The 56,581-nt window shown below is 61.7% G+C and carries 49 protein-coding genes (1 of these 49 running past the window's edge); 24 read left to right on the top strand and 25 right to left on the bottom strand.

What is annotated here, in order from left to right:
- Positions 1-99: 99 nt before the first annotated feature.
- The 3 genes from LGH70_RS07995 to LGH70_RS08005 form a co-directional block, all read right to left on the bottom strand.
- Entirely contained in the window at positions 100-1,167 is a 1,068-nt protein-coding gene (locus tag LGH70_RS07995; RefSeq protein ID WP_226184564.1) for a sensor histidine kinase, read from the bottom strand.
- A 145-nt stretch (positions 1,168-1,312) separates the two neighbouring features.
- Complete coding sequence (locus tag LGH70_RS08000; RefSeq protein ID WP_226184566.1) at positions 1,313-2,032, bottom strand: hypothetical protein; 720 nt, start codon at positions 2,030-2,032, stop codon at positions 1,313-1,315.
- Positions 2,033-2,173: 141 nt separating this feature from the next.
- Positions 2,174-4,426 (bottom strand): TonB-dependent receptor, encoded by a 2,253-nt coding sequence (locus tag LGH70_RS08005; RefSeq protein ID WP_226184568.1) that lies wholly within the window; start codon positions 4,424-4,426, stop codon positions 2,174-2,176.
- Between the two features lie 305 nt (positions 4,427-4,731).
- On the opposite strand from LGH70_RS08005, the gene LGH70_RS08010 reads away from it, so the two are divergent.
- Together LGH70_RS08010 and LGH70_RS08015 are read left to right on the top strand one after the other, a co-directional pair.
- A complete protein-coding gene (locus tag LGH70_RS08010) occupies positions 4,732-5,931 on the top strand; it encodes a glycosyltransferase family 4 protein (protein WP_226184570.1) in 1,200 nt (399 codons plus the stop codon).
- A 175-nt stretch (positions 5,932-6,106) separates the two neighbouring features.
- A complete protein-coding gene (locus LGH70_RS08015) occupies positions 6,107-7,846 on the top strand; it encodes a T9SS type A sorting domain-containing protein (RefSeq protein WP_226184572.1) in 1,740 nt (579 codons plus the stop codon).
- A 145-nt stretch (positions 7,847-7,991) separates the two neighbouring features.
- Here LGH70_RS08015 and LGH70_RS08020 read toward each other — a convergent pair whose 3' ends face one another.
- The gene (locus tag LGH70_RS08020) at positions 7,992-8,561 is read right to left on the bottom strand and encodes a hypothetical protein (protein WP_226184573.1); all 570 of its coding nucleotides are present in this window, start codon (positions 8,559-8,561) and stop codon (positions 7,992-7,994) included.
- 206 nt (positions 8,562-8,767) lie between these two features.
- Here LGH70_RS08020 and LGH70_RS08025 point away from each other — a divergent pair, with 206 nt between their 5' ends.
- The 3 genes from LGH70_RS08025 to LGH70_RS08035 all read left to right on the top strand — a co-directional run bounded on the left by LGH70_RS08025 (position 8,768) and on the right by LGH70_RS08035 (position 11,747).
- Positions 8,768-9,646, top strand: a complete 879-nt coding sequence (locus LGH70_RS08025) for a pirin family protein (protein ID WP_226184575.1) — start codon at positions 8,768-8,770, stop codon at positions 9,644-9,646.
- 12 nt (positions 9,647-9,658) lie between these two features.
- The gene (locus tag LGH70_RS08030; protein WP_226184577.1) at positions 9,659-10,480 is read left to right on the top strand and encodes an aldo/keto reductase; all 822 of its coding nucleotides are present in this window, start codon (positions 9,659-9,661) and stop codon (positions 10,478-10,480) included.
- Positions 10,481-10,544: 64 nt separating this feature from the next.
- Complete coding sequence (locus LGH70_RS08035; protein ID WP_226184579.1) at positions 10,545-11,747, top strand: Gfo/Idh/MocA family protein; 1,203 nt, start codon at positions 10,545-10,547, stop codon at positions 11,745-11,747.
- Between the two features lie 259 nt (positions 11,748-12,006).
- On the opposite strand, the gene LGH70_RS08040 is transcribed toward LGH70_RS08035, so the two are convergent.
- The 4 genes from LGH70_RS08040 to LGH70_RS08055 form a co-directional block, all read right to left on the bottom strand.
- Positions 12,007-13,140, bottom strand: a complete 1,134-nt coding sequence (locus LGH70_RS08040; protein ID WP_226184589.1) for a glycoside hydrolase family 43 protein — start codon at positions 13,138-13,140, stop codon at positions 12,007-12,009.
- Between the two features lie 336 nt (positions 13,141-13,476).
- Entirely contained in the window at positions 13,477-13,746 is a 270-nt protein-coding gene (locus LGH70_RS08045; protein WP_226184591.1) for a hypothetical protein, read from the bottom strand.
- A gap of 124 nt (positions 13,747-13,870) precedes the next feature.
- Positions 13,871-14,407: a DUF4136 domain-containing protein gene (locus tag LGH70_RS08050; protein ID WP_226184593.1), complete on the bottom strand. Its 537-nt coding sequence runs from the start codon at positions 14,405-14,407 to the stop codon at positions 13,871-13,873.
- Positions 14,408-14,751: 344 nt separating this feature from the next.
- Positions 14,752-16,713 (bottom strand): tetratricopeptide repeat-containing sensor histidine kinase, encoded by a 1,962-nt coding sequence (locus LGH70_RS08055; protein WP_226184595.1) that lies wholly within the window; start codon positions 16,711-16,713, stop codon positions 14,752-14,754.
- A 264-nt stretch (positions 16,714-16,977) separates the two neighbouring features.
- On the opposite strand from LGH70_RS08055, the gene LGH70_RS08060 reads away from it, so the two are divergent.
- The 6 genes from LGH70_RS08060 to LGH70_RS08085 all read left to right on the top strand — a co-directional run bounded on the left by LGH70_RS08060 (position 16,978) and on the right by LGH70_RS08085 (position 22,911).
- Positions 16,978-18,435, top strand: coding sequence for a S41 family peptidase (locus LGH70_RS08060; RefSeq protein ID WP_226184597.1), 1,458 nt, complete (start codon positions 16,978-16,980; stop codon positions 18,433-18,435).
- A gap of 183 nt (positions 18,436-18,618) precedes the next feature.
- Complete coding sequence (locus LGH70_RS08065; protein WP_226184599.1) at positions 18,619-19,926, top strand: PAS domain-containing protein; 1,308 nt, start codon at positions 18,619-18,621, stop codon at positions 19,924-19,926.
- Between the two features lie 48 nt (positions 19,927-19,974).
- A complete protein-coding gene (locus LGH70_RS08070) occupies positions 19,975-20,337 on the top strand; it encodes a hypothetical protein (protein WP_226184601.1) in 363 nt (120 codons plus the stop codon).
- Positions 20,338-20,464: 127 nt separating this feature from the next.
- Positions 20,465-21,499, top strand: coding sequence for a S41 family peptidase (locus LGH70_RS08075; protein WP_226184603.1), 1,035 nt, complete (start codon positions 20,465-20,467; stop codon positions 21,497-21,499).
- Between the two features lie 35 nt (positions 21,500-21,534).
- The gene (locus tag LGH70_RS08080; protein WP_226184605.1) at positions 21,535-21,984 is read left to right on the top strand and encodes a GNAT family N-acetyltransferase; all 450 of its coding nucleotides are present in this window, start codon (positions 21,535-21,537) and stop codon (positions 21,982-21,984) included.
- 111 nt (positions 21,985-22,095) lie between these two features.
- On the top strand, positions 22,096-22,911 hold the full coding sequence (locus LGH70_RS08085; protein ID WP_226184607.1) for a hypothetical protein: 816 nt from the start codon (positions 22,096-22,098) through the stop codon (positions 22,909-22,911).
- 11 nt (positions 22,912-22,922) lie between these two features.
- Here LGH70_RS08085 and LGH70_RS08090 read toward each other — a convergent pair whose 3' ends face one another.
- A complete protein-coding gene (locus tag LGH70_RS08090) occupies positions 22,923-23,495 on the bottom strand; it encodes a GNAT family N-acetyltransferase (RefSeq protein WP_226184609.1) in 573 nt (190 codons plus the stop codon).
- A gap of 316 nt (positions 23,496-23,811) precedes the next feature.
- Here LGH70_RS08090 and LGH70_RS08095 point away from each other — a divergent pair, with 316 nt between their 5' ends.
- Positions 23,812-25,470 carry a M28 family peptidase gene (locus LGH70_RS08095; RefSeq protein ID WP_226184611.1) on the top strand — a complete coding sequence of 553 codons (1,659 nt, stop codon included), beginning with the start codon at positions 23,812-23,814 and terminating at the stop codon, positions 25,468-25,470.
- 82 nt (positions 25,471-25,552) lie between these two features.
- Here the strand turns inward: LGH70_RS08095 and LGH70_RS08100 are convergent, their stop codons facing one another.
- Positions 25,553-25,795: a hypothetical protein gene (locus tag LGH70_RS08100; RefSeq protein ID WP_226184613.1), complete on the bottom strand. Its 243-nt coding sequence runs from the start codon at positions 25,793-25,795 to the stop codon at positions 25,553-25,555.
- Between the two features lie 133 nt (positions 25,796-25,928).
- On the opposite strand from LGH70_RS08100, the gene LGH70_RS08105 reads away from it, so the two are divergent.
- A complete protein-coding gene (locus tag LGH70_RS08105; RefSeq protein WP_226184701.1) occupies positions 25,929-27,275 on the top strand; it encodes a YfcC family protein in 1,347 nt (448 codons plus the stop codon).
- A 272-nt stretch (positions 27,276-27,547) separates the two neighbouring features.
- Here LGH70_RS08105 and LGH70_RS08110 read toward each other — a convergent pair whose 3' ends face one another.
- Complete coding sequence (locus tag LGH70_RS08110; protein ID WP_226184615.1) at positions 27,548-27,949, bottom strand: DUF6960 family protein; 402 nt, start codon at positions 27,947-27,949, stop codon at positions 27,548-27,550.
- Positions 27,950-28,087: 138 nt separating this feature from the next.
- A complete protein-coding gene (locus tag LGH70_RS08115) occupies positions 28,088-28,795 on the bottom strand; it encodes a hypothetical protein (protein WP_226184617.1) in 708 nt (235 codons plus the stop codon).
- A 174-nt stretch (positions 28,796-28,969) separates the two neighbouring features.
- Here LGH70_RS08115 and LGH70_RS08120 point away from each other — a divergent pair, with 174 nt between their 5' ends.
- Together LGH70_RS08120 and LGH70_RS08125 are read left to right on the top strand one after the other, a co-directional pair.
- Complete coding sequence (locus LGH70_RS08120; RefSeq protein ID WP_226184619.1) at positions 28,970-30,784, top strand: alpha-amylase family glycosyl hydrolase; 1,815 nt, start codon at positions 28,970-28,972, stop codon at positions 30,782-30,784.
- A gap of 191 nt (positions 30,785-30,975) precedes the next feature.
- Positions 30,976-32,820 carry a glycosyltransferase gene (locus tag LGH70_RS08125; RefSeq protein WP_226184621.1) on the top strand — a complete coding sequence of 615 codons (1,845 nt, stop codon included), beginning with the start codon at positions 30,976-30,978 and terminating at the stop codon, positions 32,818-32,820.
- A gap of 102 nt (positions 32,821-32,922) precedes the next feature.
- Here the strand turns inward: LGH70_RS08125 and LGH70_RS08130 are convergent, their stop codons facing one another.
- Positions 32,923-33,957, bottom strand: a complete 1,035-nt coding sequence (locus LGH70_RS08130) for a fasciclin domain-containing protein (protein ID WP_226184623.1) — start codon at positions 33,955-33,957, stop codon at positions 32,923-32,925.
- 359 nt (positions 33,958-34,316) lie between these two features.
- Between LGH70_RS08130 and LGH70_RS08135 the strand changes: the two genes are divergently transcribed.
- The 6 genes from LGH70_RS08135 to trpS all read left to right on the top strand — a co-directional run bounded on the left by LGH70_RS08135 (position 34,317) and on the right by trpS (position 39,173).
- A complete protein-coding gene (locus LGH70_RS08135; RefSeq protein ID WP_226184632.1) occupies positions 34,317-35,153 on the top strand; it encodes a DUF4198 domain-containing protein in 837 nt (278 codons plus the stop codon).
- A 99-nt stretch (positions 35,154-35,252) separates the two neighbouring features.
- On the top strand, positions 35,253-35,627 hold the full coding sequence (locus LGH70_RS08140; protein WP_045687338.1) for an STAS domain-containing protein: 375 nt from the start codon (positions 35,253-35,255) through the stop codon (positions 35,625-35,627).
- 145 nt (positions 35,628-35,772) lie between these two features.
- Positions 35,773-36,678 carry a ribonuclease Z gene (locus LGH70_RS08145; RefSeq protein ID WP_262905266.1) on the top strand — a complete coding sequence of 302 codons (906 nt, stop codon included), beginning with the start codon at positions 35,773-35,775 and terminating at the stop codon, positions 36,676-36,678.
- Positions 36,679-36,755: 77 nt separating this feature from the next.
- Complete coding sequence (locus LGH70_RS08150) at positions 36,756-37,502, top strand: queuosine precursor transporter (protein WP_226184634.1); 747 nt, start codon at positions 36,756-36,758, stop codon at positions 37,500-37,502.
- Between the two features lie 28 nt (positions 37,503-37,530).
- A complete protein-coding gene (locus LGH70_RS08155; RefSeq protein ID WP_226184636.1) occupies positions 37,531-38,172 on the top strand; it encodes a hypothetical protein in 642 nt (213 codons plus the stop codon).
- A gap of 20 nt (positions 38,173-38,192) precedes the next feature.
- Positions 38,193-39,173: a tryptophan--tRNA ligase gene (gene trpS, locus LGH70_RS08160; protein WP_226184638.1), complete on the top strand. Its 981-nt coding sequence runs from the start codon at positions 38,193-38,195 to the stop codon at positions 39,171-39,173.
- A gap of 229 nt (positions 39,174-39,402) precedes the next feature.
- On the opposite strand, the gene LGH70_RS08165 is transcribed toward trpS, so the two are convergent.
- Both LGH70_RS08165 and LGH70_RS08170 read right to left on the bottom strand, forming a co-directional pair.
- Positions 39,403-40,266: a hypothetical protein gene (locus tag LGH70_RS08165; protein ID WP_226184640.1), complete on the bottom strand. Its 864-nt coding sequence runs from the start codon at positions 40,264-40,266 to the stop codon at positions 39,403-39,405.
- Positions 40,267-40,426: 160 nt separating this feature from the next.
- A complete protein-coding gene (locus tag LGH70_RS08170; protein WP_226184642.1) occupies positions 40,427-41,596 on the bottom strand; it encodes a CaiB/BaiF CoA transferase family protein in 1,170 nt (389 codons plus the stop codon).
- 287 nt (positions 41,597-41,883) lie between these two features.
- On the opposite strand from LGH70_RS08170, the gene LGH70_RS08175 reads away from it, so the two are divergent.
- On the top strand, positions 41,884-43,479 hold the full coding sequence (locus tag LGH70_RS08175; RefSeq protein WP_226184703.1) for a DEAD/DEAH box helicase: 1,596 nt from the start codon (positions 41,884-41,886) through the stop codon (positions 43,477-43,479).
- A gap of 204 nt (positions 43,480-43,683) precedes the next feature.
- On the opposite strand, the gene LGH70_RS08180 is transcribed toward LGH70_RS08175, so the two are convergent.
- The 9 genes from LGH70_RS08180 to LGH70_RS08215 form a co-directional block, all read right to left on the bottom strand.
- A complete protein-coding gene (locus LGH70_RS08180) occupies positions 43,684-46,206 on the bottom strand; it encodes a DUF5686 family protein (RefSeq protein WP_226184644.1) in 2,523 nt (840 codons plus the stop codon).
- Between the two features lie 144 nt (positions 46,207-46,350).
- Positions 46,351-46,485: a hypothetical protein gene (locus tag LGH70_RS23565; RefSeq protein WP_262905267.1), complete on the bottom strand. Its 135-nt coding sequence runs from the start codon at positions 46,483-46,485 to the stop codon at positions 46,351-46,353.
- A gap of 254 nt (positions 46,486-46,739) precedes the next feature.
- Positions 46,740-47,339, bottom strand: coding sequence for a glutathione peroxidase (locus tag LGH70_RS08185; protein WP_226184645.1), 600 nt, complete (start codon positions 47,337-47,339; stop codon positions 46,740-46,742).
- Between the two features lie 244 nt (positions 47,340-47,583).
- Positions 47,584-48,159: a hypothetical protein gene (locus tag LGH70_RS08190; protein ID WP_226184647.1), complete on the bottom strand. Its 576-nt coding sequence runs from the start codon at positions 48,157-48,159 to the stop codon at positions 47,584-47,586.
- Between the two features lie 36 nt (positions 48,160-48,195).
- A complete protein-coding gene (locus LGH70_RS08195; RefSeq protein WP_226184649.1) occupies positions 48,196-49,131 on the bottom strand; it encodes a 1,4-dihydroxy-2-naphthoate polyprenyltransferase in 936 nt (311 codons plus the stop codon).
- 179 nt (positions 49,132-49,310) lie between these two features.
- On the bottom strand, positions 49,311-49,916 hold the full coding sequence (locus LGH70_RS08200) for a glutathione peroxidase (protein WP_431357419.1): 606 nt from the start codon (positions 49,914-49,916) through the stop codon (positions 49,311-49,313).
- A gap of 151 nt (positions 49,917-50,067) precedes the next feature.
- Positions 50,068-50,649: an LOG family protein gene (locus tag LGH70_RS08205; protein ID WP_226184650.1), complete on the bottom strand. Its 582-nt coding sequence runs from the start codon at positions 50,647-50,649 to the stop codon at positions 50,068-50,070.
- Positions 50,650-50,727: 78 nt separating this feature from the next.
- The gene (gene argS, locus LGH70_RS08210) at positions 50,728-52,521 is read right to left on the bottom strand and encodes an arginine--tRNA ligase (RefSeq protein WP_226184652.1); all 1,794 of its coding nucleotides are present in this window, start codon (positions 52,519-52,521) and stop codon (positions 50,728-50,730) included.
- A 378-nt stretch (positions 52,522-52,899) separates the two neighbouring features.
- Positions 52,900-53,874, bottom strand: coding sequence for an arginase (locus tag LGH70_RS08215; RefSeq protein ID WP_226184654.1), 975 nt, complete (start codon positions 53,872-53,874; stop codon positions 52,900-52,902).
- Positions 53,875-54,194: 320 nt separating this feature from the next.
- On the opposite strand from LGH70_RS08215, the gene LGH70_RS08220 reads away from it, so the two are divergent.
- Complete coding sequence (locus LGH70_RS08220; protein WP_226184656.1) at positions 54,195-55,589, top strand: type III PLP-dependent enzyme domain-containing protein; 1,395 nt, start codon at positions 54,195-54,197, stop codon at positions 55,587-55,589.
- 112 nt (positions 55,590-55,701) lie between these two features.
- Positions 55,702-55,851, top strand: a complete 150-nt coding sequence (locus LGH70_RS08225) for a hypothetical protein (RefSeq protein WP_226184658.1) — start codon at positions 55,702-55,704, stop codon at positions 55,849-55,851.
- Positions 55,852-56,289: 438 nt separating this feature from the next.
- Here the strand turns inward: LGH70_RS08225 and bfi1 are convergent, their stop codons facing one another.
- Positions 56,290-56,581 carry the 3' portion of a Bfi1 family immunity protein gene (gene bfi1, locus LGH70_RS23955; protein ID WP_489146044.1) on the bottom strand. It continues 104 nt past the right edge of the window, so 292 of the gene's 396 nt are visible here — the last part of the coding sequence; its start codon lies beyond the right edge, outside the window; the stop codon is at positions 56,290-56,292.

A 56,581-nucleotide genomic window follows, 5' to 3' on the forward strand; every position in this document is an offset into this window, starting at 1 on the left:
TGCCGCCGCTTGAGGCGCAGAATGTCCTGTCTCCTCGCAAGGGCACGAGTTCTTCCTTAGCACATTACCCACATTCCAACACATCAGCGCATTAAAATCTTACCGCTCCAGCTCCAGCACGGGCAGGGTCACAACGAACTCCGCGTCGGTGCGGGCTATGACGACTGGCTCGGCCGTCAGGTGGGCGTAACGGGCCGTCAGGTTGGGCAGGCCGATGCCCAGGGATTCATCGGGGCCCAGGCGGCGTGGGCGCAGCGTATTGCTCACCGTCAGGCACTTACCGGGGCTGTCGAGGCTGATGCGCAGGTGCATGGGCTGACTGACGCTGGCGGCGTTGTGCTTGAGGGCATTTTCCAGCAGCAGCTGCAGGCTTAGGGGCGGCACCACGAAGTTGGCGGCTACCTGCGCGGCCTCGGGCAGCTCTATTTGCAGGGCCTCGCCGTAGCGGATGTTCTGCAAAAACAGGTAGGACTTGGCAAACTCCAGCTCATCGGCCAGGGGCACTACCTCGCGCTGCCGGGCATCGAGCACGTAGCGGTAGACCTGGGAAAGCTGCCGGATAAAGCGCACGGCCAGCTTGGGCTCTTCCTCCACCAGGGAGGTCAGCGCATTCAGGGCGTTGAACATAAAGTGCGGGTCGAGCTGCTGGCGCAACGATTCGGTTTCGGCCTGGGCCATTTCCTTCTGCAGCCGCTCGTTGCGCACCAGGGCCTCGCGCCAGCCCAGCAGAAACGAGCGGCTGTGCATAAACAGCGAGCAGATGACGGTGATGACCAGCGGGAAGATGTAGCCGTTGAAATACTGCTCCGAAAACAGCAGTGCCGGGTTTTGGCCCCGGTACAGAATGTAGCCCAGCCGCACCACCATAATCACCGCCAACGACCCCACCAGCGACACGAGCAGCGTGAGCACCAGGCGCTTGGCCGGGGCCTGCTTCCAGCCCACGTACTTATCGAGCCAGTCGACGGAGTAGCCATTGGCCAGCCACAGCCCCACAGTATACATGGTGGTCAGCAGGAAATTGACAGTCATTTCCCGGGGATTATCCAGGCAGGGCAGGCAGGTAAAGAGGCTGATGACGGCCGACACGCCGAGCAGCGTGAGCAGCAGCCGCAGCCAGGGGCGCGAACCCCGCAGATACGGCATGGAAGAAGCAGGTTCGGACATGGGACGGGCAGCGCCGGACAGAAGCGTGGTAGAAGCCATGGCAAGATACGGGCGGAAAGGCAAGAGTTCAGACCACGGAAGCCAGATACAAGTCAGCATTAAGCTCCTCTCCTTTTTTCAAGGAGAGGAGCTTCGTTCTGGCCCGCTACTTGGCGGCCTGGGTCGGAGTGGCCGAGGATGTTTCGTAGGCTTTCAGGCGGCCCAGCAGCTGCCGCTCGCCCCAGTTCGGCATCAGCGGCGTAGCGGGCTTGAAGGCGGCGTAGCGAGCTTTGCCTTCTTCGAACACGGGCTTGGCCACCTCCACGCCGCCCCCGAACATCTTGGGCGTGAAGTGCAGGTTGTTGCCCTGCACCAGGTAGATGCGGGGGTTGGCGGGGTTCAGCTTTTTGGCCTGCGCCAGGGCCTCGTTTACCAGCCCCGAGTATTTCATGGAGCGGGCCATGGGCGAAATGCCCAGCCGGGCCTGGTGAATGTAGGCCTGCACCACGAGCAGCTCCGACTCCTCCCCGCCCAGCTTGCGGGCCTGGGCCAGCGCGGCTTCGGCCTGGTCGAGGTACTTGTCCTTCACGTCGCCGTCTTCCTTGCTGGTGAAGCAGGTCAGCAGGCGGCCGTAGGCCTGGTAGTACTGGGGCAGCCAGTCGGTAGGTGCAGCGGCGGCGGCCCGCTCAAACTTGCTGACGATTTCCTTGAGCTGGGCCGGGTCGCCGGTGCCGTGCAGCTCCGTGATGGTGGCGGCCATCATATCGGTGTAGCCGGCCGGGGCGGCTGGGGCAGCCGGAGCGGCAGCCGTTTTGGCGGCGGGTTGCTGGGCAGCGGCCGAGAAGGAAGCGGCAACGAGGGCGAGAACAAGCAGCGAGTTTTTCATGGCAAAAGTCGGTAAGGATGAAAGGTTTGTGACAGCAGTGAAAGAGTATGCTCCAAAGGTGGGTGGTAGCCGTGGCGGTTGAAAAGAAAGATTGCCGAAACGTCGATTGGGGCGGATGAAGCGTCGTCCCACCCGACTCAGCTAGTCGGGCGCTACGCTGGTATCGGCCGGGGTTTTCTTGTTAATAGAAATGAGCAGGGCCACGAATACCATGCGGGGCGCCGAGGGCAGCACGGGCGTAGCGGCGTACTGCCCGCTGGCATCCTTAGTGGCGCTGTAGCGGTAGCCAAACACGTTCTGGCGGCCCAGCACGTTGGTGCAGCTCACGTGCACGATGGTGAAGTTCTTCCACAGCGTAGTCACGTAGCTGGCGTTCAGGCTGAAGTCTTGGAAGCTGGGCAGGCGGCCCCGGTTGTAGCCTTCCTGGTCGTTGGGGTTGTAGTAGGCCCGGGGGCTGCTGTAGGTGTAGGTGGCCCCAAACTGCGTGTGAATTTTGCCCACCCAGTACTTGCCCACCAGGTTCAGGTTGTGCCGGGCGGCGAAGGTGGGCACGGCCAGCACGGGGTCGAAGCGCTGCTGCCGCTTGGTATCAATAAAGCCGTAGCTGATCCAGTAGTCGGCGTTTTTCACGGTTTTCTTGTCGCGCCACAGCATGTCCACGCCGCGGGCGTAGCCCGTGCCGGTGCTACGGTAGCTGGCCGGGTCGGCGGGCAAAAACTGCTGGGGGTTGTACACGCCGCCGCGCAGGTCGTAGCGCACCAGCTGGGCGTAGGTTTTAGAATAGGCTTCCAGGCGCAGAGTGCGGTTCTGGTAGCTGCGCAAATACGTGAGCTGCAGGTGCTGGGCCCGCTCGAAGCGCAGCCGCTCGGGGTTGGCCACGCGTAGCAGCAGGTCGTTGCCGGGGTTTTGGAAAAAGTAGCCCCAAGCGCCCGACAGCTGCGTTTTCTCGTCGAGTTGATAGGCCAGGGCTAGGCGCGGGGCGGCGTTCCAGCGGCCCAGCACGGCCGAGTATTCGCCCCGCCCGCCCACGCGGCCCACCAGCTTGTTGCTGAAGGCAATGTCGGACTCGGCAAAGCCGGCCACGCGCTGCTCGCTCAAGTTAAAGGTACTGCTGTAGGGCGCGGCCGTGAAGCGCAGCTCGTTGCGCTGCACCAGCCCTTCCACGCCCAGCTTCAGGTTCCAGTAGGCGCTGGCCGAGTCGTTGGTCAGCACCAGGCGGCCCACCAGGCTCTGCTCCAGCTCCTGCATGGCCTGCTCCTGGGTGTTGCCTGAGCTGGCCTGCCGGGCCGTGATGCTGGACGTCTGGAAGTCGCGGGTGGCGGCCACGCCCGTCTGCACCGACCAGCCCCGGCTGAGCGGACTGCGGAAGGTGGTGTTCACGTACGTGTTGTTTGAGCGCAGACTGACCGGCTGGCCGCCCGCCCACTCGGCGCTGGGCTGCTTGGCCCCGATGCGCTGCTGGGTGAAGGCACCGTATACTTTGAGCATGCTCATCTCGCCGGTTTTGTGCCGCAAAGCCACTGAGCCACCCGCCGACTCATAGGCCGTGAGCATGCGCTGGGGCACCATGCCGAAGTAGGGCCGCATGTTCATGTAGTCGCCGGTCACGGCCACCGAGCTGCGCGCAAAGCGCTGCTGGTGCGAGAGGCCGAGCATGCCCATGGAAAAGAGCGAAATGCCGGTCTGGGTTTCCGGGGCCAGGTCTTCCGAGGTCAGGGCCACCACCGCCGACAGCGCCTGCCCGTATTCGGCCGAGTAGCCGCCGGTGCTGAAAGCCATGCCTTTAAAGAGCATGGGCGAAAACCGCCCCCGGGCCGGCATGCCCGATACGGCCGCGTTGTAGGGGCTTTGCAGGGGCACGCCATCCAGGTACTGGCGGGTTTCGCCGGCCCCGCCGCCGCGCACAAACAGCTTGCCTTCTTCCCCGTTGCGGGTGGTGCCGGGCATGGTGTTCAGGGCCCCGGCCACGTCGGCCGAAGCCCCGGCCGTCGTCACCACGTCGCGGGCCGAGAAGGTGGTGTTGCGCTTGGTGTCGCTGGCCTCGAAGGTGCCCGAGGTGATAACCACGTCGCCGAGTTGGTTGCGCACGGCCTTTAGCGTGAAGATAAAGCGCTGGGGCCCGCCGCTCAGCGCCACGGCCTGCTCCTGGGGCTGGTAGCCCAGCAGGGTAATTACCAGCGGCAGGGTGCCGGTCTGGCGCGTGCTGAACCGGAAGCGGCCCAGCGAGTCGGTACTGGCCCCGTCGAAGGTGGTTTTCAGGAACACGTTGGCGCCCGGCAGGGGCTGGCCGCCGGCGTCGCGCACGGTACCGCTGAGGGTGGTGGGCGTTTGGGCCAGAGCGGCAACAGCCGTGGTGAACAGGAGGAGCAGCAACGAGAGGAGCAGTCGTTTCATCGGGGTAGCGGCGAAGTGATGCTCAAAGGTGCCCGCCGGCCCGGCCGGATGAAACTAAAGGTTACCGAAGCGTCGGATCAGGAGGATGAAGCGTAGCAAACTGCTCTGAACAGCGCGGGCCGGGCAGTGCAACGCGGTGAAAACAGGCGCCCGGCTTCTAATCCGGCTAAGAACTGTGGTCTTGGGCCGGACTGGCTGCCAGCGCCTGCTCGTTGGCAAACTCTGGTTCCGTGCTATGGCGCGGGGAAGGGAATTGTCTTTCTGCTGCGGAGTTGGGACCTTTGCCTTCGCTCCATTCCCCAGCAATGCCCGAACCCGCTCCTTCCAGTTTGCCCCCCGCTCCCTCGACCACTGCCTCAGCAGATAACCCCGGACTGGCCGTGCTGTGCCTGTCTGGCAGCCTGGGCGGCCTGGAGCTGAACAGCCTGAAGTTTACCGCCTGGATGCAGGCCCGGGGCTGGAACGCCACTTTTTTCGCCCCTCCGGCTACTCCGCTGGCCGAGCTGACCGGGCAATGGGCCGTGCCCTTCGTGCCCACCCGCCCGGCGCGGGGCCTGGGCCTGCTGGCCGCCGCCCAGGCTCTGCAGCAGCACCTGCACGAGCGGCAGGTTGCGGTTCTGGTCGTCACCCAGAACAAAGACCTGAACCTGGCCAGCCTGGTGAAACTGCTCATGCGCGGGCAGCTGCGCCTGGTCTACCAGCAGCACATGCAGCTGGGCCAGGCCAAGCGCGACTGGTTTCACACCTGGCGCTTTGGGCTGCTCGATGCCTGGCTGAGCCCGTTGCCGGGGCTGGCCCGGCAGGTGGCCGAGAAAACCCGCTACGCCCCCGAGCGGGTACACGTGGTGCCGCTGGGTTTGCCGGTCGAGCAGTTTGCCGGGGCTGCCCTCACCCCGGCCGAAGCACGCCGCGCCCTGAGCCTGCCCCCTACGGGCCCGCTGCTCGGCATCCTGGGCCGCCTCGACCCGGGCAAGGGGCAGGACTTCGTGGTGCGGGTGCTGCACGAGCTGCGCACGGCCGCGGCCCTGCCGGTGCAGCTGGTGATTATGGGCGAGCTGACCCGCAACGAGGGCGACGCGTATCTGCGCCATCTGCGCGAGCTTATTGGGCAGCTGGGCCTGGAAAGCCACGTGTTCTTCCGCGAATTTCAGCCCGACCCGGTCGTGTTCTACCGCGCCATTGATGTATTTGTGCTGGCCTCTCCCAACGAAACCTACGGCATGGTAACCCTGGAAGCCATGGCCGCGGGCGTGCCGGTAGTAGCCCTGGCGGCGGGCGGCACCCTGGAGCTGGTGCAGGAAGGCGAAACGGGCCTGCTCTACCCCGCCGGCGACGTGCCAGCCTGCGCCCGCCAGATCGGCCACTGCCTGGCGCAGCCCGCGCTGACCCGGCAGCGCGTGGCCCGGGCCCGGGCCTACGTGCAGGGTTTCTCCCAGCAGCAGCAGTGCCTGCTTACCGAAGAAGTATTTAGGAGCATAGGCGTGCGCGGCCCGGCGCCGGAATAAGGGAAAGAAACCCTTAAAAAAGCAGAGCGCCAAGAGGTTCAGCAGAAGCCTGAAGAGAAGCAGAAACCCGCCCAGTGGCCCCGGTGCGCCTAAGAATACCCAGAAGTAGGTATTGCGCACGGTGATTTCCCGTCGGAAATTTGTTCGTCTGTTTCTACTGCATCAAACCTCATCTATGCGCAACTTTTTACTCTCTTTAGGCCTGACCTGCACCCTGGGCATGACGGCCGCCTACGCCCAAACGCCGGCCTGGCAGTGGGGCGCCCAAAGCGTAAACCCAACGCCCACAAACCAAACCGAAGCGCGGGCCTACGCTATTGCCACCGACGCGGCCGGCAACAGCTACGTGGGCGTCGGCATGCAGGCGCGCAATAGTGTAACGTCGGTTCGCAACTTTGGCAGCACCACGCTCAGCACCACCGATATCGGCGGAGTGGTAGCCAAGCTGAACGCGGCCGGCCAGTGGCAGTGGGCCACGCCCATCGAATCCCAGGATGCTAGCGGCACTACATATGTATTTATATCAAATGTGGTGACGACGGCCGCGGGCGAGGTGTTTGTGGCGGGCACAGTGGATGAAAGTGCTACTTCCATGCGCGTGGGCACCGTTACGCTGAACCTGGCCAGCACCAGCCTGGAGGAACGCATGTTCGTGGCCCGGCTCAACAGCAGCGGCCAGTGCACCTGGCTGATTGCCGTGAATGGCGCCAGTGCGCACGACATGGCGCTGAACCCCGTGAATGGCGAACTGCTACTAACCGGTGGCTACTACGGCGGGGCCTCTTTCGGCAGCACCGCGCTGCCAGCCCCTCTGGGCACCGGTGACACGGGTATGTACGTGGCCCGGCTCAGCCAGGCCGGCCAGTGGACCAGCGCCCTCGGTGTACGGGCAAGCGCTGCGGGCGCTGAGGTGAGCGGAGACGATGTATCCGTGGGCGCCCAGGGGCAGGTCGCCGTTGCCGTTTACGTCGAGGACGGCTCGGTAACCCTGGGTGGTGCTACGATAAACGCCAGCAGCGTCGATAAAATGGCTGTTGCCCAGCTTACCCCGGCCGGCCAGTGGCAGTGGGTAGTACAGGCGCCGGGCGCCTCTACTCTGGACGTAAATGCGCTGCAGTACGACGCCAGCGGCAACCTCTGGGTGCTCAACGACGGCAATGCCGGCGGGCAGCTGGGGACTGTTACCCTGCCCGCTAACACGGTTGGCTTCGTCGGCCGCCTTTCCTCGGCCGGCGCCTGGAACCTGGCCGGCTCTATCGCCAGCCAGACCGGCCGCTTTTACAGCGGCAACAAGCTGGCCGTAGATGCCCAGGGCAACGCCGTAGTAGCGGGGGAATTGGATGGTGCTACAACGAGCCCGGCCTCGACCTACTCCTTTGGCGCCCAAACGCTCAGCTTTACTACCCCGGGCCTATACGTGGCCCGCTTCAACGCGGCCGGCCAGTGGCAGTACGCCATCAAGTCCCCGACCGGTACTGCCAACGGCGCTACTCCCAGCCGCTATAGCTTCAACGCCATTGCCCTCGACGCGGCCGGCAGCCTGCTCACGCTGGGCAACCTCTTCTCCACCAACGTCACCTTCGGCCCCAACACGCTGGTGGGCTCCACCCGCGACATCTTCGTGGCCAAGCTGACCAATGCCGGTACTACGCTGGGCGTACGCCAGGCCGCTGGCGCTCAGCCTCTGGCCCTGTATCCTAACCCCGTGGCGGGCGGTGCCACGGCCACGCTGCGCCTGGCCGCTCCGGCAGCTTCTACCCAGGCCGTAACCCTGCGCAACACCCTGGGCCAGCTCGTGCGCCAGACCAGCCTCGCGGCGGGTCGGCAGGAAGTGAGCCTGCCCACGGCTGGCCTCACGCCCGGTGTGTATCTGCTCGAAGCCGGCCTGAGCCGCGCCCAGATAGTAGTCCAGTAATATCGGTTTCGGGCTATTTGCCCTCGACTACCGGTCAAAGCCGGGGCTTGCCATTGCGGCGGGTCCCGGCTTTTTGCTGCCCGGCCGGGGTGCTTCACTCCCGGCCCGCTGGACTGGCCGTTGCCTGCCCGGCGCTTAGCCGGTTCTATTTGTTGAAATCCGTAAATATCAGCTCGTTGCTGGTTTTGCTGACGGCTATTACCCGATACGTGGGCGCAAAGGGCACACCGTGGGGTTGGAACAGCTCCCGGTTGAGATACGCGGCGGTAGCGTAGCTGCGCACCAGCGGCGGGCCGTCATATCGGCCGGGGCCATATTTGTAGGAGTCTGGCAGGGGCTCACCGTCCCTTTCGAAGCCGGGGGCTTGGCGAATCGATGCGGCTACTCTCTTGCTGTCAGCGGCGGAAATATGTAGGGTGAAGGAGTGATAATAGTCGCCGCCGGGGGCCGACGAGGAGTGGTTTGCCTGGATGGTGAAATCGTCCTGCAACAGCACTCCCTGCTCCCTGAGCAGCTTGCGGGCGTCACTTTTGGAGAACAGCTCGTCTTCGAAAACCAAACCAGCCGCCGCCACCACAAAAAACCCGGCTACCAGCGCGGCCAGGCCCCTGCCCACCTTCGGGTGGCCCGCTTTGGCCGGCAGCCAGTAAAAGAAATACACCGTGGCCGCGCAGCCCAGCACCGCAATCAGTACGATTCCAATCAGGTATTCCATACGTCGGCAGCGGTAGCTGGAAGGCGGTAAAGAAAGGGGAAAGAAGCCACCGAAAACAGGTGATGCACCGCAACTTCACCAATCAGATCCGGATGTCCAAACCAGCGGCGGCTACCGGGCAAGCGGCCATTCCGAAAACATTTTCCCCCGGGCTTTTCTTCGTAGTGCTGGTATTCGACCCGCTCAGCCTCGCTTTAGTACGCTCTATGGAAACCACCTTTCGCAGAATATTTCAGGTAATTGACGGCAACAAGAAGTTCGTCGGCGACGGCTTCGACGTGACCAGCCCCATGCCCGGCCCGCGCATCCGGCAGCTCAGTCCGTTTCTGCTCATCGACCACACCGGGCCCATGCCCGTGGCCCCCACCGACGCGCCCCTGGGCACGCCGCCCCACCCCCACCGCGGCTTCGAAACCGTGACGGTGGTGTACGAGGGCGCCCTGGCCCACCGCGACACAGCCGGCCACGAGGGCACCCTGGGGGCCGGCGACGTGCAGTGGATGACGGCCGGGGCCGGCCTGCTGCACGAGGAGCGCCACGAGCGGGAGTTTGCCCGGCAGGGCGGCACCCTGGAGCTGCTGCAGCTGTGGGTGAACGTGCCCGCCCGCGACAAAATGGCGCCGCCCCGCTACCAGAACATTCGGGCGGCCGCTATTCCCAGCCTGCCCGTGGCAGCGGGCAAGGGCCATATCCGGGTTATTGCGGGCAGCTACGACAACGCCCTGGGCCCGGCCGAAACCTTCTCGCCCATCACCCTGCTCGACGTGCACCTGAGCGCCGGCGCCGACCTGACTCTGAGCTTGCCCGCCGACTACAACGTGGGAGTGTATGTGGTGAAGGGCAGCCTGCAGCTCCACGACAGCCGCCCGGCCACCACCAAGCAGCTCGTGGTCTTCGGCTGGAACTCGCCCGAGCTGCAGCTCACGGCCACCGAGGATACGGTGCTGCTCGTGCTGGCCGGCGCCCCCATTGAGGAGCCTCTGGCCACCTACGGTCCGTTTGTGATGAACACCAACCAGGAGCTGATGCAGGCTATTGCCGATTTTGAGGGCGGGCAGATGGGGACGTTTCCGGCGGATGAATAAGCAGCTGCCCCCATGCTCACCCGCCTGATTCCATCTTCGCAGGAGCCCCTGCCCGTCATCGGGCTGGGCACCTGGCGGACCTTCGACGTAGCCGACACCCGGCCGCCGGCCGCCCTGGCTCAGACCCTGGAAACCCTGCACGCCGCCGGAGGCTCGGTTATCGACTCCTCGCCCATGTATGGCCGCTCGGAAACGGTAGTGGGCGCGCTTACCAGCCAGCTGCCGGCCCCGAACCGCTTTTTCTATGCCACCAAAGTGTGGACCCAGGGCCGGGAGGAAGGCATCCGGCAGATGGAAGCGTCACTGCGGAAGCTGCGCCGCTCCACCCTCGATTTGATGCAGATTCACAACCTGGTGGACTACAAAACGCACCTGCCCACCCTGCGCGACTGGCAGGCGGCGGGCCGCATCCGCTACCTGGGTCTCACCCACTACACCGATTCGAGCCACAGTGAGCTGGAGCGTCTTATGCGCCAGGAGCCGGTTGACTTCGTGCAGTTCAACTACTCTATTCTCGACCGGCACGCCGAGCAGCGCCTGTTGCCGGCCGCGGCCGAGCTAGGCGTAGCCACGCTCATCAACCGGCCTTTCAGCGAGGGTGGGCTGCTGCGCCACGTGCAGGGCAAGCCGCTGCCAGCCTGGGCCCAGGAAATCGACTGCCTCAGCTGGCCCGAGTTCCTGCTCAAATTCATTCTCTCCCACCCCGCCGTCACCTGCGTTATTCCCGGCACCGGCAACTCCCAGCACCTGGCCAGCAACCTGCGGGCCGGCACCGGTGCCCTGCCCGACGCCACACTGCGGGAGAAAATGGCGGCCTACGTACGCAGCTTATAAGCGCCCGGCCGCAACCCCAGCGCCGGCCAGCGGGTATCAAGCTAAAAACCAATCTATCAGCGATATGAAATCCTTCGACCGGTTATCGGCGGCCTCGCGCCGCGAATTTATCCGCACGCTTTCCCTGGGCCTGGGCGCCGGGCTGGCCGCGCACTCGGCTCTTGGTCAGCCGCTTTCGTGGCTGGAGGAACTCTCCTACGGCCCGGCCAGCCACGAGGCCTTGCAGGCGGGCCGGCAACTGGGCGTGGCCCTGGTGGGCCTGGGCAAGTACAGTAACGGGCAGCTGGCCCCGGCTTTGCAGCAAACCAAGCTCTGCAAGCTGGCCGGCATCGTAACGGGCACCCCAAGCAAGGCCTCGCAGTGGAAACGGCAGTACAATATTCCCGATAAGAACGTCTACGACTACCAGACCTTCGACCGGATTGCCGACAACCCCGACATCGACATTATCTACGTGGTGCTGCCCGTGGGCATGCACGCCGAGTACGTGGAGCGGGCGGCCCGGGCCGGCAAGCACGTTATCTGCGAGAAGCCCATGGCCCCTACCGCCGAGGACTGCCGCCGCATGATTGCGGCCATGCAGAAGGCGGGCAAGAAGTTCAGCATCGGCTACCGCCTGCACTTCGAGCCCCACCACCAGGAAATGATGCGCCTGGGCCAGAACCTGGAGCTGGGGCCCATCAAAAGCCTGGTGGCCGACAACGGCTTCCGCTTCAACAACGACACGCCCTGGCGCGTGGACAAAGAGCTGGCCGGCGGCGGGCCGCTGATGGATATGGGAATCTACTGCCTGCAGGGCGTTATCTATACTAAGGGCGAAATTCCGGTGTCCGTCACGGCCAAGCTGGCCCCCAACCCCGATCCTAAGGGCCTGTTCAAGGAGGTGGAAGCGGGCGTGAACTGGCAGATGCAATTTGCCGATGGCGCCGTGGCCAACTGCCGCACCAGCTACGCCGAAAACCTGAACAGCCGCCTGCGCGCCGAAACGGCCAAGGGCTTTATGGAGCTCCAGCCCGCCTTCGGCTACGGCGGCATTCAGGGCCGTACCCACAAGGGCCCGCTGGGCTTGCAGAACGTGCCCCAGCAGGCCCGGCAGATGGACGATTTCGCCGACTGCATCCTCAACGACAAGCCTACCCGCGTACCCGGCGAAATGGGACTGCGCGACGTGCAGCTGCTACAGGCCATCTACCGCGCCGCCGAAACCGGCCAGAAAGTCTCGACCAAGGATGTGGTAGCCGTGCTCGACAAGACTAACAAGCGGTAAAATACAACGTGTCATTGCGAGCAGCGCTAAGCAATCCGTCCACTGCGCAGTTCGGCATGACCTTTACCCAGAAAGCCCTTTATTCCGGCCGGAGTAAAGGGCTTTTCACAAAAGGAAGCTCCGCACATTGCAGCGGACGGATTGACGCCGCTTGATGCGCGGAATGTCCTGTTTCTTCGCAAGGACAGAACAGGAACCATCAGAAAGCAAAAAGCCGCCTGAACAATTGTTCAGGCGGCTTTTTTGCTTGTCACTCAACTTACGGATTTATCAGGGCCAGACTGCCATCGGCACCGCGCTTAAGCTCGGCTACTTTCACGTTGCGCAGCCAGGTCTTGTTCGAGAGCTGGGTGTCGTGGTAGAAGATATACCACTTACCTTTCACTTCCACGATGCTGTGGTGGGTGGTCCAGCCCTGTACGGGATTCATGAAGGTACCCTGGTAGGTGAAGGGGCCGTAGGGCGAGGTGCCGGTGGCGTAGGCCAGGAAGTGGGTGTCGCCGGTGGAGTAAGTGAAATAGTACTTGCCGTTGTACTTGTGCATCCAGGCCCCCTCGAAGAAGCGACGGTTGTTGTCGCCCGAAAGCAGCACCTTGCCATCCTTATCCACGATTTTGACCTCGCGCACGGGCTCGGCAAACTGCTTCATATCGGCCCCGAGGCGGGCTACGCGCGGCCCCACGGAAGGCTCGGTAGCGGCCGGCTCCTGCTCCTTGGGCTTGCTGCCGTCGTACTTGCCGGTGCGCCAGCGCTGCAGCTGTCCGCCCCAGATGCCGCCCATGTACATGTAGGTTTTGCCGTCGGTGTCGGTAAATACGGCCGGGTCGATGCTCAGACTGCCTTCCATGGGTTTGGCCTCGGCCTTGAACGGCCCCGTGGGCGACTTGCTGGTGGCGACGCCGATGCGGAAAATATCCTGCTTGTCCTTAACGGGGAAATACAGGTAATAGGTGCCGTCTTTGTAGGCCGCATCGGGGGCCCAGAGCTGGCGGCCGGCCCAGGGAATATCCTTCAAATCGAGGGCCACGCCGTGGTCGGTTACCTTCCCGCCAATGCTGTCCATGGACAGGATGTGGTAGTCGCGCATGGCGAAATGGTCGCCGTTGTCATTCTCGGGCATGCCCGTTTCAATGTCGTGCGAGGGGTAGATGTAGATGCGCCCGTTGAAGACGTGGGCCGAGGGGTCGGCGGTATAAATGTCCTTTACCAGCGGCTGGGACAGATATTTTTTGCTGGCCGTATCGGCGGGCGCAGCCGTGGCGGCACTAGCAGCGGAGTCGGCCGCCGGGGCGGTGGTGGCTTCGGTCGTGGCGGTGGTCGAGTTGCTCTGGCAGGCGCTCAGCAGCACAAAAGGCGCCAGCAGAGCCAGCGCGGGGCGGGGGAATTGGAACATGTTTTTCAACAAGTGGAGGTTGGGCAATGGTGGAAGCGAAAGGAAAAACCACGGCAGCACGGAGGTTCAAAAACAGGGACCTAGCCCTTGATACGGGCCTTTGCGGGGCCCGGGCCACGATTGAAACCACCGGCTGCTTCCGCCAAATATAGGCAGCGCCCCTACTCGCTAACTCACCGTAAGCCCGACGGCGGCGCAGATAAACTATCTAATCGTTTGCGGTAGCAACCCGGTTTTTCGGGCCGTTTCTGGCGGCCACAAACACAAACCGCCCCGGTCTGGACAGACCCGGGCGGTTTGAAAAGGAGGCCAACAGCCGTCTACCGGCCGCCGGCCTTAGTCGGCGTTGCCGGTGGCGCCGTCGTCGGTGAAGTCACCGGCGTTGTTGGGGTTGTGCTCGGTGTAGCTGGCCACCTCGTTGGTCAGGGCCACATCGACCTTGGCCGTACCCTGGCCCGAGCTGCTGAGCTTGGCGCCGGGCGTGCTGCCGGCGCCGCGGCCTTTAAACGGCCAGCTGCCCTGCGAATAGCTCAGGTAGGCGGCACCAGCGGCTACGGCCGCAATAGAAGCTCCGATTAAGGTAGCGTTGGATTTCTTCTTAGTCATAGTCGGGAATCGTTAAATACTGCGTTGGTAATCGGGAAAAGCCCACTGGCCCGGGAGCCAGCCGGCCCAGGATTCTACGGACCGCCGCGGTTTTGGTGGCTCGACCGTGGCAATTAAGCTCCTACTAGGGGCGCACCGGGTACTGCTCGAACATGGTGGCCACGCCTTCGTTGATGCGGGCGGCCAGCTTCTCGGGGTCATCGGTGAGGGCACTGGCCGCCACGCCCTGCCAGACGCGCTCCTGCCGGGCCGCATCCACGATATCCACCGTGGCCGTGCCTTCCGCATAGGTCCGGACCGGCACCTGCTCCCGCTGCCACTTGTAGCGGCGCTGCCCGATGTAGATGGGCGCTTCCTGGATGTTGGTTTCGCGGGTCTGCACCTTTTGGCGGCTCACCACCCCGATATTCACCCACAGATCGGGCGCGTCGGCCCGCTGGTAGCCCCGGCGCTCCAGCTCCCGGGCCACGGCCTGCTTGAGCTGCTCCACGCCGGTGCCGCCGGCTGTGAAGGCGTCCTCGTTGCGGGCCGTCACGTCCAGAAAGTTGTAGGTTTTGTAGGCCGAAAAGTCGACGCCCGGCGTCTGGCTGGTCGACTCGACCCGCACGGGCGAGCAGGCAGCCGTAGCAGTCAGCAACAGCAAAAAAAACAGCGTTTTCATAGGCAATGAATCTACAATGGCAGCATAAAACCGGCTCACGAAAAGCCCAGCACCGGGTGCAGCTAGCAGGGCTCTTCCAGGCGTTTTATTTCCTTATCGGAAAGCCGGCGGCTGCGCGGTGGCCTGCAAAGTATACGCCGCCTGTGGCCCTGCAGACGCCCGCCACCGGGCCAAACTGAACCGTAGCTCCACGGATTCCGGCCACGTTTGGATCCAGCACAGCCCATAAAGGCCGAAAAATTCCCCTGCACTTTTTTTTGAGCGCAGCTGCCGCTGGGCAGGCCACAAAGCAAAGGCCCGCATCTGTCCGACGCGGGCCTTTTTTCATGCTGTGGAAACCTCGTTTAAGCGGGCAGCGTGATGATAAACTCCGTGCCCTTTCCCTCCTCCGACTCCATGGCCAACGTGCCGCCGTGGCCCGTGCTGATGATGTCGTGGCTAAGCGACAGACCCAGGCCGGTACCTTCCCCCACGGGCTTGGTGGTGAAAAACGGCTGAAACACCTTGGCCTGCACCGCCTCCGACATGCCGGTGCCGTTGTCGCGCACCCTGATTTCGGTGGCCCCGGCCAGCAGCCGGGTCACGACGGCTACTTCGGGCTGGTAGCTGCCCGTGGGCTGGGCCAGCTGGCGTTGGCGCACGGCATAGAAGGCATTGGTGCACAGATTCAGCAGCACTCGGCCCAGGTCGGGGGCAATGACGGCCACGGCAGGCAGCTCCGGCACAAGGTGCGTGGTGAGGGTGGCCTGAAAGTCGGGGTGCTGGTTTTGCACTCCCTGATAAGCCAGGCGCAGGTTTTCCTCGACCAGGGCATTCAAATCGGTGGCCTCGCGCGGGGCGCTGCCGGTGCGGGCATGTTCCAGCATGCCTTTGATGATGGCTGTGGCGCGCTGCCCGTGCTGGCTGATGTTCAGGATGTTCTGCTTGAGCCCATCCAGAATCTCGCGCTCCAGCCGCCCGTCGCGGGCCAGCTTCTGGGCCCCGTTTATCTCATCCACCAGGTCGGTGCTGACTTCGGCAAACTTCTTCACGAAGCTCAGCGGGTTTTGCAGCTCGTGGGCCACGCCGGCGGTCAGCTCGCCCAGAAAGGCCATTTTCTCGCGCTGCACCAGCTGGTGCTGGGTGGTTTTGAGCTCGGCCAGGGAAGCTTGCAGGGCGGCATTGGCCTTTTGCTGCTGCCGGTGGTGGCGCACCAGCAGGGCTACCAGCGCCAGCAGGCCCACCAAGCCCGCCAGCAGCGCGTAGGTGCGGTAGCGGGTTTTGAGGGCGGCCTGGTCGGCGGCTACCTGCTGGGCCCGTTCCTGCTCCTGGTAGTTGATGTTCTGTAGGCGCATCACCTTTTCCTGGCCGAATAGCGTGTCTTTCATCGTCAGCAGCAGGCTCTGGTATTTCAGGGCGCTGTCGGCGGGTCCGCGCCGCTTGAAGTCCTGAGTGAGCAGGGTACTGGCATTGAGTACGCCCCGCAGAAACCCGTTTTTTACGGCCGCCTGGTTTCCCAGCCGGGCGTAGTAAATGCTGGAGTCGAGGCGGCCTTGCTGCTGGTAGAGCGTGGCCAGCCCCACGTAGGCAAAGTTGGCGCTCCGCTCGTGGCCCAAGGCCTTCGACTCGGCGATGCTGCGGCGGTAGAAGCTGCGGGCCTGCGCCGGGCGACCCTGCTTGCGCGCCACCTGCCCCAGGCCGTAGAGGATGTAGTTGGTAGGCGTGCGCAGCTGCTGGGCCAGGGCATAGGCCTGCTGCTGGTAGTACTGGGCCGAATCCAGGTTGTTGAACAGGTCGTAGGCCAGCCCGATGTTGCTCAGCTCGATGACCACCCGGCGCTGGGCCTGCAGCTGCTGGCCAATGCGCAGGGCCCGGAAGTAGTAGGACAGGCCCTGCTGCCGGTCGCGCAGATACACGTAGATAATGCCGATGCTGCGCAGATTCTGGGCCTGCAGGGGCAGGTCGTGGCGCGCTTCGGCAATGCGCAAGGAGTGCTGAAACAGCTCCAGGGCCTGGGCCAGGTTCCGCTCGCGCAGGGCCGCGCCCAGCCGGTTCAGGGCCGCGCCTTCGCCATGTTGGTAGCCCGTGCGGCGCGCCAGGGCCAGGGCCCGCCGGGCATAGGCCTCCGCCGAATCGGTGCGCAGGGCCCAGTACTGGTCGCTGATGCTACACAGCAGTAGCACGCGGCTGCTGTCGGGCTGGGGCTGCCCGGCTAGGCGGCGCAGGCTGTCGAGGGCCGGACTTTGGGCCTGGACCGGAATAGCAGCGGCCCAGTAAAAAAAAAACAGAAAAATCAGCGCCCGACCGGGGCGGGAAGAGGAAAACATGCGGGGTGACAGATCAGGGCAACGGCAATATAGCGCGGCAGTAATACCCGCTGGGGACTGGCGAGTATTTCAACCGGTGAATATCCGGCTAATTCCCGAACGGATTGCTATCCGGTTTTATTTCTGCCCCTTAGCTTCCTTCGCCCCCGCGCGGTCCGTATGTGGATATGGCTACCCGGGCCGGCCCGCCCCAAGTCAGCCTGGGCTTTCGGCCGAGCCTTCGGGCGGCGGGTGCCTAAACTATTGATTCGATACTTTCGGAAGATGATCCGCTATTTTCTGCGTTACCTCTGCCTGCTGGCGCTGCTTGCGTGGGCGAGCAGCAGCGTGGCCCAAAGCTGCGCCTGCGCCCGGGAGTTCGACTTTACGGTGCGCTACCTGGAAACCAACCTGCCCGGCTTTGCCCGCAACGTGCCGCCCGCCAAGCGCCCGGCCTACGCGGCCTTCAAGCAGAGCATCCGGCGCCTGACGACCACCAACCCGCCGAAAATCACCTGCCTGAAGTACCTGATGACGTACGTCGAATATTTCCGCGACAGTCATACCACCATCAGCACGGGGGCCGAGGCCGTGGACGAGGGCAACCCGGCCGCCGTGGCCCGCTTCCGGGCTTCCCCCGAGTTTACGTCCGCCGAAACCCTGGCCCTGCCCGATACGGCCCGGCCCCGGGCTCCCGGCGCGCTGGAGGGCTACTACCAAAGCGCCGACGGCACCTACCGCGTGTACCTGACCCGCAGCAAAACCGCGTTTCGCAACTACGCGGCCGTGCTGGTGGCCGCACGCACGAAGCTGTGGCGGCCGGGCCAAGTGAAGTTTGAGTTGCGCCGCACCACCGATTCCACGTTTCAGGCCTACCTCTACCAGCGCAACCACAGCCTGGCGTTCGTGCCGGCCGTGCGCTACCGGCGGGGGCATCTGCTGGGCTTGGGCTGGCACAAGGTAAGCGGCAGCGCCCCGCTGCCCGAGCCGCCCTGCCGCCGCGTCGACTTCCGCCTGCTGGCCGACAGCCAGGTAGCCTACCTGCGGATTCCTTCCTTTGCCGGGGAGCAGTTCACTCGCCTCGACTCGCTCTACCGCGCCGTCACGCCCCGGATTCAGCGCACCCAATACCTGGTAATCGATGTGCGCGACAACGGCGGGGGCGCCGACCGCAACGTGGCCCCGCTGCTGGCCTACCTGTACGCGCAGCCCATCCGGGAAATCCAGACCGAGGAATACTACGTGACGGCCGACAACCTGCGCCGCTACGAGGAATACCTGCGCCAGATGCTGGCCGACTCGGCGGGCTACGGGGCCACGGCCATCTGGAGCTTTCGGGAAAAGCTGGCCTGGCTGAAAAAGCAGCCGCTCAACACCTTCGTTCTGAACCCGCACAGCGCGGATAAAACCTACACGCTGACGCCCTCGCCCCTGCCGGCCAAAGTCGCTGTTCTCTACAACCGGGGCTGCGCCAGCGCCTGCGAAACCCTGCTTTTCTGGGCCCAGCAGCCTTCCAAAGCCCTGCTGGTGGGCGAAAACTCCGGGGGCTACGTGGGCTACGGCAACGTGCTGCCAGTCAAGACGCCCTGCTACGGCTTCACCCTGGAGGTGACCACCATGCAGTTTGCTAACCAGGTAGCCTACGAGGAAATTGGGGTGGCCCCGCAGTACCGCCTGCGCGACGACCAGGACTGGCTGGAGCAGACCATCCGGATTCTCCGGCAAACCGATACCAGCCCGTAGCTTTTCCGAGGGTGCTGGCCGGCCCGCTGGTGGCCCCTCTTTTTTCGCCAAAGAACCCGGCCGCATTTCGGTTTCGGCACCGGGTTTCTGGCGCTGAAGTGGTAGTTTTGCAGCCTGCGGCACCACCTGCCAATTGTTCAGCTTCGTACTGCGCGCTTTCCGTTATTCTGACTCTCCCAATTCATGACCTCCTCTGCAACCCCGGTCAACTACGAGCAGCTGTTTCGCTCCCTGCCCGAAAACCTGATGCTGATGGCTCCCGACGCCACCATCATCGACAACACCGACGGCCACGAGCAGGTGTCGCTCAAAAAGCGGGCAGACGTAGTCGGCCGCAATATGTTCGACGCCTACCCCTCGGTCGACCAGAACCAGGGCGACATTATCTACCAGTCGCAGGAGCACGTGCGCCAGCACAAGCAGCCCCACACCATGCCCGTGATACGCTACGACCTGGAGGTGCCGGCCGAGCGGGGCGGCGGCTTCGAGGAGCTGTACTGGCAGGCCACCCACTACCCCATTCTGGACGAGCAGGGCGAGCTGCTCTACATCCTGCAGCGCACCCAGGACATTACGGACCAATACCGGGCCGAGCAGCGCGCCCAGGCGGTGCAGCGCGAGCTAGCCGAAGCCCAGGACCGTACCCGCTTCATTCTCGAGTCGTTGCCGGTCCTGATCTGGACGGCCACGCCGGATGGTGGGCGCGACTTTTTCAACCAGCGCTGGCTGGCCTTCACGGGCCAGGAGCCGGAGCAGATGCTGGGCGACCAGTGGCTGCAGTGCGTGCATCCGCAGGAGCGGGCGCACGTGGAAAAAACCTGGCGGGAATCGGTAGCGCAGGGCACGGTGTACCAGGTCGAATACCGCCTGCGCCGCCACGACGGGCTCTACCGCTGGGTGCTGGTGCGCGCCACGCCCCGCCGCAACGCCGAAGGCGACATCACCATGTGGGTGGGCTGCGGCACCGATATTCACGACCAGAAGCTGCTGGTCGAGGAGCTGCTCGAAGCCAACGAGCAGCAGTCCACGCTTTCCGACCAGGCTTACCAGGCCTACCAGCTGGCCCAGAGCCAGAAGGAAACCTTCCACAACCTGTTTGAGCAGGCACCGGCCCTGATCTGCATCCTGACCGGGGCCGAGCATCGCTTCGAGTTCGTGAATCCGCGCTACCAGGAGCTGTTCCGGGGGCGGCAGCTGGTGGGCAAAACCGTGGTGGAAGCCCTGCCCGAAGTTATTGACCAAGGCTTTGTGGGCCTGCTCGACAACGTGTACCAGACCGGCGAAACCTTCTACGGCAACGAGGTGCCCATTATGCTCGAAGGCGCCGACGGCTCTCCGGCGCGTCAGCTGTTTCTGAACTTCACCTACCAGCTCTACCATGAGAACAATGCCAAGGCCGGCATTACCGTCTTTGCCTACGACGTAACCGACCTGGTGGCAGCCCGCAAGGCCATCGAAAAGCCCCAGAACCCCGCTGCTGATGCTTCCTAGTCCGATGGTTTTGTTTCTCACCCTTTCGGGCCGGGCCCACCTCCTGCGATGGACATAACCACCCTGGATTTTCAGCAGGCCCGCATCAAGCAGGTCCTGTTTAAGTCGCGCCTGCGCTCAGTGCTCTACGGCGTGCGCGAGGCCGATGCCGCTTTGTTTTCCGTGAAAGAAAACCCGCTGGCCCAGTGGCTGCAATCGGTGGTGAAGCCCCGCTACGGCAGCCGGCTGGAAGTGCTGGAGATTGAGCGCGCCATCAAAAGCATGCTCGACACCAGTCAGAAGCTCGTAACCCAGTACCAGCGCGGCCTCATCGAGGAGTCGCGCACCGGCCTCGAGCAGGTCGATGTGTATGCCGACCGCATCGAGAAACTGCTGCAGCAGCTGGAGCGCAGCAGTACAGCCGGTTTGTAGCTGCGCTCCTGCTATTTTATTCTTCCAAAGCCCCGGACTCCCGAGAGTATCCGGGGCTTTTTGGGTATTTATTTCCGGCAAAATCCGCCGTAGCTTGCCCGCGCTTATCTTCTTTATCTGCCTCATTATGCCCCGCACCGTATTAGCTGCCTTGTTTCTCGTGGGTCTGACCCCGCCCGCCCTGGCCCAGAACAATCCCTATGGCATCACCGACAGCGTGAAAGTGTACCTGGATACCAGCCTGGACATTTTCCAGAAGTACGCCCTGCACCGCCGCACCGTGGCCGACTGGCCGGCCCTGCGCGAAACGGCCTACCGCCAGGCCGCCGGGGCTACCACCTACGCGGCCCTCACACCGGTATTTCCGTATCTGTTTGAGCAGCTGAACGACCACCACGGCTGGTACAGCTTCCAGGGCAAAAAACACCGCTGGAAAAAGCCGGGGGCCCCCTACGCCAACCCCGTGGTGCTGGGCGAGCTGAAGAAAAACCCCACCGTCCGCGTCCGGGTTATCGACAAGAATATCGGCTACATTCTGCTGCCCGGCAATTCCGACTTCGGCATGAGCAACGTCAGCGCCTCGGCCCAGGCCCTGCGCGACTCCATCTGCGCGGTGCAGAACGGCCGCATCAAGCGCTGGATTATCGACCTGCGGCTCAATACCGGCGGCAACATGTATCCCATGCTGGCCGGCCTGGGCACACTCATCGGCGACGGCACGGTCGGTGGGTTCGTGGAGCAGGAAGGCAGCGCGCCCCAGAGCTGGAATATCCGGCAGGGCAACATCTACGTTGATACGTTCCGGGTGTCGCGGGTGCAGGACAAGTGCCTGAGCCCCAAAAAGAACGTGCCCATAGCCGTGCTACTCAGCGGCACTACCGCCAGTGCGGGCGAGGCGGTGGCCATCAGCCTGGTGGGGCGGCCTAATACCCGCAGCTTCGGGGAGCCCACGGCGGGCTACACCACCTCCAACAACGGCCACAAGCTACCCGGCGGGGGCGGCATCACCCTGGCCGAATCCTACGAAATAGACCGCAACCGCAAAGCCTACACCGGCCAGGTATTGCCCGACGTGGAAATCATCGGCGGGGACAACTTCACTACTTTTGCCGCTGATCAGAAAATAAAGGCAGCAGTGAAGTGGCTGAAAAAAGCCCGCTAGCCCCGCCGCCCGCCTCCTTAGCTCACCCCACGCCCATGCACCTCACCTGGACCTGCAAGCCCTTTTCCGACCTGACCCTGCGCGAGCTGCACGACGCGCTGCAGCTGCGCATGGAGGTATTCATCGTCGAGCAGAACTGCCCGTTTCAGGACATCGACGGCAAAGATGCCGACGCATTTCACCTGCTGGCCTACACCGAGCAGGGCCAGCTGGCCGCCTGCTCCCGCCTATTTGGCGCGGGCCAGTACTACGAGCAGGTCAGCATCGGGCGCGTGGTAGTGTCGCCGGCTTTTCGCCGCTACGGCTTTGGGCGGGAGCTGATGCGCCAGTCCATTGCGCACTGCGAGCAGCTGTTTGGTTTTCAGTCCATCAAAATCGGGGCCCAGCAGTATCTGGAGCGGTTTTACCAGGGCTTCGGCTTTGCCCAGCGCGGCGCCATGTACCTGGAAGATGGCATTCCGCATATATATATGCTGCGGGCCTAAAGTCAACAGTTTCCGGCAAAGCCGGGGCGGTAATGTGACTGGTTTCCAGTAAATTTAGGAGTTGAACGGTGCGCTAATCCAGTGACGGAGCGGGCGTTTGGCTTCTGACCGATGAACTACCGTTTCCTTTTTCTGCTGCTGGCTCTGCTCGGTGCCACCGGCCCCCAAACCCTGCCGCCCCTGCACATTGCGGAGCGCTTCGTGGCCCCCGAGGGCTGGGCCGACATGCGCGACTACCTCTGCTGCGAGGCCCAGCAGCAAGCCAAGCGCCAGACCCTGGGCCAGCAGATTCCGGCCCGCATGGCCCGGGCCTGCGAGGTGGTGCAGCAAACCGACAGTACGGCGGTAGTGGCCGTGGAGCTGCGCGACTCCACCGGCGGCAACGACTTCTACCTGCACTTCGTGCGGCAGGATACCTGGAAGCTGCAGGCCGTGCGCGGACTGGCCATGACCAACTTCGGTCGCCAGATGCTCACGGTGCTGGAAAGCCTGCCGGCCGCCGAGCGGGCCCGCTACAACCAGACCCACCCCAAGGCCGAGTACGATTTCACCGTCAATAACATCCGCCTCTGGATTGGCTCCGACGCCGAAATCGAGGCCCACTTCACCCAGCGTCGTGCCGATTTTGAGAAAGCCGTGCGTCTGCTCCAGGCCCGTCCCGACTTTACGACGACTACTGCCAACGAAGACGCGGCCAATGCCGATCCGGCCATCAACGCCCTGCTGAAATCCTTGTACATCAGCCGCGTAACGCGTCAGGCCGCAGACTGCGACGCCTGCGTGGCATTCGTAATCGGCGGCCTGATCGACAATACCGTGGGGCTGCTCTACGAGCCCGATGCCCGCAAAGTACCCACTATGAACCCCAGTTCGCTGATTGTGGTGAAGCCCCTGGGCAAGGGCTGGTACCTGTATAAAACGTCCTGAGGCGGACGCAACTACGCCAGCGTGGCCTGCGGCTTGGGCGACTTGTGCTTGCCGTACAGCTTTTCCCACTCGGCTTCCAGCATGCTCATTTCCGTCAGGCTCCAGTATGAGCCGTTGAAGTAGAGACTGTCGCGCGAGGTGCCTTCCACCATCATACCAGCCTTGGTGTAGCAGCCGATGGCACCCTTGTTGAAGTCGTACACGCCCAGGTCGATGCGGTGCAGGCCCAGCTGTTCGAAGCCAATTTTGAGGATGGCCTTGATCATGCCCTGGCACACGCCGCGGCCCCGCTCCTGGGTGTTGCCCACCAGCACCCGGCTGATGCGGGCCGAGCGGTTTTTGCGGCTGATGCCGCCCAGCGAAATATGGCCTACCACCTCGTTGGTTTTGTTATCGACGGCTTTGTAGACGAAGGCATCCGAGGTAAGCGGGTCGTTGGTATCCTCGATGTACCAGGCCAGGCTGTCTTCCGTCAGGGGAAACGAAAACAACGAGCCCGACCAGCTCATCAGTAACTCCTCATCTTTAATCCACTCAATCAGTTGTTTGAAATCGGCTTGGGTGAATGGCTCCAGTCTGATCATAAATAGCTCGGGTTTGAATTTTTCGAAGAAGTAGGTAACCGGCAAAGCCGAGCTTAGCCGGCGAGGCACCACCTCCGCCAGAGCTGACAAACCAGAAGGATTTAGGGCGTAGTCCGCAGCGGGCCTACCAGGCCGCAAGTTACGCATTTCGGCCCTGCTCAGCCGTATACGCAGCCCTCAGTCGGCCGCCTTTTCGCGCATTCCGGAAAAATTTCCGACGCACGCAGCCTTTCCCTCGTTGAATACTCTTTTTGGTGGTGCTGCCCGCAGGCGTTGCCTTCTGGGTAACAGCATTTTTCCGTTCTGAATTCTACCTATGGCATTAATTTCTTCGCGCGCGGCGCTGCTGGCTTTCAGCGGCTTGCTGCTGGCCGGGCACTCCACGCGGGCCCAGGACCTTACCCTCGACAAAAAAGTGGCCCGGAGCCTGCAAAAAGTGCAGCCCAACGACCTGAAAGCCCATATCCAGTACCTGGCCGACGACCGGCTGCTGGGCCGCCGCCCCGGCACACCCGGCTACCAGCTGGCTGTCGACTACGTGACTACGCAGCTGAAAAGTCTGGGCGTGGAACCCGCCGGCGACGAGGCGGGCAGCTTCGTGCAGCGCGTGCGGCTGCGGCGCGCCTTCAGCAACCCGGCCACCACTTCCCTGATCCTGCGCCCGGGCACCGAAGCGCCGGTGCCGCTGGCGGCGGGCAAGGAATTCGTGCTCTACCCCAACCCGGAAACGCCCAGCGTAGCCCTCGACGCGCCCCTGGTGTTTGCCGGCTACGGCATCAGCGCCCCCGAGCTGCAGTACGACGACTACGCGGGCCTTGATGTGCAGGGCAAAATCGTGGTGGTGGTGCGCGGGGCGCCCCAGTCCTTTTCCTCAACAGTAGCGGCCGCCAGCCAGGACGTGCTGGCCATTTTGCAGAACGCGGCCCGTCACGGCGCCGTGGGGGTGCTGCTGGCCTCGCGCAGCGCCACGGCACCCCTGCCCAGCTTCCGGCAGGGCGTGTTCAGTGTGCTGGATGCTGGGGGCAGCGTGGTGGCCTCGCGCTCCTTCGCGCCCGGTATCAAGGTGCTGGGAGCTGTCAGCGCCGCCACGTTCCAAACCCTGCTGCGCACGGCTGCCGCCGACACGGGCGCGGTGTACCCGGCGCTGCGGGCCGGCAAGCCGGCTTCGGTGGCTTTGCGCGGGGCGGCTAAGCTCACCAATATTTCGACTTACCAGGAAGTAGACAGCTACAACGTGGTGGGCAAACTGACGGGCTCGGCAGCCGGCCTGCGCGACGAGTACGTGGTGCACAGCGCCCACCTCGACCACCTGGGCGTGGGGGCGGCGGTGAAAGGCGACTCCATCTACAACGGCGCCCACGATAATGCCTCGGGAGTAGCCAGCGTGCTGGAAATTGCGCGCCTGTATACCCAATTGGCCGAAAAGCCCAAACGCTCGGTGCTGTTTGTGCTGCAAACCGGCGAGGAGCTGGGCCTGCTGGGCTCGGCCTACTTTGCGGCCCGGCCCACGGTGCCCAAGGAGAAAATCGTGGCCGACATCAACACCGACATGCCCACCATTATTGCGCCCCTACTGTCGGTAGTGGCCCTGGGTGCCCAGCACTCTACCCTGGCCGAGCCCGTGAACAAGGCGGCAGCTTACCTGAAGCTGACCGTGGAAGCCGACCCTGAGCCCGAGCAGAACCGCTTTATCCGCTCCGACCAGTACAGCTTCGTGCTGCAGGGAATTCCGGCCCTGCACATCAAGTATGGCAACAAAACGGCCGACGGCAAAAACGACCTGCACAAAACCGTGCAGGCCTGGCGCGCCCTCACCTACCACAAGCCCCAGGACGACATGAGCGGCACCTTCGACTTCGAGGCCGGCAAGAAATACGTGCAGCTCAACTTCCTGATTGGCTACCAGGTGGCCCAGGCCCCGCAGCGCCCCACCTGGAACCCCGGCGACTTTTTCGGGACGCGGTTCGGGAAGTAGCACTGAGGTTGAGTAGAACGCCCTTAATAAATATTGTCATCCTGAATCTGCCGGAGGAGAAGCGCAGGCGAAAAAAGCCGCTTCACACCTCCGGCAGCATAATGCTGTCCAGATAGGGCATCAGGTTGTGGGAATCCTGAAACAGGTGAATAAACAGGATGTTCTCCTCGCCGGTACCGCGCCAGATTTCGGCGTAAAAGTCGCCCAGGGCGTAGAGCTGCAGCTCGAAGCTGTCCTGCTGCCGGTCGGACAAAAAGTGCCCGCTCCGGCGCAGAACGTCGGCTTGCTGACCCATCGGCAACTCTTTGAAGGAGACTAGTCGCATACGCAGCAGACACAACCGGCCCTGCCCGATGCGGGTTCCGGCGGCCGGCACTTCCCCGGAAAGTTCGGCAGTAGCTCGCGGATAACTTCTATTTTTCGCGAATTATTGCCGCTCCTCACCCCCGCTTCCCTTGATGAAGACCCTCCGCTTTCCCCACCCGCTCGTGCTTTTGGTCGGGTTTATTTTGCTGGCTATGCTGCTCAGCTACGTGCTGCCCGCCGGCGAGTTTGCCCGCCACGCCGACGCCGCCACCGGCCGCGACGTGGTGGTAGCCGGCTCCTACCACCGCGTGCCGGCCACGCCCGTGTCGGTGGCCCAAGCTATGGTAGCCATTCCCAAAGGCATGGCCGATGCGGCCTCCGTTATCTTTTTCGTGTTTCTGGCCGGCGGCACCTTTACCGTCATCGACCAGACCGGGGCCTTGCACCGCGGCGTCGACTGGCTGCTGGGCAAGCTGCGCGGGCACCAGCTGCTGGTGATTCCGATTATTTCCCTGCTGTTTGCCACCATGGGCGCCCTGGAGAACATGCAGGAGGAAATTATTCCCCTGATTCCGGTGCTGCTGGTGCTGATGCGCCGCCTGGGCTACCCCGTGCTGACGGCGGCGGCTGTGAGCATCGGGGCGGCGGCCGTGGGCGCGGCATTCAGCCCCCTGAACCCGTTTCAGGTGGGCATTGCCCAGAAGCTGGCCCAACTGCCGCTGCTCTCGGGGGCGGGCTTCCGGCTGGTATTTCTGGCCCTGGCCCTGGTTATCTGGATTGGGGGCACCATGCGCTACGCGGCCAAAAATCGGGTGGAGCCCGAGCTGACCACCGACGCCGAAGCTGCTACCAGCGGGGCCGGCCGCCACGGCATCGTGCTGCTGCTGTTGCTGCTCACCTTCGCGGCCTTCACCTACGGCGTGCTCAACCTGGGCTGGGAGTTTGAACAGATGGGCGCGCTGTTTTTCGTGCTGGGCGTGCTGGCCGGCCTTATCGGCGGGCTGGGCCTGAACGGTACTGCTGACGCCTTCATCACCGGCTTCCGCGACCTAGCGTTTTCTGCGTTGCTCATCGGCTTTGCCCGCGCCATTTTCGTGGTGCTGGAGCAGGGTCACATCGTCGATACCATTGTGAACGGCATGTCGGCGCCGCTAGCCCAGCTGCCCGTCACGCTCTCGGCCCTGAGCATGATTGGCGTACATACGGCCCTGCACCTGCCCGTGCCCAGCGTGAGCGGCCAGGCCGTGCTGACCATGCCCATCCTCACCCCGCTCTCCGATTTGCTGGGGCTGCCGCGCCAGGTCACGGTGCTGGCCTACCAGTACGGGGCGGGCCTGTGCGAAATCATTACGCCCACCAACGGCGCCCTGGTAGCCATCGTGGCCGCCTGCGGAGCCCGTTTCGACCAGTGGTGGAAATTCGTGCTGCCGCTCTATCTGGGTCTGCTGTCATTGGCTGCCCTAGCCGTTATTATTGGGGTGGCTATTGGATTGAGCTAATGATTAATATGCTAATGCTCCTCGTATCATGGTGAGGAAGAATGACATTCCGCGCATCCAGCGGCGCCCATCCGTCCACTGAAATGTAGAAAGCCACTTTCACTGAAAAGCCCTTTCCCACGCAAGTAGGAAGGGGCTTTTCAGTGAAAGTGCAGGTCGTGCTACACAACGGACGGAGTAGCTGCGCTGTCCTGCGGGTGTCACGGCTACGCCTCGGCATGACACGAGGAGCCTTAGCACGTTACCCACAGTCGCACATCAGCACACTAATCCTAGCTCAGCCGCAGTTCTTCGGCTTCGAAGACGCGCTTCACTTTGCGCTTTTTCTCGACCAGCTGAAACCGGGCCCGGTGCTGGGCTTCGTCCCAGTACACATCGGAAATCAGGCCGCGGTGGGCCGGGCGGCCGGGCTCGGGGCTGGTTTCCTCCACCAGGTCGCCGAAGCTGAACGGGGGCTTGTCGTGCAGCTCGGTGAACAGCTCGCCACTGACTTTGAACTGCTGCTCGTCGTAGCGCAGCAGAATCCAGTCCTCGGTTTCATCGATTTTCTCGAAGAGCTTGCCCATGGGCTCCAGCCACTCGAAGGTGCGGCGGTTGGCGGGGTGAATGTAGCGGAAGCCGTAATCGGGCGTCCAGGAATAAAGACCGTAGGTGACTGGTTTGGGACGAGCCATGTAAGCGGAATAAAGGCCAAAAACAGAGGTTTGCCGGGCCCGGCACCCGAAAGATAGGCCGGCGTGGGGCAGCTCTTCACAACAACAAAACTCCGCTATTTATTCCCGGCAATCAATTATTGTGGCCCTAAAAACCGACTATTCTGGCTGCTGACCCGCTTTTTCGGCGCCGGCTGCCCCCGCGCCGCGCCCCCGGAAATACGCCACCAGCCGGTCGCGGTGCCGGGGGCCGTCGTGCAGATGAGCAAAGGAAATCTGCTGCCGGGTGCCATCCACGCGGTGCACAATCACATCGGCAGGCCCGGCCGCTTCCAGGGCTGCTACCTCGGCCCACCGGTAGTGAAAGGGCTGACTAAAAATTCCCAACCGCCCACTAAATCCCGCGGCATGCAGGTGCAGGTGGCGCCGCTGCTGAATGCGGCTCAAGTTGAAGGCCAGCCCCATAAACAGGGCGGCCAGCAGAAAATACAGGTAGGGCAGCACGTGAAAGGAGTGCGTGCCGCGGGCCAGGTCGGCCGCGTGGTGGCGGTGCAGAATGTGGTAGCCTTCCAGGCCCAGAATGCCGGCAGCGGCCAGCTCCAGCCACGCAATTGGTTCCTGATGATGCGCGTGTTTCTTCAGCAGCCATAGTTCGCGCCCCAGCAGAAGCAGATAGGCGGCGCCCACGGCAAACTCCAGCATGGTAAGGGTGGTCAGCGGCTCCTGGCCGGCCATGGCCGCCGTGGCGGTAGTGAGCAGCACCAGGGCCGGCACAATGTGCGACAGGGCTTTGCCGCGCTGGCGTCGGGTGTGGCGCCGGTCAAAGAGGGTAATCCGTTCGGAAGCAGCGGCATCGGCAGTATTCATAGGCCCCAAGCACGGTATTTTTTGCTGCCCCCGCAACGGCTGGGTGCCGGTGCGGGCGGAGTTTTCCCGTTCAGATTCAGTGGGTTCACCAGCCGGCTACAACCTCGACACTACTTATTGAGTTAGAAGTCCGTAGCGGCCCGTTTGCTCGGTTGCGTTATCCTACTGCTTCTAATGCCCAACACTGTACTATCCCCCGCCCCCACGCTGCAAGCCGGCATGGGCGCCCTGCCACACCCGGCCGGCACCACTTTCCGGGTGTGGGCTCCCAATGCCGACGCGGTTTCCGTCGTGGGCCCGTTCAACGACTGGGACCCTACTGCCCACCCGCTTGCCCACGAAGCCGACGGCTACTGGGCCGCCGATATTGCCGACCTCAAGCCCGGCACCGAGTATAAATTCTGGCTGCGCAACGGTAAGCAGGAGCTGACCCGCCACGACCCCTACGCCCGTGAAGTCACGCACTCGGCCGGCAACTCGGTGGTGCCTACGCACGATTTTGACTGGGCCGACGACCAGTTTCAGATGCCGGCCTGGAACGAGTTGGTTATCTACGAGCTGCACGTGGGCACCTTCCATGCCCCCGACCCGGCGCGACCCGGTACTTTTTTGGACGTGGTGGAAAAGCTCGACTACCTGCGCGAGCTGGGCATCAACGCCATTGAAATCATGCCGCCCACCGAGTTTCCCGGCGGCCGCAGCTGGGGCTACAACCCCGCCCACCCCTTCGCTCTAGAAACCGACTACGGCGGCCCCCAGGCCTTCAAGGAGCTGGTAAAGCAGGCCCACCGCCACGGCATTGCCGTGATTCTGGACGTGGTCTACAACCATTTCGGGCCCGGCGACCTGGACCTCTGGCAGTTTGACGGCTGGAGCGAAAACGACGGCGGCGGCATCTACTTCTACAACGACTGGCGCGCCGAAACGCCCTGGGGCCACAACCGCCCCGATTACGGCCGCCCGGAAGTGCGCCGCTACATTCGCGACAATGCCCTGATGTGGCTGGAAGACTACCGCGTGGACGGGCTGCGCTGCGACTCCATTTCGCACATTCGCAACGTGGACGGCTCCAGTGACCCCTCGCGCGACCTGCCCGAGGGCTGGAGCCTGATGAAGTGGATCAATGAGGAAATTCAGGAAAAGATGCCCTGGAAAATCACCATTGCGGAGGATTTGCAGGGCAACCCCTACATCACCCGCGCTGCTGAGCACGACGGACAGGGCTTTGCCGCGCAGTGGGACGCGGCTTTCGTGAACATCATCCGCGACGCACTGACCGCACCCCACGACGCCGACCGCCACCTGCCGGCCGTAGCCGAAATCGTGGGCCAGACCTACAACGGCAACGCCTTTGAGCGCATTATCTACACCGAGTCGCACGATGAGGTGGCCAATGGCAAGTCGCGGGTAACGGAGGAAATCATGCCCGGCGATGCGCACAGCTGGTTTCCGAAGAAGCGCGCTACGCTGGGTGCCGCTCTGGTGTTCACGGCGCCCGGCATTCCGATGATGTTTCAGGGCCAGGAAATGCTGGCCGATGGCTACTTTTCCGACGACCAGCCCCTGGAGTGGCAGCACGCCGAGCAGCACGCGGGCCTGGTGCACCTCTACCGCGACCTGATTGCCCTGCGCCGCAATCTGAATGGTCACACCCGCGGCCTGCTGGGCCAGCACACGCAGGTGTTCCACGTCAACGATACCGACAAAATCGTGGCTTTCCGGCGCTGGGACCAGGGCGGAGCCGGGGACGAAACCATCATCCTGGCCAACTTTGCTGACCAGACCCATCCGGCTTACACCATCGGGCTGCCAGCCGGGGGTCACTGGCGGGTGCGCTTCAACAGCGACTGGGCCGGCTACGATGAGGAGTTCGGCAATTTCGAAAGCGTCGACACGCAGTCCGACGAGGGCGAGTACGACGGCCTGCCCTTCCATGCTTCCTTCGGCCTGGCACCCTATTCCGTGCTGATTATCTCCCAGGAAGCCTAGCTAACTGCTAGTTGCTGAACTGCATGTAGCGCGAACTTTATAGGGCGCGTACCAGAACGATGCAGCCCGTGCGGGAGTCGTTGGGGTACGCGAACTACAAAGTTCGCGCTACGGCGTTGGAAACCTCCGAAAAGACAGTTAGAAATGTGCTGAAGGCGTATATCTTGCCAATCCACGCCAAAACCCACCGCATGCAAGTTCCGCTCCCCGTTCCCGAAGCTATTTCCCCCGATGCGCTGCTCGTTGAGGTTGCCTGGGAAGTATGTAATCAGGTTGGCGGCATCTACACCGTAATTCGCTCCAAAGTGCCGGCCACCGTGCTGGGCTGGGACGACCGGTACTGTCTGCTCGGCCCCTACTTTGCCCAGCAGGCCCAGAGCGAGTTTGAGCCCCTGGAAGACTACGCCTTCGAGCAGTTGCCCGCCGACGACCCGTTTGCCAGCGCCGTGCGCCAGATGCGCGCCCAGGGCTACGAGGTGCACTACGGCCACTGGCTCGTGACGGGCAAGCCCCGCGTGGTGCTCATCAACCCCTACCAAGTCTACGACCGGCTGGGCCAGATCAAGGCGGACCTGTGGCACCACCACGGCATTCCGACGCCCGACAACGACGATTTGCTGCACCAGGTGGAGGCTTTTGGGCACCAGGCCAAGCACTTTCTGCAGCTGCTGGCCGGCTCCGTGGTGCCGCCGTTCCGCGTTATTGCCCACTTCCACGAGTGGATGACCGGCGTGGCCATTCCCGACCTACGCCGTGACCAGGTGCCGGTGCACATCGTGTTTACCACGCACGCCACACTGCTGGGCCGCTACCTGGCCATGAACGACCCCAACTTCTACGACCACCTGATGCAGGTGAACTGGGCGGCCGAGGCAGTGCATTTCAACATCGAAACGGCCGTGCGCATCGAGCGGGCGGCGGCGCACGGCTCCCACGTATTTACCACCGTGAGCGAGCTGACCGTGCGCGAGTGCATCTACTTGCTCGACCGGATTCCGGACGCGGTGCTGCCCAACGGCCTGAACATCGAGCGGTTTGTGGCCCTGCACGAGTTTCAGAACCTGCACCAGCTTTACAAGTCCAAGATTCACGAGTTCGTGATGGCGCACTTCTTCCAGAGCTACTCGTTTGATCTGGATAACACGCTGTACCTGTTCACTTCGGGCCGCTACGAGTACCACAACAAGGGCTTCGACCTGACCCTGGAAGCTCTGGCCCGCCTCAACTACCGCCTGCAGCAAAGCGGACTGGAAGGCCAGGTGGTTATGTTTTTTATCACCAAGCGGCCTTTCCACAGCATCAATCCGCAGGTGCTGCAGAACCGGGCCATTCTGGAGGAGGTGCATGAAACCTGCGAGGCCATTGAGCGGCAGGTGGGCGAGCGGCTGTTCTACGCCGCCGCCGCCAGCACCGACCACCGCCTGCCCGACTTGGGCAGCATGGTGGACGACTACTGGAAGCTGCGCTACCGCCGCACGCTGCAAAGCTGGAAAACCACCAACCTGCCCCCCGTCATCACCCACAACCTGGTGGACGATGCTAACGACGACATCCTGAACTTTTTGCGCCGCGCCAATCTGGTGAACAACCAGCACGACCGGGTCAAAATCGTGTACCACCCCGATTTCGTGTCGCCCACCTCGCCCCTGTTCGGCATGGAGTACGGGCAGTTTGTGCGCGGCTGCCACCTGGGCATCTTCCCCAGCTACTACGAGCCCTGGGGCTACACGCCGCTCGAGTGCGTGGCCCGCGGCGTACCGGCCATTACCTCCGACTTGTCGGGCTTCGGCGACTACGTGATGGAAACCGTGCCCGACCACGAAGCCAAAGGCATTTACGTGGTGAAGCGCCAGGAAAAGAGCTTCGAGGAATCGGCGGCGGAGCTGACTGAAATGCTCTGGAACTTCGTGCAGCTCAACCGCCGGGAACGAATCATGCAGCGCAACAACGTGGAAAGCTCGGCCGAGCTCTACGACTGGAAAAACCTGCGCGTGCACTACGACCGGGCCTATACCCTGGCCCTGGAACGGCAATAACAACCCGCTTTCCGGCGGCTCCCGACATCTCACGAAAAAGCCTGGCCCCCACAAAGGGCCAGGCTTTTCACTTACAATCGGCAATACGATTACCGGGGCCTGCTAGGGCTGCAGCACCTGGTCGATGACGTGTACCACGCCGTTGGTGGCCAGAATATTAGCCGCGCTGATATTGGCTGCCGTGCCGGTGCCGCCCCGTACCGTGAAGCCGGTGCCGGCGGCCGCTACCGTCACGTTGCCACCCAGGGTAGCCACGTTGCCAGGCGCCAGATCCGATGAAAATACCCGGCCCGTGCCAATGACGTGGCGGGAGAGAATAGCCGTCAAATTAGCGTCGGACACGGAGCTGAGCGGGGCGCCGTTCAGCAGCGTCCGGAAGGCCGCATCGGTGGGCGCAAACACGGTAACGTTAGCGCCTTGGTTGCCGGCGGCCGTCAGGATAGCGGCGGCGGCTGGGCGCTGCAGGGCTTGCAGCAGCAGCGTAAATTCGGGGGCCGTAGCGCGGGTGGCGCTGGCAGCTACTATTTCCGCAATGGTCTGGCTGGGCGGCATCAACACGTTGTCGATGGCGTGGATGGTGCCGTTGCTGGCTGCCACATCGGGCGTCACCACCCGGGTGCTGCCGTTAATAAATACACCCGTGCCGTTTTTGGTCAGGTACACGCGGTTGTCGTTGATAGCCGTGCCCCCAACCGTGGTAGCGGGCCGGGCCGTGGTGGCGCTGCTGGCTCCGGTGGCAATATCAGCCGCCTTCACGTTGGCGCCCAGTACGTGATAGAGCAGAATACCGCGCAGCTGGCTGATCTGGGCCGCGTCGGTAATGGCCGTAATGTTGGCGGCGGTGTTGAAGGGCGGAGCCAGCTTGGCAAAGGCATCGTTGGTGGGCGCAAACACGGTGAACGGCCCGGCTCCGCTCAGCGTGGCCGCCAGATCAGCCTTGGTAACGGCAGCTACCAGCGCACTGAAGGCCGCATTGCCCTGGGCTACCTGCACGATGTTCTGCGCCGGAGGCGTCACCATAGCATCCTCGTTGTCATCGTCGCTGCAGGAAGCTAGGCTTAGACTCAGGGCGCTGCAGAGCACCAGCAGCAGAGGCCGGAACCAGTTTTTGGCCAAAAAGAAAGGGGCTGTTTTCATTTTGTTGAACTTTTTAGGGTTAAACGTTAAACAAACATACCTCTAACACCAGTATCCCACCCAAATTGTTCTGGATATTGATACTTTTCTGCCGGTACAGCCCCCAGAAAATTTCTCCGGCCGTCTGCCTCTTACCAGGCGGCTGCCTGCTCTGCCGTCTACCGCTACCGTAGCCCGGTTGCAATTCTGACACACCAATCTTTTGCCCGAAAAGCGGCGACGGAGGCCTACCTTTAAACTCGAATTAATACTTATTTACTCATCCGTATTAACTCCCTAAAGGTCCCGTGTTTAAATTAAAAAATGTCGCTTCGGAGCACGTCCTAGCGTCACTATTTTTAATCATTATCTAATTATTTATGCCCGTGTTTCGCCTCCCACAATTACTGATTTTAGCGCTCCTATTCGTTGCCGGAACCGCCGTAGCCCACGAATTCTGGCTGTTGCCGCCCCGTTTTTTTGTCATGCCGGGCGAAAAAATCAACCTGCATGTTTTCGTGGGCGAAAATTTCACTGGCGCCCGTTGGCGGGGCCAGTCCGGCCGGCTCGCCAGCCTGGTGCACTACGCCCCGAATGACACCGTAGACCTTACCCAAACGGCCACCCAGACCGATACGCTGGCCACCAGCGTCGCCCTGATTCAGCCCGGCGTGCACCTACTCAGCTTCAGTACCACGAATTCTTTCGTTGAGTTGGACGCCGCGAAGTTCGATATCTACTTGAAACAAAGCGGGCTGGAGCGCATTTCGGCCCTGCGCCAGCAGCGGGGTGAGGACGGCCAGTCGGCCCGGGAGCTGTATCGGCGCTGCGCCAAAACCCTGATTCAGGTGGGCTCCAGCCGCCTCGACACGGTCGGAACCCACGCCCGGAGCACGGGCCAGCCCCTGGAAATTATTCCCGAGCAGAACCCGTACCAGCTCAAAGCCGGAGCTTCCCTCACCTGCCTGATTTTGTACAAAGGCCAGCCCCTGCCCGCCGCGCTGGTGCAGGTCTGGCAGGGCAGCGCCGGCCAAACTACGCGCATAAGTCAGTTGCACACCAACAAAAACGGCCGCGTGCTGTTTCGCCTTAACAGCCCGGGCAACTACTTGGTAAGTTCGGTGTATATGGAGCCAGCCCCCGACCGTAAAGTGGCCGATTGGCAAAGTACCTGGGCGACGCTGACCTTCGGAATAGCTGGACGAAGCGTGCAATAATTTCTATATTTTCCCTACCTTGAGTGTCTTGCGGAAGCTCTGCACTGGAACATTTTTTTCTTACCTTCGCAACTCTATTAAACTCGAACCACCGACGGCATGAAGTACTCGATTGATAAAAAGGAAACTTACACGATTATCACCATTGACGAGAAGAAGCTCGACACCACAGTAGCTCCGGACCTGAAATCGGAATTCGTGAAGCTGAATGCTGAAGGCATCAATAACCTGATTCTGGATCTGGGCAACGTAAAGTACACCGACTCGTCGGGCCTCAGCTCTATCCTGATTGCCAACCGTCTGTGCAACTCGACCGGCGGCCTGCTGGTGCTCACCGGCCTGCAAGACCACGTCATGAAGCTTATTACCATCTCCAAGCTGGAGTCGGTACTGCACATTCTGCCCACCGTGGAAGAAGGCATCGACCGGATTTTCCTGCACGCCATCGAGCGGGACCTGACCAGCAAAGAGTAGTTTAACTAGAAGCTGTAAGCTGTTGGCGGTTAGCTGTTAGTTTTCTGAACTAGCGACTAACGGCCAGCAGCTTTTTCTTTTTTCTCATCTTTAAAAAGGCGAACGGCCCACCGCTACTAGCTACCAGCTTATTTTGGAGTTTGAGTTGAAAATTCTGGGCAGTGCCTCGGCCACTCCCTTCCTCAATCGGCACCATACCGCGCAGGTGCTGACGGTGGGCAACCAGTCCTACCTGATTGACTGTGGTGAAGGCACCCAGCGCCGGTTGGTGGAGTATAAAGTCCGGCACCAGCGCCTGAACACCATCTTTATTTCCCACCTGCACGGCGACCATTTCTTTGGGCTGTTCGGGCTGCTTTCTACCATGCACCTGCAGGGCCGCACCGAGCCGGTGCAGCTCTTCGGCCCGGCTGGCCTCGACGAGATTCTGACCACGCAGTTTCGCTATTCCCATACCCAGCTCTCGTTCGACCTGCAGTTCACCGCCGTCGACCCCGACCAGCACGCCCTGGTGTATGAGGACCGCCTGCTCACGGTGCATACCCTGCCCATGCGCCACCGCATTCCGTGCTGCGGCTACCTGTTCCGGGAAAAGCCCAAGCGCCGCCACCTCGACAAAAACCGCCTGCCCGAGGGCCTCACGCCCACGCAGCTGGGCCGCTTGGCCCAGGGCGACGACCTGCACGACGAGGCCGGCACCCTGCTGGTGAGCAACACCGACGTGACCACCGAGCCGAACCACTCGCGCAGCTACGCCTTCTGCTCCGATACGCTCTACACCGAAAGCCTGGCCGAACTGGTACGGGGTGTGGACCTGCTCTACCACGAAGCTACTTTCCTGGACGATATGCGCGAGCGGGCCGCTACCACGCACCATTCCACTGCCCGCCAGGCCGGGCTGTTTGCCCGCCAGGCCCAGGCCCGCCACTTGCTTATCGGGCACTTCTCCTCCCGCTACCGCGACCTAGAGCCGCTGCTGCTGGAAGCCCAGACCGTGTTTGAGCCGGTAGAGCTGGCTACGGAGGGTAAGACGGTCAGCATTCCGGAGTAATTTTTAGAGCTAAGGACTGAGAGCTTATAGCTTAGACCTCTTCTCCGTTCTTAGCTCTCACGTCTAAGCTCTTTTCTTTGAACACCTACGCCCACAAGAAAACCCAGCTCTACCTGGTACTGAGCGGTATTTTCATCGTTAATGCCCTGCTGGCCGAAATCATCGGCGTCAAAATCTTCTCCCTGGAGCCCCTTATTGGCCGCCCCGATAACCTGACGGCGGGCGTGCTGATCTGGCCGGTGGTATTCGTCACGACGGACATCATCAATGAGTACTTCGGCAAGGAAGGTGTGCTGCGCGTGAGCTACCTCACCGCCGCTCTCATTTTGTTTGCCTTCCTGGTTATTTATGCCACTACCAAGCTGCCGCCGGCCGCTTTCTGGCTCGATGTGAACAGCAAAGACCCGCAGGGCCAGTCCATCAACATCGACTTTGCCTACCAGATGATTTTCCGGCAGGGTCTGGGCATTATTGCCGGCTCCCTGACGGCCTTTGCCATCGGGCAGGTGCTCGATGCCACCGTGTTTCAGACGCTGCGCCGCGCCACCAAGGGCCGCTTCGTCTGGCTGCGCGCCACCGGCTCCACGCTCGTGTCGCAGCTCGTGGACAGCTTCGTGGTGCTGTTCGTGGCCTTCTACGTGTTCGGCAACTGGAGCTTCGAGCAGGTGCTGGACGTGGCCAACACCAACTACTGGTATAAATTTGCGGCGGCTATTCTGCTCACGCCCGTGCTGTATCTGGCCCACTTCCTGATTGACCGGTACCTGGGCCACGACGAAACGGTGGAATTGCAGCAGGAAGCCGCGGCCGACGTGAGCGTATAATCTTGATTTTTGTAGTTATATCCCGCAAATGCGACTTTTCTACGTGGCCCTCGGGCTGCTGCTACCCCAGCTGGCAGCTGCCCAATTCAACACGTTCCAGCCCGGCTCCTACGTGCTCAGCAGCGACCAGACGGTGCATACGGCCCCCAAGCTCAAGCTTCGGGGCTCCGATGAGCTGGTCGTGAAAAACGCGGCGGGCCAAACGGCTCAGTTCACCCCCAGCGACGTATCCTGGTTTCGGATGGGGCCGCGCAAGTACATTAGCGTGGGCAGCTTCTACGTTTCTGTGGGCCTGGGGGGCGAATCGGTGGAGGAGGCCTTTGTGCAACTGCTCGACAGCGGCAGCGTGCTGCTGCTGCGCTACGAGGCCTCCATGACCCGCCCCATGACCATGAGCCCTGGCGGGGGCATGAATGGCGGGGGTAACGCCACATACAATATCTTCCTGCTGCGCCGGACCACTGAACGAACCCTGAAGCAGATTCCCGGCAACCGCCTGGGCGGCGGCGGAACCAAGTTTCGGGATGCCATCCTGCCTTACCTGGCCCAGCGCCCCGACCTGATTAAGCTCGTAGAAGATAAAACCGTGACCCTGGACAATATTGAGGGCATCATTCACGCGCTGAACACCGGGCAACCCTACGCCATAATTGCCCCATATACCTACTAACTCCGCTTTTCCCTTTTCCAATGTCCCGCATCCTCACCGGCATTCAAAGCACCGGCCGGCCCCATTTGGGCAACCTGCTCGGCGCCATTCTGCCCGCCATCGAGCTGTCGAAAAACGCGGCCAATGAGTCGCTCTACTTCATTGCCGACCTGCACTCCCTGACCACCGTGCGCGACGCCGAGCTGCTGCGCCAGAACACCTACGCCGTAGCCGCCGCCTGGCTGGCCTGCGGCTTCGACACGGAGAAAAACCTGTTTTACCGCCAGTCGGATGTGCCGCAGGTGGCCGAGCTGACGTGGTATCTGTCGTGCTTCACGCCCTACCCCATGCTGGCCAACGCCCACTCGTTCAAGGACAAGTCGGACCGGCTTTCCGACGTGAATGCGGGCCTGTTTACCTACCCCGTGCTCATGGCCGCCGATATTCTGCTCTACGACGCCGACATCGTACCCGTGGGCAAAGACCAGATTCAGCACCTGGAAATTGCCCGCGACATTGCCTCCACCTTCAACAACCGCTACGGCGAAACCTTCGTGCTGCCCCAGGCCCGCGTCGATGCCGAGCTAATGACCATTCCCGGCCTCGACGGGCAGAAGATGAGCAAGAGCTACGGCAACATCATCGACATCTTCGCCGACGACAAAGCCCTGCTCAAAACCATTCGCAGCATCGTCTCGGACAGCACCCCGCTGGAGGAGCCCAAAAATCCCGACGCCGATACCACGTTCAAGCTGTATTCCCTGCTGGCCACGGCCGAGGAAACGGCCGAAATGCGCCTGCGTTACGAGGCCGGTAACTATGGCTACGGCCACGCCAAGAAAGAGCTTTATGAGCTGATTCTGCGCCGTTTTGCCACCGAGCGGGAGCAGTTCAACTTCTATATGAATAACCTGCCCGAAGTAGATAAAAAGCTGGCCGAAGGTGCCCGCAAAGCCCAGGCCTACGGCAGCGAAGTGCTGAACAACGTGCGCGAAAAAGTAGGCTACGGAAGGAGAATGTGAGAAATGTGGCTTATATGCTGATGTGGGCAATGTGGTGGAATGTGCTAAACGCTCGTGTCATGGCCAGCAAAGCGCGGACCTCTGCCTCCTGCGCAGGTCGCCCTGACCTTTTACTAGAAAGCCCTTTACTACCGCGGTAGTAAAGGGCTTTTCACTCTAGAAGGCTCCGCAAATTCTAGAAGACGGGTTGCCTCGGCTCATGCCTCGCCATAACACAAACATTAGCACATTAATACACCAGCCCGTCGACGGAATGGCGCTGCTCGGTGGAGAAGCTGAAGCCGACTTTGCTGCCGCGGCTGACTTGCTGGTTTTCGACTTTCTGCTTGACGGTGATTTTCTGAATGTCCTGCATGGGCGGGGCAATCAGGTCGTTGTTGACGGCCGCAATCATGGCGCTTTCCACGAATAGGCGCATCATGTCGGGCGTAATCAGGTTGTCGGCCATGTCGTTGTCGGGCAGCTCCAGCTGCTGCACGCCCTCCAGGTAGTAGTGGTTTTCGATGTTGATCAACAGGCGGCCCACCAGGTAGCCCGGGTCATTCATGCGCTGGTACTTGATGCTGTCGGCCATGAAATTGTAGGCCATGATGTGCCCGAAAAACCGCCGCCGGAAGTCCGCCTCCACGTATTTCGACGCCATCGGGCCGTAGTCCTCGGCAAAGGTGACGATGTTGGAGTGCATCACAAAAATGAGCAAGTCACCGCTGAACTTGATGTGAAACTCCATGTCGTTCACGGGGCGGTACTCAATCAGCACGTTCGAGTCGACGGGTGTAATCTTGCGGCTCAGCTCCACCACCAGTTCCTGCGACACGAGCCGCAGCATGTCGAAAGCGGCGCGGGTGTTGCGGAAAATAGCCTGCTTGGCAATAGACTTCTGCTGCAGGCCCTCAAAAATCTGGTCGAGACGGTCGGCCGGCGCTTCGGTGGGCGAGCCGGGTGCAGCCGTGGGCAGGTTGTTGGTCGCCGTGGCCCCGGCCTGCGCCTCGACCGGGGGCGTGGCACCGGGCGCCGGCGTCGTGGTTTCGGTCGTGGCTGCTATGTTTTCAATCGTCGGAGGCGTTGCAGAAGGCGGGGTTGTATGGGGCATAAGCAAGGGAAATCGATGGACAAAAGCTGGCCCGCCGGCCGAAGACCACGGCAAACCAATTGAAATGTAACAACCCCGCACCCTTGTTTGCAAGGTCCAAACGGGTTGTTTTCCTCTTTTACCTACGCAACAATCATGTTTCGTAGTTGTATCCAACTTGTTATACCTTGCCTGCAATAAGCTCATCGGTCTGCTCGCCCAGCCGGGGCGGAGCCGACAAAGCCGGCACCTGCGGCCAGGCGCTGCTGTGAAAAGCCACTGTGCGCAGCCCTGGAAAACCGCCTTCGGCCGCGGGCAGCTGCATGGCCCGCCCCGACCCCAGCGCCAGAGCCTCCCCTACCGTGCGTACCGCTCCGGCCGGCACGCCCAGCTTTTCCAGTTCCCACAGCAGGGCATCCCCATCCACTTCCCCGATGCGCTGCCGCAACAGGGTTTCCAGCGTCGCTCGGTGCGTCACGCGGGCTTCGTTGGTCTGGAAGCGCGGATCGGCGGCCCATTCCGGCCGTTCCAGCGCGGCGCACAGCTGGCGAAACTGCCGGTCGGCCCCCACAGCTAGCACTAAGCCGCGGCCGTTGCCGGCCGCGTACACCGTGCCGTAGGGCACAATGCTGGGGTGGCCCGAGCCCATGGGCCGGGGGTCGTGGCCCGTGACCAGCCAGGTAGCCGCCTGGTTGGCCAATGAGGCCAGGGCGCTGTCGAGCAGCGAAACCCGGATGAGGCTGCCCCGGCCGGTGCGGGCGCGGTGGTAAAGCGCCGTCAGCAGCCCTTCCTTCAGTTGGTGCGCCGCCAACAGGTCAATCATGGCGACGGGCATTTTCTGCGGTTCCTGGCCGGGGGCCGCATTCAGGTGCATAAACCCGGCTTCGGCCTGTAGCACGGCGTCGTAGCCGGCCCGCGCGGTATCGGGGCCGTAGCCGGTGAGGTGGGCGTATAGCAGCTCCGGATTCCGGTGCTTGAGCGTGTCATAGTCGACGCCCAGCTTCTCCGCGTCGCCGGGCTTGTAGCTGGTTAGCACGATATCGGCGGTGGCGGCCAGCTCCCGCACCTGCTGCTGGCCGGCGGGCGTGGTAAGGTCGATAACAACGGACTGCTTGCCCCAGTTGGCACAGCTGAAATAGGCCGACACGTCGGTTTCAGCCGCTTCGGCGCTGGTTTTCCAGGTGCGGGTTACGTCGCCGGCGGGGGATTCCACCTTTAGGACCCTGGCCCCCAGCTCGGCAAAAAACTGCCCGACCTGGGGGCCGGCCAGCACGCTGGCCAGCTCCAGGACCAGCAGGTCGGCAAAGGGCAGCGGCAGGGCGTCGGGGGCAGCAGAACTGGAAGGTGGCATTGCGTGTTGCACTAATGAATACGGACTTGACCGGGCCGGCAAGCAGCCGTAGCTAGATGAGAGGACTGCCTTTTGGCGGTCCAACAACAAATCTACCGGGTTTTACGGGTTGCCACCGCACAATTCCCACCTGAACAGCAGGCCTCGGAAAACCTGTATATTTACTCCCAAATCAAGCGGTTCGCTGGCCGAAAAACAGGGTCAGCCTTTTCTCACTATTATTTAGCTGAACCTTGAAGTTTACTGATTTCAATCTGCACGACGACCTGCTGGCCGGTGTAGATGCCATGAATTACCTGAATGCCACGCCCATCCAGGAGCAGGCCATTCCCAAAATTATCGAAGGCAAAGACCTGATAGCCTGCGCCCAAACCGGTACCGGCAAAACCGCCGCCTACCTGCTGCCCCTGCTCGATAAGATTTCGCACGCCAAGCACGGCCACACCTCCACCCTGATTCTGGTGCCCACGCGCGAGCTGGCCACCCAGATCGACGAGCAGGTAACAGGTTTCGGCTACTTCGTGGAGGCCAGCAGCATTGCCATCTACGGCGGCGGCAAGAGCGAGAACTGGGAGCAGCAGAAGCGCGCCCTCACCAGCGGCGCCGACATCATCATTGCCACCCCCGGCCGCCTGATTGCCCACCTGCAGATGGGCTACGTCAAGTTCGACCAGATCAAGTACCTGGTGCTCGACGAGGCCGACAAGATGATGGACATGGGCTTCTCCGACGACATTCTGAACATCGTGCGGCAGCTGCCCAAGCAGCGCCAGACGCTGCTGTTCTCGGCCACCATGCCCACCAAAATCCGGGACTTCTCGAAGCAGATTCTCAACGAGCCCGAGGAAATCCGGCTGGCCGTATCGAAGCCCGCCGCCGGTATCGATCAGCAGTTCTACATGGCCTTCGACCGCCAGAAAATTCACCTACTCGAGCACATCATTAAAACCCAGGAAGTGCAGAGCATGGTGCTCTTCACGAGCCAGAAGGCCGCCGTGGCCGGCATCGTGCGGGCCATCAACAAGCTGGGCTACGTGGCGCAGGGCATCAGCTCCGACCGGACCCAGGAAGAGCGCGAGCAGATCATGCGCGACTTCAAAAACAAGGCTTTCCCCATTCTGGTAGCTACCGACGTGCTCAGCCGCGGCATCGATATCGACTCGTTGAGCCACGTGGTGAACTACGACATCCCGCGCGCCGCCGAGGATTACGTGCACCGGATTGGCCGTACGGCCCGCGCGGCCACCAAAGGCACGGCCATCACCTTCATTGCCGACCAGGACCAGGACCGCGTCGTGAAGATTGAGAAGCTGCTGGAGCGGGAAGTGGAAAAGCAAAGCATCACCGAAGGCCTGGGCCTGGGCGAAGCACCCGAGTTTGACCCCAAGCGCTTCAGCGGCCTGGGCGGCAAAATCGGGGGCCGGCCCGAGCGCGGCGGCCGCTCCGGCGGAGGCAGCCGGGGCCCGCGGCCCGAAGGCGGAGCACCCCGCGGGGAAGGTGGCCGCCCCCCGCGCCGCGACGCCGACCCGAAAGACCCGCGCCACAAGGAGCGGATTGCCAACGCCCAGGCGGCGCTAGCGGCCATTGATGCCGGCCAGGCCCCAGCCGTACCTTACCAGCGCCCGCCACGCCCTGAAGGTGAAGCCCGGCCCCCACGCACTCCCCGCCCCGAAGGCGAGGCCCGTCCGCCCCGCGAGCCACGGGCACCCCGGCCGGAGGGCGAAGCCCGGCCCCCGCGCGAGCCTCGTGCCGAAGGAGACTCGCCGGAAGGCAAGCCCCGCCGCAAACGGGGTGGCCGCAACCGCAGCGGCCGGGGCCCGCGTCCCGAAGGCTCGGCAGAAGCTACCGCTCAACCCACGCCAGCCACACCCAGCGCTGAGTAAGTAACCTCCCATAAAAAAGCCCCTGATTGCTCAGGGGCTTTTTTTGTGGCCGGCCATTCCGGATTTCGGAACAGAGGGCATTGCCTGTCGGGTGCCATTCCAGAATTCGGAACGGTGGAAAATGCCTGCCGGATGCCATTCTAGAATTCGGAACGCCCCACAACGGCTATTGCCAGCCATTCCGGATTCCAAAATGCTAACAAGCTACAGCTTGAACTGGGCGCAGACTTTCACGCCGAAGGTGCGGGTGCCGGGCAGGTCGCGGTAAGTGAGGCGGTGCAGAAAATCGACGCGGAGGAACTTGAGGATGTTTTCTACCCCGTAGCCCGCTTCGACGTAGGGTGTGCTGCCCAGGGAGCGGAACTCGGGCAGCGGGGCGCCGGTAGCATCAATGGCGGGCGTGGCGTTGCGGTTGGCCTCGCGCAGGCTGCCTTGCAGCACGTTGCCCGAGGCCACGAGCCGCCAGTCCAGCTTTTTGAGCAAGGGCACCGCATTCACCAGCAGCCCCTCGAAGTAGTGCTCGGCATGCAACGACACGTACCGGTCGCTGACGAACTCGAAGTAGCGCATCAGGTTGTAGGCGTTGGACGTGTAGATGGGCGACTCGTTGCCCAGGTGCGCCTTCAGCACTGGATAGGGCACCGTGCTGGGGATGTAGCCCGCGTCGAGGATGTACTCGGTGCGGCCCAGCTGGCCGAGCTGCACACTCTGGGCCACGGAGAAGTTGAATTTGTGGTAGGCAAAGTCGCTGCCCAGCACGTCGTTTAGCCCCAGCGTGTAGCGAAACGTCAGCACGGGCCACTTGCGCACGCCCACGGCCGTGCGGCGGTTCTGGGTTTGCACCAGCACCTCGTCTGGGGCGTAACGCGACTCAAACACAGCCTCCGAGAGCTGAAACCGGTGGGCGGTGGGCGCCGCGGGCTCATGCGTCACAGAGGTGTAGTAGGCAAAGTTGTAGAGCGGATCGAAGCGCTGGTGGCGCAGGGTCAGCTTCTGGGTGAAGTTGTGGAACAGGTCGGTCTGGGCCGTCACGCTGGTTACTTCGCGCCACAGGGGCAGCAGGGGCTTGATGTTGCCGAAGCGGGCGGCCACTTCAAACAGCGGACTTTCCAGGGCCATATCGTTGTCGAGCAGCGCCACCAGGTCCAGGTCGCGGGTATGCTTGAGGCTGAGCACGGTCCAGTTGGCGCGGTTCACAATCCGGTCGGCCGATACCCCATACTTGAATTCCCCGTCGCGGGTGCCGTAGGCCAGGTAGCCCTGGGCCAGCCAGTCGGGGCTGAGGGCCGGCGTGCTGCGCAGGCCCATGCGCAGGCGGTTGCCCTCCACATTGTTCCAGTTGTAGGTGTAGAGCACGGGGCCCAACTCCACCAGCTCCCGCTTGCCCAGCGGCTGATAGCCGTTTACCACCAGGTCGGCTACCTCCAGGAAAGTGCGCACCGAGGGCAGCTTGCCCACCGAGTCGAGCACCGTGAGGGTACGGGCTTCCTGAGCCGTGAGCGTATCGGGGCGGTGCTGGGCCCAGAAGCCGGCCGGTATTTTCAGCGCATCGGCGGCCGTGGTCAGGGGTTGGTCGTAGAAGGACAGCTCGTGGGGCTGCTGGGCCAGGAAGTTGGAGTTAATCGTGGTGAAGCGCACCAATAGGCCGGTTTGCTTGGGTGTAGGCTTCAGGCCTACCACTACCTGGGTGCGGCTGGGCAGCCACGGCCCGGTTGTCATCGGAGCCAGGTCCTGCTGAATCCGGATCTGATCCACGAAGTTGATGTTGGCCTTGGGGTCCACGGTCAGGTCGAGGCGGCGCAGGGCGTAGGAATCGGTCGTAATCCAGATGCGGCCGGTGAAAGCCAGGTCTTGGGCCCGGCGCGGAAACACTTTGAGCTGGTAACACCGGTCCTGGCCCACCATCACCGAATCCTCCAGGTCGTAGTCGTAGGTGATGCGCCAGCCGTCGGCAATGGGCGAAATGAAGTCCTTGCCCATCACTACCTGCCAGTTGGGGTAGAAGTCGTAATCCTGAAACGAGGAGCCCAGCAGCTGCGAGAGAATGGTGCCGTCGCGCGGGGCGGCCCCGTAGAGTTGGGAGTGGCGAATTTCCTCCCGTTCCCGGTTGGGCCGGTGGCGCACGTAGTAGCGCGACACGACTTCGGAGCCGAACACGGGCACGGTGGGCCGGCCGGCGGCGTTGCGCTCCATCTCCCCCACCGAGCCGGCCAGGGCCGTCATGTCGCGGATAACCTTGCGCCGGGCCAGCCGGTCGGTGATGTCGGAAAGCGAGGCTTCGATGCGGTTGTAGCTGTCGAACTCGAAGGCGTCGAGGCGGGCTTTGTCGTTCTGGCGCTTGTGCTGCTGCACCTTGCGCAGAATGGCAAACGCGGGGTTTTCGGTGGGCCGAATCACGACTTCCTTCAGCGCTACGGCTGCCGAGGCCAGGGCCAGATTCACCATCTGCTCGGCCTGCCGGCCCACGGCAGCGCTTTTAGTCCGAAAGCCCATGGCCGAAGCCCAGACCGAATCGACGCGCTGGGCTACAATCAGCGTGTAGCGGCCGTTATCGTCGGCGGTGGCGCCGAAAGTGGTGCCTTTCACAAAGACCGAGGCGAAGGGCACCGGCTGACCAGTGGCGGCTTCCGTGATGCGCCCGGTAAAGACCAGGCGCTGCGCCCGGGCGGGCGTAAGATGGGTAAACAGGCTCAGCCCCAGGAGGATAAGCGAGAAATAGGATTTCATAAACTAGCGGCAAGACGAGGGCTACCGAGCCCGGCGGTACTCCCCGACACCCGGGGAGGCGAAATACGGCGGCTTTTTCAGCGAAAGGCCGCAGCCCAAAGCGGTGGCACCGGCCTACATACCGGACCAGCCGCACTTGCCGGCCTAATCGGCCAGCAACTGAATCAGGGGCGTGGAGAAACTAGTCAGCACCACAAAACCCACCAGGCCGGTGTAGAACAGCAGGGTAGAAAAGGTGGTGGAATCGGGCTCGGGGTGAGAGGAAATTGTGCGGCGCATGGCACAGCTCGGGAGAAAGACACGTACTCCCCGCCGACACCGGCAAAAAGCCAGCTCAGCGGGAAAACACAAACCGCGGCAGCCGGCAGCCCGGCCACTGCACACCGCTTCTTCAGCGGGCAGAAGACAAAGGGCACCTGCTACACGGGCAATACAGCTGCTGACGGCCGGCGGATTGCGGGCCAAAAAGCAGTACACGAGGTGGGATTGAGGGGAGCGGAAGCGCGGAATTACGGGCCTTGAGCCAGCCGAAGCTAGGCTTTCGGCGCCTGAATGCGGCTGGTAATCGTGGGGCTGAGGGGCGACACGGCCGGCCCAAAATAATGGGTCAGGTGGCCGTCTTCACTGACGAGGTACTTGGCAAAATTCCAGTCGGGGGCCTGCTCGTTCCAGCCATTCTGCCCGGCCTGGGTCAGCCACCGGTACACCGGGTTCTGCTCGGTCTGCTTCACGACCACACTTTTTTTCATGAGCGGAAACGACACGCCGAAGTTGACCTGGCAGAACTGCTGAATGGCGTGGTCGTCGGCTTTTTCCTGCTCGGCAAAGTCGTTGGCCGGAAAGCCAAGGATGACCAGCTCGTCGGCAAACTGCTCGGAGAGCTGCTGCAATTCCTCGTACTGGTTGGTGTAGCCGCAGTTGGAGGCCGTATTCACGAGCAATACTTTTTTGCCTTTCAGCTGCTCAAAATCCAGCTCTTTGCCCGTGCTGAGCTTGGTGCCCAGCTCGTAAAAGGACACCGGCGCGGGCTTGGGCTGCTTGTTTTCCAGCACCTTGCCGCGGCTGCCCGATTTGGTCAGGCGCATGATGAGCGGATAGAGCGTTTTTAGTATTTTCTGACGAAAAGAAGCCATGAAAGGGGCTGTAAGTAGGATAAGCAGGCGCCCGGTAAAAAGGGGCGCCCCCGCTGCGTTGGTGGTATTTGAATGGGCTGCTGCTACAACCCGTCCGGCCCCGCCTTGTTCGGGACCGTTCCAAGATTTCCTGCCGCTACCAGTACATCGGGCCGGTACTTGGAAGCAGTAGCAGGGCTCAAAACAGGCGGGCTCATACGTGGCGGAAGCGGGTTACTTCCGGGCTGACGAATGAGCGGCGCGTTTACTTTATCCGCTCCGATAATAATTCTTGCGCTGCCTCCAGCGCCAATCCCACCAGCTTTCTTTCCTGCACGATTGTCTGAAGCTTCTCCGTGGAGTAAAGCTTAAATGTTTGTCTGAACTTCTCCTTATCCTCCCGCCGATGTCGTTCGGCCTTTTCCGAGTCCGGCTTTACGGCTATTGAAGCCAGAAAACCGGAAAGTTTCTTTTCAGCCCGGTTTCGGTTAAGGGCGTAGTAAACCGCCATAAAAACCAGGGCTATCAGCTGCAACGATATTTTCAATTCCCCAAAACCAACCCCGACGCCTAGGCTGACAGGCAGATAATTAGCTATTCCCACCATCCACAGCAAGAGCAGTAGTAGTACCCCGTACTTAAAATATTTGCTCCTGACCCCGTACAATACCAGCGCAACAGCTAAGGCAGCAAACCCGGTGTAATGATGCGGGTCGAGGCTGATATTTCGCTCTTCGCCAGCCAAGTAAACCGTGCCGAACAGCGCCGTGTAAACGGTGTAAAAAGAAACCACTACGAGTAGGAGTAGCGGTAGGAGGTTTATGTTCAGGCGTTTTCTCATGGCTTCCAGAACCTAAATACCATTGTCCTTCCGCCACTACAGCACCTGCCCCAGGCCAAAGAGCAGCGTAAAGGCCAGCGTGCTCATGGCCATCTGCTTCAGCAACGGGTCGAGCTGCATGGATTCCTGGCGCTGCCACACCTGCCGGCCGTTGAAGAGAAACAGCGGGGCCGAAAGCAGAAACAGCCACTGCCAGGGCGAGTGGTAGCTAAGCGCCACGTACACAATGGCGGCCCCGAAGCCCAGCAGCAGCAGCAGCCAGTGGTAGCGGCGGGCCCGCACCGGCCCCAGCCGCACCGGAATCGTGATTTTGCCGGCTAGCTCGTCGGAGCGGATGTCGCGGATGTTGTTCACGTTCAGCACGGCCGTAGCAAAGCAGCCCAGCGCGGCCGCCGGCAGCAGCACGGCCAGGGGCAGCTGCCGGGCCTGCAGGTAAAACGTGCCGCACACGCCCACGATGCCGAAAAAGATAAACACCGACAGGTCGCCCAGGCCCGCGTAGCCGTAGGGCTTGGCGCCGGCCGTGTAGTTGACGGCCGCCCAGATGGCCGAAAGCCCCAGCACCAGAAACGAGAGAAATACCCACAGGCCGGACAAGCCCAGCGCCACCCACAGCAGGCTGATGCCCGCCAGAAACGACAGGGCCCCAAACACGACCATGCCCTTTTTCATCTGGGCCGGCGTAATGGCGCCCGACTGCACTGCCCGCTGCGGCCCTTCGCGGTGCACGCTGTCGGCCCCGTTCTGCGAGTCGCCGTAGTCGTTGGCCAGGTTGCTCAGAATCTGGAGCAGAATGGTGGTCAGAGCGGCCAGACCTACTACGGTCCCGCGGAACTGGTCGTGGGCGGCGGCCAGAAAGCCCCCCATCATGATGCTGGCCAGGGCCAACGGCAGGGTGCGGGGCCGAAAAGCTGAAATCCAGGCTTTGGCGGGGCTGGCAGCGGAGTTGGGAGCAGGTGCGGGAGAAGCCATAACACTACAAAAGAACGTCATGCTAAAAATAGAACGTCATGCTTTATCTGTCGTCCGCTTGCCGAAGCATCTCTACTGCAACAGTACTTGATACCATTGCACGTGAGATGTCTCGTAAAGGCTCGACATGACGTTCTGCTCAGAATGAAATGACGCTCTAGGGAAAAACGCAGAAAGAATTACTTCAGAATAGCGCCCACCAGCTCGTCGCTCATGGGCTTCACCTTGGATGGATAAAAGCCCACGACCTGGCCCTGCTCATTGACTAAATACTTGCAGAAGTTCCAGTCGGGGGCGTCGCTGATGGCGCCGTTCTTGGTTTTATCGGCCAGAAACTGGTAGAGCGGGGCCGTGTCGTCGCCCTTCACCGATACTTTGGCGAACATGGGGAAGGTAACGCCGAAGTTCTTCTCGCAGAAGGTGGCAATCTGCTCGTTGGAGCCCGGCTCCTGCCCCCCGAAGTTGTTGGCCGGGAAGCCCAGCACCACGACCCGGTCGCCGTGCTTCTTGTAGAGCTCCTCCAATTCCTTGTACTGGGGCGTGTAGCCACACTCCGACGCCACGTTCACGATGAGCAGCTTTTTGCCCTTGTACTGGCTGAGCGACACCTCTTTGCCATCGATGGTTTTCACGCTAAAATCGTATACGGAGCCGCGGGCGGCCGTTTCGGGGGCTGAAGTCGTCATGGAGGAAGTCGGGGTAGAAGGCGTTGAAGGAGTAGTCGTGGTGGAAGATAAACCGCAGGCGGTACTGGCGCCGAGCAGGAGTAGACAGGCAGCTTTCATAAGGCGGATTAAGGTCACTACTGGCCGGCGCCCGAACGGCACCGGCGTAACGTCCCGGTCAGGGATACTGGTTATGGCCGCCAAGGTAGGCGTTTGCCGCGTTGGGCGCCGGCGCGGTGCTGGTCGGCGGCGGGCGAATGTGGCTTCTGCGCTAGGTGCGGGGCACCGTGAGCCACTTTTCCAGGTCGGTGGGCACGTAGGCCAGCATCTTGTCGAGGAGGCCGGCGGGGGTGGCATCCTGCTGAAGCTGGGCGCGGTTTTCGGGCCGCAGAAAGCCTTCCTCCACCATCTTGTCCAGAAACTGCAGCTGGTGGTTGTAGAAGCCCTGCACATTAAACACGCCGCTGGGCTTTTTGTGCAGCCCCAGCTGGCCCCAGGTCAGGACCTCAAACAGCTCCTCCAGGGTACCGAAGCCACCGGGCATGGCAATAAAGCCCTCGGCCAGCTCGGCCATCAGCAGTTTCCGCTCGTGCATGCTTTTCACCACGTGCAGCTCCGTCAGGCCGGTATGGGCCAGCTCCTTGTCGGCCAGGAAGTCGGGGATTACGCCGATGCTGCGGCCACCGTGGCGCATCACGCTGTCGGCCACGGCGCCCATTAGGCCCACCCGGCCGCCGCCGTACACCAGCGTCAGGTCGCGCTTCACCAGCTCCTCTCCCATCAGCTCGGCCTGCTGGCGGTACACTTCATTGAATCCGGGGCTGGCCCCACAATACACGGCAACGCTTTTCATATCGGTAGTCTTTGTTTTTTTCAGCTAGCGCGAAACAAAACGCCCCTCTCGGTGAAAAGAAGGGCGCTTTTAAGGGGTTTACATCCGCTCGGGTACCGCAATGCCCAGCAGCTTCATGCTGGCCTTGATAGCCCGGCCCGTCTGCACCGACAGGGCCACGCGGAAGGCGCGTTTGGCCTCGTCGGGCTCCTGCAGCACCTGCACCTCGGCGTAGAAGCGGTTGTAGGCCTTGGCCAGGTCATAGGCGTACTGGGCCACAATGGCCGGCGAGAAGGTGCGGGCGGCTTCCGTCACTACGTTGGCGTAGCGGGCCAGCTCCTCAATCATTTCGCGCTCTGCCTTCTGCAACTCGCCCAGGCTCAGGAACTCAGCTTTTTCATCGATACCCATCTGCTGGGCCTTGCGACGCAAGGATGCAGTCCGGGCATAGGTGTATTGAACAAATGGGCCGGTATCACCCTGCAGCTGTACTGATTCCTCGGGGTTGAATAACATCCGCTTTTTGGGGTCAACCTTCAGCAGATAGTATTTCAGGGCACCCAAACCTAGGGTGTGAAACAGCTGAGCTAGCTCTTCCTCACTTAATCCTTCAATTTTACCTTTTTTCAAGGTTTCTACTTTAGCGGCTTCTATCACTTCGCGCACCAGCTCGTCGGCATCTACTACAGTACCCTCGCGGGTTTTCATCTTGCCCGTGGGCAAATCCACCATGCCGTAGCTCAGGTGATGAATGGCGGCGGCGTAGGGCTTGCCCAGCTTCTGGAGCGTGGCCTGCAGCACCTGCATGTGGTAGTTCTGCTCGTCGGCAATAACGTAGATGCTCGAATCGTAGTGGAAGTCGGCGTACTTCAGCTCGGCCGTGCCCAGGTCCTGGGTCAGATACACGCTGGTGCCGTCCGAGCGGAGCAGAATCTTCTGGTCCAGGCCTTCGGCGGCCAGGTCCACCCAAGTCGAGCCGTCTTCCTTGCGGTAGAACAAGCCCCGGTCCAGGCCTTCCTGTACCCGCTCCTTGCCCAGCAGGTAGGTACCCGATTCGTAATAAAACTTGTCGAAATCGACGCCAATGGCGGCGTAGGTAGCGTTGTGACCCTCGTACACCCAGCCGTTCATCTGCCGCCACAGGCTCACGACTTCCTCGTCGCCGGCTTCCCACTTCTGCAGCATGTCGCGGGCTTCCAGCATCAGCGGGGCCGAAGCCTTGGCCGTGTCCTCGGCCACGCCTTCGGCCACCAGCTGGGCCACCTGCTCGCGGTAGTGCTTCTCGAACAGCACGTAGTATTTACCCACCAGATGGTCGCCCTTGATGTTGTCGCTCTCGGGCGTTTCGGCGTGGCCAAACTGCTGGTAGCCCAGCATCGACTTGCAGATGTGAATGCCCCGGTCGTTGACCAGGTTTACCTTCGACACCGTAGCGCCGGTAGCCTTCAGAATCTCGGCCACCGAGTAGCCCAGGAAGTTGTTGCGCAAATGGCCCAGGTGCAGGGGCTTGTTGGTATTCGGCGACGAATACTCCACTACCACGTCCTGGGGGCCGCCGGTAGGCACTGGGGTGCCTTCGGGCTGCTGCACCAGGCCCTGGAACAGGCGCAGCCACTCCCGGTCGGCCACCTCCAGGTTCAGGAAGCCTTTCACCACGTTGAAGCCGCTGATGCGCACCTCATGGCCGGTCAGCCACTCGCCCAGGGCCTGCCCGATCTGCTCGGGACCTTTGCCCAGGGCTTTGGTCAAGGAGAAGGTAACGAGGGTAAAGGAGCCCGCGAATTCCTTGCGCGTGGGTTGAATCACGAGCTGATCGGCAGCGACCGTAACGCCAAAAACCTGCTGTATAGCCGCGCTCAGCGCCGCCCTGATGTCCTGTTCGAGTTGTTGCACGGGGTGCTAGTTAAAGAGGAGCTCCGCCGGGGACTCCGGGAAATGCGGCGGAAAATGCTGGGGCAAAAGTAGCGGAAGCCGCGCCGGGTTCAAACAAGTACCTACAACGCGGCTTCCCGGAGACTTATGCTACCCCAAATTTGGCTGTCAGCCAGAAAAAGAAACGACTTCGGTAGTTGGTAAACAAACACATGCATATATGTTACGTGTGCACCAATATGGTAAACACTGTACCATTCAACAGATTAACGTTTACCATATTGGTGCACAGTTACCACTGATAATGCTTCTTGTTTACCAGAGTATCTTTGTGGTCATACGTTCCGATCAGCTGGTATTGCTCGCGCTATATTCGGCAGATTATGAGCATCTCCGGCTCTACCGGCTGGTCACATCTTCCATGCGCAGCCGGTCCAGAATGGCATCCGTCGAGGCTTCCAGAATATCGAAGGCGTTCTTGGCCATGGTATTCTCGTTGTCGAGTGTGGGGTTGATTTCCACCATTTCGAAGCAAACTACCCGGTCGTTTTCCAGCAGAGCGCGGCACAGGCCAATGGCCTCGTCCACGTTCAGGCCATCCACGACGGGCGTACCGGTGCCTTTCGAGAAGCGGGAGTCCAGGGAGTCCACGTCGAAGCTGATGTAGACTAGGTCGCAGAAGCGCAGCCGCTCGTAGATTTCGCGGGCTATCTGCCGCGGGCCTTTGGCCTTAAACTCGGGCAGCTTGAAGTTTTTGATGCCCAGGCGCTCAATCACGGCGTCTTCCTCGTGCTCGGTGTCGCGCACCACCACGTACACCAGGTGTTCGGGGCTGAGCTTGGGGCCTTCCTCACCCAGGTTTTGCAGGCGGCGCCAGAAAAACTCGGTTTCCGGGTCCAGCTCGTTGCGCTGGCACTGCCGGTTGTCCTCGTTCAGGGCCATGGCCAGGGGCATGCCGTGAATGTTGCCCGAGGGCGTGGTGTAGGGCGAGTGAATATCGGCGTGGGCATCAATCCAGACCACGCCGAGCGTCTTATAGGGATTGGCCGCCTTGATGCCGGCAATCGTGGCGGCGGCGTTGCTGTGGTCGCCGGCCAGCACCACCGGGAATTCGCCGAACCGGAGCGTCTGCTCCACGGTACTGGCAATGGCCTTTTGCACGGTGTACACCGAATCGATGTGCTTGGCAAAAGGGAAATGGTTTTTGTCGAACAAAACGTGGTTCTGATCCGGCACGGCAACGGCGTTGAAGCGGCGGAAATAGTCACAACCTTTGTTCAGGCAGGCAATCCGGAGGGCATCGACCCCCAGACTGGCCCCACGAGTCCCGGCCCCGAGTTCGGAGCGGACTTCGATGAGCTTGATGCGGCGCATATTTACATGGGCAATAAAAGGTAAAAGGGTTTGAGCTTGCCGATTGAGCGGGTGGGAATTCCTCTCAGGCTTAGCGCGCACGGACCTTCCGCCGCGACCAACGAACAAAGCACAACCAAAACCCCGCGGGCGGGGTATCTTTGCGGGCACTAAGTTCGACAAAAGCTCGACCAGTTGAAAATCGTCTGTCATCCTGAGCTTGCGAAGGACCTTATCACGCTGGAACGAGTCGTTATAGCGGCCTTCGTTCTAGATGTATCAGGTCCTTCGCTGGGCTCAGGATGACAGTTCTTTTAACTCTTCCTCTACTCTTCCCGTCAATGGATACCTACCACGACCTGATTTCCCAAACCTTCGATTTTCCTACCCAGGAGTTTCACGTCGAGCAGAACGAGCTGCGCTTCCACGACATCGATTTGATGGCCCTGGTCGAGAAGCACGGCACGCCGCTGCGCCTCACCTACCTGCCCAAAATCAGCTCCCAGATTCAGCGGGCCAAGGAGTGGTTCCGGGTCGGCATCGAGAAAACCGACTACCAGGGCCAGTACTCCTACGCCTACTGCACCAAGGCCTCCCACTTCAGCTTCGTGGTGGAGGAAGCCCTGAAAAACGGTGTCCACATCGAAACCTCGTCCTGGTTCGATACCAACATCATCCGGGCCATGCATGCCAAGGGCAAGGTGACCAAGGACACGTATATCATCTGCAACGGCTTCAAGCCGGAAGAATACAAGTTCGAAATCACGCGCCTGATCAATGACGGGTTCGTGAACTGCATGCCCATCCTGGACTCGCCCAATGAGGTGGAGTACTACCACGACAACGTGCGCGAAAAGTGCAACCTGGGCATGCGCCTGGCCTCCGACGAGGAGCCGCGCTTCCAGTTCTACACCTCTCGCCTGGGCATCCGCTACGCCGACGCTATTCCGCTTTACGAGCAGAAAATCAAGGACGACCCGCGCTTCGAGCTCACGATGCTGCACTACTTCATCAACACCGGCATCAAGGACACCAGCTATTACTGGTCCGAACTGAGCCGCTTCGTGCACAAGTACTGCGAGCTGCGCAAGGTGTGCCCCACGCTGACCACCATCGACATTGGCGGCGGTTTGCCCATCCAGACCTCGATTCAGAAGGAGTACGACTACCCCTACATGATTGAGGAAATCCTGCGCACCATCAAGCGCATCTGCGGGGAGGAAGGCGTGCCCGAGCCCCACATCTTCACCGAGTTCGGCATTTTCACCGTGGGCGAGTCGGGCGCCACGATTTACAGCATTCTGGACGAGAAGCTGCAGAACGACAAGGAGCTCTGGTACATGATTGACGGCTCGTTTATCACCAACCTGCCCGACACCTGGGCCCTGAACCAGCGCTTTATCATGCTGGCCCTCAACGGCTGGGAAAAGAAGTACAAGAAGCTGCAGCTCGGCGGCCTCACCTGCGACTCGCAGGACTACTACAACGCCGAAAAGCACATCTACCAGGTGTTTTTGCCCGAGCGCAAGCCCACCGATGCCAAGCCGCTCTACGTAGGCTTCTTCCACACGGGCGCCTACCAGGAAAGCCTCTCGGGCTATGGCGGCATCAAGCACTGCCTGATTCCGGCCCCGAAAATGGTGATTCTGGACCGCGACGCCGACGGCACCCTCACCGACCGGGTATTTGCCGACGAGCAGAAAGGCGACGCCATGATGCGCATTCTGGGGTACTAGAATAAAAAAATAGCGGTATAATTTCTGCTCCGGATGATTGAAGGTCCGGACCAGAAATTGTACTTTTGGTGCTGGTATAGTTTCTCTTACAACTCTTTTGGTTTTTCTCGGGATGAAAAAGCTACTCTTATTGGCCTCTGTGGCCCTCGTTGGTCTGAGCGCCTGCAACAAGACGAAATGCCCCGCTTACGGCAGCAAAGCGGCCAACCGCGTTTCCTCAACCATCACCGCCTCGGCAGCAGCACCGGCTGAGCGTCAGTAGTTTTCGGCAGCTTTTTTAGTTTCCCGGCTATACAAACGCCGGCTTTCTGCTTAGCAGGGAGCCGGCGTTTTGCTTTTGAACGAATGAGTACAATTTGAAGGTTAAGGAAGCGTTACCTGTTGGTAAATCTTTCCTGTCACCTTCTGTTTGCGCATCTTCCCATTTCGCAGATTGTACTTACGCATGAAAAAACTGTTGATTGTAGCTGTTGGATGTCTTGCTCTCTTCAGCTCCTGCCGCACCAAGTGTCCGGCCTACTCCACCACGAAGCCAGCTACGCAGGTTGCTTCGCCCATCATGGCCAGCACTGAGCAGCAGTCTGAGCGCCAATAATTTCGGCCTTTTCTAACGCAACACAGCCGGTTTCCTTCTGCAGGAAGCTGGCTGTGTTGATTTAAGGGTTTCTGCTATTGGCTGTTTGAGCCTACAACTATTAGGTTAGGCAAAAATCCAGGCATGATTTCTAAAAAAGGCAGATAGAAGCAGAAGTATTCCAGAGCATATATAACAGAATAGTATTACCAGATAGGGAGAAATACTTCTTGCAACATTCTGTTGTTCATACTTCTCAATGATTTTAACATAACGATTCCCTATCAGGAAATAAGCCCAGACTCCAGCAATAAAAGTCACTACGACAAACCACTTGTATTCGGGCCGAAACCACTTCACAATGGTTAAAGCGAAGATTCTTTCAGCGACGAACATTAGCGAAAATACATTCAGGAAC

Source organism: Hymenobacter nitidus (assembly GCF_020447315.1).
In the GTDB taxonomy this organism is placed as follows: Bacteria; Bacteroidota; Bacteroidia; order Cytophagales; family Hymenobacteraceae; genus Hymenobacter; species Hymenobacter nitidus.

Coding starts and splice junctions, on each gene's coding strand:
- LGH70_RS07995 (WP_226184564.1), bottom strand. CDS start 1,167: ATGTCCGAACCTGCTTCTTCCATGCCGTATCTGCGGGGTTCGCGCCCC.
- LGH70_RS08000 (WP_226184566.1), bottom strand. CDS start 2,032: ATGAAAAACTCGCTGCTTGTTCTCGCCCTCGTTGCCGCTTCCTTCTCG.
- LGH70_RS08005 (WP_226184568.1), bottom strand. CDS start 4,426: ATGAAACGACTGCTCCTCTCGTTGCTGCTCCTCCTGTTCACCACGGCT.
- LGH70_RS08010 (WP_226184570.1), top strand. CDS start 4,732: ATGCCCGAACCCGCTCCTTCCAGTTTGCCCCCCGCTCCCTCGACCACT.
- LGH70_RS08015 (WP_226184572.1), top strand. CDS start 6,107: ATGCGCAACTTTTTACTCTCTTTAGGCCTGACCTGCACCCTGGGCATG.
- LGH70_RS08020 (WP_226184573.1), bottom strand. CDS start 8,561: ATGGAATACCTGATTGGAATCGTACTGATTGCGGTGCTGGGCTGCGCG.
- LGH70_RS08025 (WP_226184575.1), top strand. CDS start 8,768: ATGGAAACCACCTTTCGCAGAATATTTCAGGTAATTGACGGCAACAAG.
- LGH70_RS08030 (WP_226184577.1), top strand. CDS start 9,659: ATGCTCACCCGCCTGATTCCATCTTCGCAGGAGCCCCTGCCCGTCATC.
- LGH70_RS08035 (WP_226184579.1), top strand. CDS start 10,545: ATGAAATCCTTCGACCGGTTATCGGCGGCCTCGCGCCGCGAATTTATC.
- LGH70_RS08040 (WP_226184589.1), bottom strand. CDS start 13,140: ATGTTCCAATTCCCCCGCCCCGCGCTGGCTCTGCTGGCGCCTTTTGTG.
- LGH70_RS08045 (WP_226184591.1), bottom strand. CDS start 13,746: ATGACTAAGAAGAAATCCAACGCTACCTTAATCGGAGCTTCTATTGCG.
- LGH70_RS08050 (WP_226184593.1), bottom strand. CDS start 14,407: ATGAAAACGCTGTTTTTTTTGCTGTTGCTGACTGCTACGGCTGCCTGC.
- LGH70_RS08055 (WP_226184595.1), bottom strand. CDS start 16,713: ATGTTTTCCTCTTCCCGCCCCGGTCGGGCGCTGATTTTTCTGTTTTTT.
- LGH70_RS08060 (WP_226184597.1), top strand. CDS start 16,978: ATGATCCGCTATTTTCTGCGTTACCTCTGCCTGCTGGCGCTGCTTGCG.
- LGH70_RS08065 (WP_226184599.1), top strand. CDS start 18,619: ATGACCTCCTCTGCAACCCCGGTCAACTACGAGCAGCTGTTTCGCTCC.
- LGH70_RS08070 (WP_226184601.1), top strand. CDS start 19,975: ATGGACATAACCACCCTGGATTTTCAGCAGGCCCGCATCAAGCAGGTC.
- LGH70_RS08075 (WP_226184603.1), top strand. CDS start 20,465: ATGCCCCGCACCGTATTAGCTGCCTTGTTTCTCGTGGGTCTGACCCCG.
- LGH70_RS08080 (WP_226184605.1), top strand. CDS start 21,535: ATGCACCTCACCTGGACCTGCAAGCCCTTTTCCGACCTGACCCTGCGC.
- LGH70_RS08085 (WP_226184607.1), top strand. CDS start 22,096: ATGAACTACCGTTTCCTTTTTCTGCTGCTGGCTCTGCTCGGTGCCACC.
- LGH70_RS08090 (WP_226184609.1), bottom strand. CDS start 23,495: ATGATCAGACTGGAGCCATTCACCCAAGCCGATTTCAAACAACTGATT.
- LGH70_RS08095 (WP_226184611.1), top strand. CDS start 23,812: ATGGCATTAATTTCTTCGCGCGCGGCGCTGCTGGCTTTCAGCGGCTTG.
- LGH70_RS08100 (WP_226184613.1), bottom strand. CDS start 25,795: ATGCGACTAGTCTCCTTCAAAGAGTTGCCGATGGGTCAGCAAGCCGAC.
- LGH70_RS08105 (WP_226184701.1), top strand. CDS start 25,929: ATGAAGACCCTCCGCTTTCCCCACCCGCTCGTGCTTTTGGTCGGGTTT.
- LGH70_RS08110 (WP_226184615.1), bottom strand. CDS start 27,949: ATGGCTCGTCCCAAACCAGTCACCTACGGTCTTTATTCCTGGACGCCC.
- LGH70_RS08115 (WP_226184617.1), bottom strand. CDS start 28,795: ATGAATACTGCCGATGCCGCTGCTTCCGAACGGATTACCCTCTTTGAC.
- LGH70_RS08120 (WP_226184619.1), top strand. CDS start 28,970: ATGCCCAACACTGTACTATCCCCCGCCCCCACGCTGCAAGCCGGCATG.
- LGH70_RS08125 (WP_226184621.1), top strand. CDS start 30,976: ATGCAAGTTCCGCTCCCCGTTCCCGAAGCTATTTCCCCCGATGCGCTG.
- LGH70_RS08130 (WP_226184623.1), bottom strand. CDS start 33,957: ATGAAAACAGCCCCTTTCTTTTTGGCCAAAAACTGGTTCCGGCCTCTG.
- LGH70_RS08135 (WP_226184632.1), top strand. CDS start 34,317: ATGCCCGTGTTTCGCCTCCCACAATTACTGATTTTAGCGCTCCTATTC.
- LGH70_RS08140 (WP_045687338.1), top strand. CDS start 35,253: ATGAAGTACTCGATTGATAAAAAGGAAACTTACACGATTATCACCATT.
- LGH70_RS08155 (WP_226184636.1), top strand. CDS start 37,531: ATGCGACTTTTCTACGTGGCCCTCGGGCTGCTGCTACCCCAGCTGGCA.
- trpS (WP_226184638.1), top strand. CDS start 38,193: ATGTCCCGCATCCTCACCGGCATTCAAAGCACCGGCCGGCCCCATTTG.
- LGH70_RS08165 (WP_226184640.1), bottom strand. CDS start 40,266: ATGCCCCATACAACCCCGCCTTCTGCAACGCCTCCGACGATTGAAAAC.
- LGH70_RS08170 (WP_226184642.1), bottom strand. CDS start 41,596: ATGCCACCTTCCAGTTCTGCTGCCCCCGACGCCCTGCCGCTGCCCTTT.
- LGH70_RS08175 (WP_226184703.1), top strand. CDS start 41,884: ATGAATTACCTGAATGCCACGCCCATCCAGGAGCAGGCCATTCCCAAA.
- LGH70_RS08180 (WP_226184644.1), bottom strand. CDS start 46,206: ATGAAATCCTATTTCTCGCTTATCCTCCTGGGGCTGAGCCTGTTTACC.
- LGH70_RS23565 (WP_262905267.1), bottom strand. CDS start 46,485: ATGCGCCGCACAATTTCCTCTCACCCCGAGCCCGATTCCACCACCTTT.
- LGH70_RS08185 (WP_226184645.1), bottom strand. CDS start 47,339: ATGGCTTCTTTTCGTCAGAAAATACTAAAAACGCTCTATCCGCTCATC.
- LGH70_RS08190 (WP_226184647.1), bottom strand. CDS start 48,159: ATGAGAAAACGCCTGAACATAAACCTCCTACCGCTACTCCTACTCGTA.
- LGH70_RS08195 (WP_226184649.1), bottom strand. CDS start 49,131: ATGGCTTCTCCCGCACCTGCTCCCAACTCCGCTGCCAGCCCCGCCAAA.
- LGH70_RS08200 (WP_431357419.1), bottom strand. CDS start 49,916: ATGAAAGCTGCCTGTCTACTCCTGCTCGGCGCCAGTACCGCCTGCGGT.
- LGH70_RS08205 (WP_226184650.1), bottom strand. CDS start 50,649: ATGAAAAGCGTTGCCGTGTATTGTGGGGCCAGCCCCGGATTCAATGAA.
- LGH70_RS08215 (WP_226184654.1), bottom strand. CDS start 53,874: ATGCGCCGCATCAAGCTCATCGAAGTCCGCTCCGAACTCGGGGCCGGG.
- LGH70_RS08220 (WP_226184656.1), top strand. CDS start 54,195: ATGGATACCTACCACGACCTGATTTCCCAAACCTTCGATTTTCCTACC.
- LGH70_RS08225 (WP_226184658.1), top strand. CDS start 55,702: ATGAAAAAGCTACTCTTATTGGCCTCTGTGGCCCTCGTTGGTCTGAGC.